This window comes from Streptomyces sp. NPDC093111 (assembly GCF_040683955.1).
Lineage (GTDB): Bacteria > Actinomycetota > Actinomycetes > Streptomycetales > Streptomycetaceae > Streptomyces.
On sequence record NZ_JBFBNW010000036.1, the window covers coordinates 1 to 52927 of the forward strand.

The 52927-nt window shown below is 71.9% G+C and carries 67 protein-coding genes and 1 pseudogene (1 of these 68 cut by a window edge); 46 read left to right on the plus strand and 22 right to left on the minus strand.

The genetic code is table 11. From position 1 onward, the window contains the following. Window positions 1-1074 precede the first annotated feature (1074 nt). Window positions 1075-1632: a replication/maintenance protein RepL gene (locus AB0Q96_RS37615; RefSeq protein ID WP_365333609.1), complete on the plus strand. Its 558-nt coding sequence runs from the start codon at window positions 1075-1077 to the stop codon at window positions 1630-1632. After that, window positions 1629-2108, plus strand: a complete 480-nt coding sequence (locus AB0Q96_RS37620; RefSeq protein ID WP_365333611.1) for a MarR family transcriptional regulator — start codon at window positions 1629-1631, stop codon at window positions 2106-2108. The genes AB0Q96_RS37615 and AB0Q96_RS37620 overlap by 4 nt, the downstream gene beginning before the upstream one ends. Window positions 2109-3261: 1153 nt before the next feature. On the opposite strand, the gene AB0Q96_RS37625 is transcribed toward AB0Q96_RS37620, so the two are convergent. The 4 genes from AB0Q96_RS37625 to AB0Q96_RS37640 all read right to left on the minus strand — a co-directional run bounded on the left by AB0Q96_RS37625 (window position 3262) and on the right by AB0Q96_RS37640 (window position 5537). Next, complete coding sequence (locus AB0Q96_RS37625; protein ID WP_365333613.1) at window positions 3262-3534, minus strand: hypothetical protein; 273 nt, start codon at window positions 3532-3534, stop codon at window positions 3262-3264. Next, complete coding sequence (locus tag AB0Q96_RS37630; protein WP_030655479.1) at window positions 3534-3767, minus strand: hypothetical protein; 234 nt, start codon at window positions 3765-3767, stop codon at window positions 3534-3536. Before AB0Q96_RS37630 ends, AB0Q96_RS37625 begins: the two co-directional genes overlap by 1 nt. A gap of 305 nt (window positions 3768-4072) precedes the next feature. Further along, window positions 4073-4843 carry a hypothetical protein gene (locus AB0Q96_RS37635; protein WP_365333615.1) on the minus strand — a complete coding sequence of 257 codons (771 nt, stop codon included), beginning with the start codon at window positions 4841-4843 and terminating at the stop codon, window positions 4073-4075. A gap of 103 nt (window positions 4844-4946) precedes the next feature. Further along, complete coding sequence (locus tag AB0Q96_RS37640) at window positions 4947-5537, minus strand: terminal protein (protein ID WP_365333617.1); 591 nt, start codon at window positions 5535-5537, stop codon at window positions 4947-4949. A 91-nt stretch (window positions 5538-5628) separates the two neighbouring features. On the opposite strand from AB0Q96_RS37640, the gene AB0Q96_RS37645 reads away from it, so the two are divergent. Further along, a complete protein-coding gene (locus AB0Q96_RS37645; RefSeq protein ID WP_365333619.1) occupies window positions 5629-6165 on the plus strand; it encodes a DUF6233 domain-containing protein in 537 nt (178 codons plus the stop codon). Window positions 6166-6268: 103 nt separating this feature from the next. Then, complete coding sequence (locus tag AB0Q96_RS37650; RefSeq protein WP_365333621.1) at window positions 6269-7558, plus strand: endonuclease domain-containing protein; 1290 nt, start codon at window positions 6269-6271, stop codon at window positions 7556-7558. 87 nt (window positions 7559-7645) lie between these two features. Here AB0Q96_RS37650 and AB0Q96_RS37655 read toward each other — a convergent pair whose 3' ends face one another. The 4 genes from AB0Q96_RS37655 to AB0Q96_RS37670 all read right to left on the minus strand — a co-directional run bounded on the left by AB0Q96_RS37655 (window position 7646) and on the right by AB0Q96_RS37670 (window position 12920). Beyond that, window positions 7646-8203, minus strand: coding sequence for an XRE family transcriptional regulator (locus tag AB0Q96_RS37655; RefSeq protein ID WP_365333623.1), 558 nt, complete (start codon window positions 8201-8203; stop codon window positions 7646-7648). Between the two features lie 12 nt (window positions 8204-8215). Beyond that, window positions 8216-10477, minus strand: coding sequence for a helix-turn-helix transcriptional regulator (locus tag AB0Q96_RS37660; protein WP_365333625.1), 2262 nt, complete (start codon window positions 10475-10477; stop codon window positions 8216-8218). A gap of 100 nt (window positions 10478-10577) precedes the next feature. Continuing rightward, window positions 10578-11468 carry a DciA family protein gene (locus AB0Q96_RS37665; RefSeq protein ID WP_365333626.1) on the minus strand — a complete coding sequence of 297 codons (891 nt, stop codon included), beginning with the start codon at window positions 11466-11468 and terminating at the stop codon, window positions 10578-10580. A 9-nt stretch (window positions 11469-11477) separates the two neighbouring features. Further along, entirely contained in the window at window positions 11478-12920 is a 1443-nt protein-coding gene (locus AB0Q96_RS37670; protein ID WP_365333628.1) for a helix-turn-helix domain-containing protein, read from the minus strand. Between the two features lie 732 nt (window positions 12921-13652). Between AB0Q96_RS37670 and AB0Q96_RS37675 the strand changes: the two genes are divergently transcribed. Then, the gene (locus AB0Q96_RS37675) at window positions 13653-13823 is read left to right on the plus strand and encodes a hypothetical protein (RefSeq protein ID WP_365333630.1); all 171 of its coding nucleotides are present in this window, start codon (window positions 13653-13655) and stop codon (window positions 13821-13823) included. A 101-nt stretch (window positions 13824-13924) separates the two neighbouring features. On the opposite strand, the gene AB0Q96_RS37680 is transcribed toward AB0Q96_RS37675, so the two are convergent. From AB0Q96_RS37680 to AB0Q96_RS37715, 8 genes and pseudogenes are all read right to left on the minus strand, one after another. Then, entirely contained in the window at window positions 13925-14263 is a 339-nt protein-coding gene (locus AB0Q96_RS37680) for a helix-turn-helix transcriptional regulator (RefSeq protein ID WP_365333632.1), read from the minus strand. Between the two features lie 152 nt (window positions 14264-14415). Then, entirely contained in the window at window positions 14416-14853 is a 438-nt protein-coding gene (locus AB0Q96_RS37685; RefSeq protein WP_365333634.1) for a GIY-YIG nuclease family protein, read from the minus strand. Beyond that, window positions 14850-15317, minus strand: a complete 468-nt coding sequence (locus AB0Q96_RS37690) for a deaminase (protein ID WP_365333636.1) — start codon at window positions 15315-15317, stop codon at window positions 14850-14852. Before AB0Q96_RS37690 ends, AB0Q96_RS37685 begins: the two co-directional genes overlap by 4 nt. Next, window positions 15317-15997, minus strand: a complete 681-nt coding sequence (locus tag AB0Q96_RS37695; protein WP_365333730.1) for a dihydrofolate reductase family protein — start codon at window positions 15995-15997, stop codon at window positions 15317-15319. The genes AB0Q96_RS37690 and AB0Q96_RS37695 overlap by 1 nt, the downstream gene beginning before the upstream one ends. A 4-nt stretch (window positions 15998-16001) precedes the next feature. Continuing rightward, the gene (locus tag AB0Q96_RS37700; protein ID WP_365333732.1) at window positions 16002-17042 is read right to left on the minus strand and encodes a DNA-binding protein; all 1041 of its coding nucleotides are present in this window, start codon (window positions 17040-17042) and stop codon (window positions 16002-16004) included. A gap of 174 nt (window positions 17043-17216) precedes the next feature. Further along, a pseudogene (locus AB0Q96_RS37705) lies at window positions 17217-17435 on the minus strand (helix-turn-helix transcriptional regulator); the annotation flags it as partial. Window positions 17436-17550: 115 nt separating this feature from the next. Then, on the minus strand, window positions 17551-18270 hold the full coding sequence (locus AB0Q96_RS37710; protein ID WP_365333638.1) for an ATP-binding protein: 720 nt from the start codon (window positions 18268-18270) through the stop codon (window positions 17551-17553). Next, window positions 18267-19025, minus strand: a complete 759-nt coding sequence (locus tag AB0Q96_RS37715; protein ID WP_365333640.1) for a GntR family transcriptional regulator — start codon at window positions 19023-19025, stop codon at window positions 18267-18269. Before AB0Q96_RS37715 ends, AB0Q96_RS37710 begins: the two co-directional genes overlap by 4 nt. A 360-nt stretch (window positions 19026-19385) precedes the next feature. Here AB0Q96_RS37715 and AB0Q96_RS37720 point away from each other — a divergent pair, with 360 nt between their 5' ends. The 37 genes from AB0Q96_RS37720 (at window position 19386) to AB0Q96_RS37900 (ending at window position 42571) form a co-directional block, all read left to right on the plus strand. Then, window positions 19386-19994, plus strand: coding sequence for a hypothetical protein (locus AB0Q96_RS37720; protein ID WP_365333641.1), 609 nt, complete (start codon window positions 19386-19388; stop codon window positions 19992-19994). Between the two features lie 114 nt (window positions 19995-20108). Continuing rightward, complete coding sequence (locus tag AB0Q96_RS37725) at window positions 20109-20660, plus strand: hypothetical protein (protein WP_365333643.1); 552 nt, start codon at window positions 20109-20111, stop codon at window positions 20658-20660. Between the two features lie 175 nt (window positions 20661-20835). Next, the gene (locus AB0Q96_RS37730; protein ID WP_365333645.1) at window positions 20836-21039 is read left to right on the plus strand and encodes a hypothetical protein; all 204 of its coding nucleotides are present in this window, start codon (window positions 20836-20838) and stop codon (window positions 21037-21039) included. Beyond that, window positions 21036-21224 carry a hypothetical protein gene (locus tag AB0Q96_RS37735; protein ID WP_365333646.1) on the plus strand — a complete coding sequence of 63 codons (189 nt, stop codon included), beginning with the start codon at window positions 21036-21038 and terminating at the stop codon, window positions 21222-21224. Before AB0Q96_RS37730 ends, AB0Q96_RS37735 begins: the two co-directional genes overlap by 4 nt. Before the next feature lie 162 nt (window positions 21225-21386). Further along, window positions 21387-21701, plus strand: coding sequence for a WhiB family transcriptional regulator (locus tag AB0Q96_RS37740; RefSeq protein WP_365333648.1), 315 nt, complete (start codon window positions 21387-21389; stop codon window positions 21699-21701). Between the two features lie 115 nt (window positions 21702-21816). Next, a complete protein-coding gene (locus AB0Q96_RS37745) occupies window positions 21817-21993 on the plus strand; it encodes a hypothetical protein (protein WP_365333650.1) in 177 nt (58 codons plus the stop codon). A gap of 109 nt (window positions 21994-22102) precedes the next feature. After that, complete coding sequence (locus AB0Q96_RS37750; RefSeq protein ID WP_365333652.1) at window positions 22103-22462, plus strand: hypothetical protein; 360 nt, start codon at window positions 22103-22105, stop codon at window positions 22460-22462. 246 nt (window positions 22463-22708) lie between these two features. Continuing rightward, a complete protein-coding gene (locus AB0Q96_RS37755) occupies window positions 22709-24574 on the plus strand; it encodes a DUF2637 domain-containing protein (RefSeq protein WP_365333654.1) in 1866 nt (621 codons plus the stop codon). 114 nt (window positions 24575-24688) lie between these two features. Beyond that, window positions 24689-25168: a hypothetical protein gene (locus tag AB0Q96_RS37760; protein ID WP_365333656.1), complete on the plus strand. Its 480-nt coding sequence runs from the start codon at window positions 24689-24691 to the stop codon at window positions 25166-25168. Continuing rightward, window positions 25165-25473, plus strand: a complete 309-nt coding sequence (locus tag AB0Q96_RS37765) for a hypothetical protein (protein WP_365333658.1) — start codon at window positions 25165-25167, stop codon at window positions 25471-25473. Before AB0Q96_RS37760 ends, AB0Q96_RS37765 begins: the two co-directional genes overlap by 4 nt. A gap of 560 nt (window positions 25474-26033) precedes the next feature. Further along, window positions 26034-27803: an ATP/GTP-binding protein gene (locus AB0Q96_RS37770; protein ID WP_365333660.1), complete on the plus strand. Its 1770-nt coding sequence runs from the start codon at window positions 26034-26036 to the stop codon at window positions 27801-27803. Between the two features lie 20 nt (window positions 27804-27823). Further along, a complete protein-coding gene (locus AB0Q96_RS37775; RefSeq protein ID WP_365333662.1) occupies window positions 27824-28240 on the plus strand; it encodes a conjugal transfer protein TraB in 417 nt (138 codons plus the stop codon). 79 nt (window positions 28241-28319) lie between these two features. Then, entirely contained in the window at window positions 28320-30464 is a 2145-nt protein-coding gene (locus AB0Q96_RS37780) for a chromosome segregation protein ParM (protein ID WP_365333664.1), read from the plus strand. Window positions 30465-30580: 116 nt separating this feature from the next. Next, window positions 30581-30769, plus strand: coding sequence for a hypothetical protein (locus AB0Q96_RS37785; RefSeq protein WP_365333666.1), 189 nt, complete (start codon window positions 30581-30583; stop codon window positions 30767-30769). Window positions 30770-30872: 103 nt separating this feature from the next. Beyond that, complete coding sequence (locus AB0Q96_RS37790) at window positions 30873-31019, plus strand: hypothetical protein (protein WP_365333668.1); 147 nt, start codon at window positions 30873-30875, stop codon at window positions 31017-31019. A 94-nt stretch (window positions 31020-31113) separates the two neighbouring features. Continuing rightward, window positions 31114-31668, plus strand: coding sequence for a hypothetical protein (locus tag AB0Q96_RS37795; protein WP_365333670.1), 555 nt, complete (start codon window positions 31114-31116; stop codon window positions 31666-31668). Between the two features lie 117 nt (window positions 31669-31785). Beyond that, the gene (locus AB0Q96_RS37800) at window positions 31786-32598 is read left to right on the plus strand and encodes a hypothetical protein (protein WP_365333671.1); all 813 of its coding nucleotides are present in this window, start codon (window positions 31786-31788) and stop codon (window positions 32596-32598) included. A 38-nt stretch (window positions 32599-32636) separates the two neighbouring features. Next, on the plus strand, window positions 32637-32891 hold the full coding sequence (locus tag AB0Q96_RS37805) for a hypothetical protein (protein WP_365333673.1): 255 nt from the start codon (window positions 32637-32639) through the stop codon (window positions 32889-32891). 115 nt (window positions 32892-33006) lie between these two features. After that, the gene (locus tag AB0Q96_RS37810) at window positions 33007-33225 is read left to right on the plus strand and encodes a hypothetical protein (protein WP_365333675.1); all 219 of its coding nucleotides are present in this window, start codon (window positions 33007-33009) and stop codon (window positions 33223-33225) included. Window positions 33226-33427: 202 nt separating this feature from the next. Next, window positions 33428-33856, plus strand: a complete 429-nt coding sequence (locus AB0Q96_RS37815; RefSeq protein ID WP_365333677.1) for an RRQRL motif-containing zinc-binding protein — start codon at window positions 33428-33430, stop codon at window positions 33854-33856. Window positions 33857-33875: 19 nt separating this feature from the next. Continuing rightward, window positions 33876-34127 (plus strand): hypothetical protein, encoded by a 252-nt coding sequence (locus AB0Q96_RS37820; RefSeq protein ID WP_236246866.1) that lies wholly within the window; start codon window positions 33876-33878, stop codon window positions 34125-34127. After that, complete coding sequence (locus AB0Q96_RS37825; protein WP_365333679.1) at window positions 34124-34417, plus strand: hypothetical protein; 294 nt, start codon at window positions 34124-34126, stop codon at window positions 34415-34417. The genes AB0Q96_RS37820 and AB0Q96_RS37825 overlap by 4 nt, the downstream gene beginning before the upstream one ends. 108 nt (window positions 34418-34525) lie before the next feature. Further along, the gene (locus AB0Q96_RS37830; RefSeq protein ID WP_365333681.1) at window positions 34526-35032 is read left to right on the plus strand and encodes a hypothetical protein; all 507 of its coding nucleotides are present in this window, start codon (window positions 34526-34528) and stop codon (window positions 35030-35032) included. Beyond that, window positions 35029-35379, plus strand: a complete 351-nt coding sequence (locus AB0Q96_RS37835) for a hypothetical protein (RefSeq protein WP_365333683.1) — start codon at window positions 35029-35031, stop codon at window positions 35377-35379. The genes AB0Q96_RS37830 and AB0Q96_RS37835 overlap by 4 nt, the downstream gene beginning before the upstream one ends. Then, a complete protein-coding gene (locus tag AB0Q96_RS37840; RefSeq protein WP_365333685.1) occupies window positions 35376-36359 on the plus strand; it encodes an AAA family ATPase in 984 nt (327 codons plus the stop codon). Before AB0Q96_RS37835 ends, AB0Q96_RS37840 begins: the two co-directional genes overlap by 4 nt. Beyond that, window positions 36356-36565, plus strand: a complete 210-nt coding sequence (locus tag AB0Q96_RS37845) for a hypothetical protein (protein ID WP_365333687.1) — start codon at window positions 36356-36358, stop codon at window positions 36563-36565. Before AB0Q96_RS37840 ends, AB0Q96_RS37845 begins: the two co-directional genes overlap by 4 nt. 31 nt (window positions 36566-36596) lie before the next feature. Beyond that, window positions 36597-36944: a hypothetical protein gene (locus tag AB0Q96_RS37850; protein WP_365333689.1), complete on the plus strand. Its 348-nt coding sequence runs from the start codon at window positions 36597-36599 to the stop codon at window positions 36942-36944. A gap of 91 nt (window positions 36945-37035) precedes the next feature. Then, window positions 37036-37350 (plus strand): hypothetical protein, encoded by a 315-nt coding sequence (locus AB0Q96_RS37855; RefSeq protein ID WP_365333690.1) that lies wholly within the window; start codon window positions 37036-37038, stop codon window positions 37348-37350. Window positions 37351-37443: 93 nt separating this feature from the next. Then, window positions 37444-38118: a GGDEF domain-containing protein gene (locus tag AB0Q96_RS37860; RefSeq protein WP_365333692.1), complete on the plus strand. Its 675-nt coding sequence runs from the start codon at window positions 37444-37446 to the stop codon at window positions 38116-38118. Then, on the plus strand, window positions 38115-38561 hold the full coding sequence (locus AB0Q96_RS37865; RefSeq protein WP_365333694.1) for a hypothetical protein: 447 nt from the start codon (window positions 38115-38117) through the stop codon (window positions 38559-38561). The genes AB0Q96_RS37860 and AB0Q96_RS37865 overlap by 4 nt, the downstream gene beginning before the upstream one ends. Then, on the plus strand, window positions 38558-38815 hold the full coding sequence (locus AB0Q96_RS37870) for a hypothetical protein (RefSeq protein WP_365333696.1): 258 nt from the start codon (window positions 38558-38560) through the stop codon (window positions 38813-38815). Before AB0Q96_RS37865 ends, AB0Q96_RS37870 begins: the two co-directional genes overlap by 4 nt. A 25-nt stretch (window positions 38816-38840) precedes the next feature. Further along, on the plus strand, window positions 38841-39044 hold the full coding sequence (locus AB0Q96_RS37875; RefSeq protein WP_365333698.1) for a hypothetical protein: 204 nt from the start codon (window positions 38841-38843) through the stop codon (window positions 39042-39044). After that, window positions 39044-39526, plus strand: coding sequence for a hypothetical protein (locus AB0Q96_RS37880; protein WP_365333700.1), 483 nt, complete (start codon window positions 39044-39046; stop codon window positions 39524-39526). Before AB0Q96_RS37875 ends, AB0Q96_RS37880 begins: the two co-directional genes overlap by 1 nt. Beyond that, on the plus strand, window positions 39523-39705 hold the full coding sequence (locus AB0Q96_RS37885; RefSeq protein WP_365333701.1) for a hypothetical protein: 183 nt from the start codon (window positions 39523-39525) through the stop codon (window positions 39703-39705). Before AB0Q96_RS37880 ends, AB0Q96_RS37885 begins: the two co-directional genes overlap by 4 nt. Before the next feature lie 72 nt (window positions 39706-39777). Then, entirely contained in the window at window positions 39778-40197 is a 420-nt protein-coding gene (locus AB0Q96_RS37890; RefSeq protein ID WP_365333703.1) for an RNase adapter RapZ, read from the plus strand. A 328-nt stretch (window positions 40198-40525) separates the two neighbouring features. Then, window positions 40526-41707, plus strand: a complete 1182-nt coding sequence (locus AB0Q96_RS37895) for a ParB/RepB/Spo0J family partition protein (protein WP_365333705.1) — start codon at window positions 40526-40528, stop codon at window positions 41705-41707. A 12-nt stretch (window positions 41708-41719) separates the two neighbouring features. After that, window positions 41720-42571, plus strand: a complete 852-nt coding sequence (locus AB0Q96_RS37900; RefSeq protein WP_365333707.1) for a ParA family protein — start codon at window positions 41720-41722, stop codon at window positions 42569-42571. A 109-nt stretch (window positions 42572-42680) separates the two neighbouring features. Here AB0Q96_RS37900 and AB0Q96_RS37905 read toward each other — a convergent pair whose 3' ends face one another. From AB0Q96_RS37905 to AB0Q96_RS37915, 3 genes are all read right to left on the minus strand, one after another. Continuing rightward, on the minus strand, window positions 42681-43373 hold the full coding sequence (locus tag AB0Q96_RS37905; RefSeq protein WP_365333710.1) for a hypothetical protein: 693 nt from the start codon (window positions 43371-43373) through the stop codon (window positions 42681-42683). Window positions 43374-43501: 128 nt separating this feature from the next. After that, window positions 43502-43807 (minus strand): hypothetical protein, encoded by a 306-nt coding sequence (locus AB0Q96_RS37910; protein WP_365333712.1) that lies wholly within the window; start codon window positions 43805-43807, stop codon window positions 43502-43504. Window positions 43808-43954: 147 nt separating this feature from the next. After that, window positions 43955-44155, minus strand: coding sequence for a hypothetical protein (locus AB0Q96_RS37915; RefSeq protein ID WP_365333714.1), 201 nt, complete (start codon window positions 44153-44155; stop codon window positions 43955-43957). Between the two features lie 159 nt (window positions 44156-44314). On the opposite strand from AB0Q96_RS37915, the gene mobF reads away from it, so the two are divergent. Continuing rightward, the gene (mobF, locus tag AB0Q96_RS37920; RefSeq protein WP_365333716.1) at window positions 44315-46141 is read left to right on the plus strand and encodes a MobF family relaxase; all 1827 of its coding nucleotides are present in this window, start codon (window positions 44315-44317) and stop codon (window positions 46139-46141) included. Further along, on the plus strand, window positions 46138-46485 hold the full coding sequence (locus AB0Q96_RS37925) for a hypothetical protein (protein WP_365333718.1): 348 nt from the start codon (window positions 46138-46140) through the stop codon (window positions 46483-46485). Before mobF ends, AB0Q96_RS37925 begins: the two co-directional genes overlap by 4 nt. A gap of 681 nt (window positions 46486-47166) precedes the next feature. Here AB0Q96_RS37925 and AB0Q96_RS37930 read toward each other — a convergent pair. Further along, window positions 47167-47655: a hypothetical protein gene (locus tag AB0Q96_RS37930; protein ID WP_365333734.1), complete on the minus strand. Its 489-nt coding sequence runs from the start codon at window positions 47653-47655 to the stop codon at window positions 47167-47169. A 722-nt stretch (window positions 47656-48377) separates the two neighbouring features. Between AB0Q96_RS37930 and AB0Q96_RS37935 the strand changes: the two genes are divergently transcribed. Continuing rightward, entirely contained in the window at window positions 48378-50036 is a 1659-nt protein-coding gene (locus AB0Q96_RS37935) for a replication-relaxation family protein (RefSeq protein WP_365333720.1), read from the plus strand. A gap of 448 nt (window positions 50037-50484) precedes the next feature. After that, a complete protein-coding gene (locus tag AB0Q96_RS37940; protein ID WP_365333722.1) occupies window positions 50485-50949 on the plus strand; it encodes a hypothetical protein in 465 nt (154 codons plus the stop codon). Between the two features lie 73 nt (window positions 50950-51022). On the opposite strand, the gene AB0Q96_RS37945 is transcribed toward AB0Q96_RS37940, so the two are convergent. Both AB0Q96_RS37945 and AB0Q96_RS37950 read right to left on the minus strand, forming a co-directional pair. Further along, window positions 51023-51718 (minus strand): hypothetical protein, encoded by a 696-nt coding sequence (locus AB0Q96_RS37945; protein WP_365333724.1) that lies wholly within the window; start codon window positions 51716-51718, stop codon window positions 51023-51025. 307 nt (window positions 51719-52025) lie between these two features. After that, on the minus strand, window positions 52026-52927 hold the end of the coding sequence (locus tag AB0Q96_RS37950; RefSeq protein WP_365333726.1) for a Helicase associated domain protein. Its footprint extends 1990 nt past the window's final position; 902 of the gene's 2892 nt are visible here — the last part of the coding sequence; the start codon falls outside the window, past its right edge; the stop codon is at window positions 52026-52028.

The window sequence follows — 52927 nt, forward strand, 5'->3', positions numbered from 1 at the left end:
CGGAGCGGGTACCACATCGCTGCGCGATGTGCAAGCGAAGCGGCTCGCTGCGCTCCCCGCGCCCGTGCGGAGCACGGGCGGTCCCCTCCGCTGCGTTCCTGGGACCGGTGGGGCCGGCCGCTGCGCGCCCGGCGGGCCGCGCAGCGCGCGGCCGGGCCGATCGGGTCCTGACGGTGCGGCTAGTGGGGCCTCCAGTGCGGGAGTTGAGGGGAGCGCGGGGCGCTCCCGGCGGGTCCGCTGCGCTCCCCCGCCTGACGGTCCTTCCGGCTGCGCCTCCAGAACCGTTGGGCCCGCTGGCGCGGGCCTGGCTGGCTACGAGGGGGTGGGGGTCGCTCGTTCGTGTGGGTTCCAGTGTATCGGATGCATCCGGTAGATGCAGCATGTACCGTTGGCGGAAACACAGGACACCCCCCAACCGCACGGGCAGGCGCGGCTTGTGAGGTTGCATCAGCACCGGCATTCGACCGACCACTTACGCGAGGAATAACGAATTGGGAAGGCTCGGCCTCAGCCATAGAACGGTACCCCGGAAATCGGAAAGTCGAAATTCCGGCGTGCGGAGGTACCGAAGCCGAACGGCCCCCCGGCCGGTCGGCGGAACCGCCCACCGGCATCAGCCACGCTTCCTGGCTTTTGACCGTCGCGGTCGGCACCACCCGAGACTCAGAGCCGTTGGTGCTGTCCACGGCCCGCGCGAGGGCAGCGGTGCCGCACGCGAAGCGAGCTCGGCCACAGGGGCCGGGCCTGGCGCACCACGATGGTTGTCGTTGCCGACACGCCCGTTCCTGCCGCGGCTACGAGCGACATGTCGGTGGGTGCCGCCGACAGGGGCTCGTGGCGGCCGGACCCTGGTCGCTCTTAAAGATTACAGAAGGCGCAACGCTCTGACCTGCGGAAACGCGGAAGTTGTATGCACCCTGGGCGCATACAACGCGTCGCCGGAGCGTGAGTTGTATGCACGTAGCTGCATCAAGGGGTCAAGGCAAGGGACGCGCCGCCTCGGTGCATCGTTCTCCGAATAACATGTCACCCCTGGTATGTTATGCGTCTCGATGATCTTCGTAAGGAGGGCCAGTGGCCCAGTCCCAGAGGCGTAGCGCGACCGCCGGCGCCAGGGCCGTGCGCCCGGCACCGGTGCCTCAGAAGCCCGACGACTTCGGCGGGCTGGAGTCCGCGCGGGACCTGCTCAAGAGGCTGGAGGAGCTGGGGCGCAAGGGCGGCACCTTCTCCACGAAGGGCGACCCGAAGCCCTACGCCTTCTACGGGCGGATCCACCTCAGCGCCTCCCAGCGGCTCCAGGACGAGCTGTGGAAGTTCGGGTTCTCCTCCATGGCGAGGAACGTGCTGGACCACATGACGGTCCACCACGACGACCAGTCCATGGTGAAGATGACCCAGCGCGGCCTGGCGGAGAAGTTCGGCTGCTCGCAGTCGAAGGTCTCCCGCTCCATCGGCGAGCTCTCCCGCCAGAACTTCGCCTGGAAGGAGAGCAGGGGCATGTACCGCCTGCACCCCCTCTACGCCTACCGTTGGGGGAGCGACAAGCAGCGCGCCCTGGTCAACAAGCTGGGCCCGAAGGTCCTGACGGCCCGCGAGATCGTCATCCCGAACGTGAGGAAGGCAGAGCGATGAGCGACAGCCCCATCCCCGGCTTCCGCAGCCCGGACGCCTTCGAGGTCCTGCCGAACGCCCGGCTGAACCCCACGGCGCGCGACGTCTTCGACATCCTCCAGGCCCGCCAGGAGCCCTGCGGCCTCGTCAAGATCCGGCAGGCCGACGTCGCCCAGCGGCTCGACATCAGCCAGGCCGCGGTCTCCCGCGCGATCGGCCAGCTCAAGGACAAGGGCCTCCTCGACGGCCGGCACCGCCAGGGCAGCGTGCTCATCCACCCGCTCTTCGCCGCGTACGAGTCGCTCCCCCACATGCTCAACCACCTCAGCGACCCCGACACCTTCGTGTGGCCGCTGAACTTCCCCACCGGCGACATCCGACCCCCGCGGGCGAGCGACGCGCGCACCGACACCGGCTTCGACCCCAACCCTGATCCCGACGGCGGGGAAGACGCCCCGGTCCCCGAGACCCGGCCCGCCCTCCGGCTCGCCGGCTGACTCCCCTCCACGAGCGGCGGTAGCACTAGGTGAACCGCTTTGTTCTGGAGCAGCAGAACAAACGGCAGCGGCCCCGGTGGTCTGCTGCGTCGCGTGCTGCTCGGGTCAGGGCGCCCTTGCTACCCGTGCAGCACCCGTGTGCCGTCTGGGCCGTGCGAATGCTGCGCTGCGCTCCTCGCCGGACGTGCAGCAGGCGTCTTGCACCCTTCACCGCCAGGAGCAGCGGGACGTCGGCGGCCGAGCAGCACGAGGCGCTGCACCCGGCCGGGTGACGGGCCGCCGGCGGCCGCGGCCGGGCCGAGGCGGAGCGCGTCTTGCACCCCATTGGTAGGTACTACAGGTAGTACCTACGTGCGGGTTGAGTCTCCTTCCCCCTGAGAGCAGAGCTCGGGGCCGGGAGCAGCGGAAGACGGCGACCGAGGAGCGAGGGCGTGGCGCCCGTCGTGGAGTCGTTGCCGAGGCGGGAGGACGCTTTACCGCCCCTCGAAGCGCTGTGCGCCGCTGTGAGCGTCTTTCGGTGCCTTGATCGTCGCTCGGGAGCCCGGAGGGCGTCAGAACGCCGCAGACGGCCGTACAGGGCCGGGAAGGATCATGTGCGCCGGACGGGCGGGGTGGGCCTCGGTGCAGGTGGCGGCGGGTGGTGTGTGCCCGCGCAGCGAGCTTCGCTCTCAGGGGGAGAGATCTACAACCCGCACATAGGTACTACCTGTAGTACCTACTAATGGGGTGCAAGGCGGGTGCGGGCCGGGGCCTGCAACGCAGAGCGCAACACGTGCCCGATCCGCACGGTGAGGGACGTTGGCGCAGGTCAGGACCGCAACGCGGACTCTGTTGCACTCGTGCGTTGCACGGGCATGTTGCAGGGCGCGCCGTCGGCGTGGAGCTCGGGGCCGACGGCGGCGGGGCGATGGGTGCAAGGGTGCAAGGCGAGTGGCGAGCCGGCTGGCGAGGGCTGCCCGGCTGTACTTCCGGTACTTCGCCTACGGCGGGTGGGAAGGGCGCGCTCGTCCTCTGGTCAGTCAGTCCTAGGTCTTCCTTGTACGCGAGCGATCCCTCATCAACCGACGGACCCGATCCCTCACCAACCGACGAACACGTGCAGAGGCCGACCGCGCCAGCAGGACGCGGTCGGCCTGGTCCAGGACGTCGCGGGTCAGACCTCGAGGTAGGCGACCACGACCACGGTCTTCAAGGCCGTGACCCAGTACAACAAGCGCACGCGCTCGACCTCGTCGGCGTACTCGCGCAGCTGGGGGCCGGCGGCGCTGCCGGGGATCGGCTCGCCGACCTCGGGGTCGACGGAGACGACGACCAGGGCGCGGTCCAGGGCGTGGATCTCCGCCTCGCTGGTCAGGTTCTCCAGCTGCTTGGCGGCGGAGTCGGAGAACGCGATCCGGGCGCGGCGGGGGCCGTGCTGCGGGGCCATCAGGCGACGGCCGGGCGCTGCCGCGCGAGGCGGGCGAGGTGGGCCTCGCGCAGCTCCTCCCACGGGGTGCACTGCTCGGGGTCGGGCAGGCCGTTGGTGGCGATGTCCTCCAGGACGGCGGCGAACCGGTCGGCGTCGGCGCGGGTCTTGGCCGCGTACGCGCGGACGGCGTCGGCGGCCGCAGGCTCCAGCTGCCGGGCGGCGGTGTCGGCGGGGGCCGGCTGTTCGCTCATCGAGGGCTCCAGAGGGCAGAACTGGCGTTGCTCACCACGGTATCGCCGGGCCGCGGGGCCCGGGACCACTCCGGCTGAACCGGCCCCCATGACTACGTTCCGTACTGCTTATAAGTGGTCGGGAGATCAACTCTTATGTGTCACGCTCCGCCCCCGAAACTGCCCTGGAGGCCCCTACGGGCCCCGAGAAGCGGACATAAAGGGACACATTCGAGGTGGCGTGACACTTTCCCGAGGGAGCGTGACAGCCGGTGTCACGCTCACGCTCAGTCAGCGTGACACCCGGCCGGAAGAGCGTGGTGCGGTCAGCTGGCGCCGGAGCGGGCGCGGGAGAGGAGCGCGGCGAGGTCACCGGCGGCTTCGGGTTCGGTGGTGGCGAGCCGGGCCGCGAACGCCAGCTGGTCCATGTCGACGCCGGGGACCAGGCGGACGAGTTCGGCGAGCAGTGCGGCGTGGGCGAGGACCGGCGGCGGCAGGAGGCCGGCGGCGGCTTCGCGGGCGGCCGGGTCGGCGTAGTGCCCGCGGTGCGCGGCCAGGGCGCGGGCGAGCCAGGCGTCGACGTCGGCCTGGACGTATCCGCCGGCTCGCCGGGTCAGCTCGTCGCGCACGGCTTCGTCCCCATCGCGGGGCTCGGTCTGCTCCAGGGCGTGGAGCTCGCGCAGCGCCTGGAGCTCGTCGGCGCGGGCCGCGACCCGGGCTGCTTCGCGCAGCTCGGCCTCGCGGGCGGCGGCGGCCGCGGCTTCGGCGGCGAGCTCGGCCTGGACGACGGTGTCGGTGTCCGGGTCGTACACGGTGCCGGCGGGCGCGGCGGCGAGCAGCTGGTCCAGGCGCTCCCACTCCGCGAGCTCCGCGCGGCCGCGCTCGTCGTCGACCAGGTCCTCGTGGCGGGAGTTCTGCCGCGCGTCGAAGCGGGCGTCCTCGAGGGCCGCCGCGACGGCGCCGGCGTCCATGCCCTTCGCCCGGCGCCGTACGACGCGCCGACCGATGCGGGCGGGGTCGACCGGCTCGCGGGGCGCGGCCGCGCGGGCGGCGAAGGGCCGACGGGTTGCCCGCCGGGTCTGCCAGGGGGTGCTCATAGGGCCTCGCATTCGGAGCGTCAAAAAGGGTGCGGGCCGCCGCCAGAGCGCTTCCGCGACGGCCCGCGAATACGGTTTATAGCAGGCTCTGAATTGCGGTGTCTCAAAATTCGAACTCAATGGATCGGACGTCCGTTAGGTCGACACGCAAACCCTTGGCCCGGGTTCCCCATTCCGTGAAATAGGACTCGGTGATGGCCTCCGCGACGACCGGATGCAGCTCCGAATCCGTCGCACCGGCCTCCTGGAGCCGGAGGATCTCTGCGGCGTAGGTGGGCGATATCGGGGTGAGGATCGTGCGCTCGCGACCGTCATCGGACGACCCGTTGGCAGTGAACCCGAAGTGGGCAACGACGCGCACCATCATGCCGGTGGAGGTCGCGGCCTGCTCCCGTGCATGTGCCTTGACCTGCGGTTGCCACTCGGACTCGGTCTCCTCCACCAGCGCGGCCTGGAGGCGCTTCTGCGGCTTCGCCAGCTGTCCGGCGCGGTAGCGCTCCACCGTGCGGCGCGAGACGCCCAGGCGCTCCGCCAGGGCCTTGGTCGACCCCTTCGCCCGCGTGAGGAGGAATTTCACCTGAGCCTTAGCGGATTTCGGCGCGGGCCGGGTGAACACCTTCCGCTCTGCCTGGGCGAGGGCCTCCAGGATCTTGCCGTGGCGCGGGGCCGGCTGCTGCGAGTCGTTGATCGTCATGGCCGCAGCCTCGGGTGCCTGCCCTGTGGACAGAGTCCGCGTCCATGCAGGTCACGGCGTTCTGTCGGTCCGTGGTGTCTACGGTGGAGGCATGTCGACGTCACCTTCGCCCGCACCCGACCCGGCTCCGGTGCCGATCCGGGTGCTGTTGCCCGGCGACCAGGAGGTCGTGGCGCGGCTGTGGGCGAAGCGCCAAGTCCTCGACGGCTGGCTGTACGAGGTGGGCCTGCCCGCGTACCGCAACGGGCCCGGGGGCTCGGTGGAGCCTGCCGAGTACCGGGTCTGGGTGCGCGCGCCACAGCACGTACGGCCCGTGGACGGCGTCTCGTACGACGACGTGCCCACCGAGTACCTCCCGAAGCCGTCGCTCGTGGACCAGGTCCTCGGGCCCCGCCGCCCGTCGGGCTGGGTGCTGGCGAAGGCCGGCGGCCGCGGTCCCGCCCGAGGCGGTGTCGTGCACGCCGTCGACTGCGACGAGGCCCCGACCGGGGTGCCGGTGCTGACGGTGGAGCGGGCCCTGGACGTGGCGCAGCAGCCGGGTGTCCGGCTGTGCTCGCTGTGCGGTGCGGCCGCCGAGCTCGATCCGGTCCTCAAGGGCTTCGACCGTGGCTTCGACGGCGAGGATTAGCGGCCGGACACATCGGACGCGTATCGAGTACCCGATCGGCCTTTCGCGGCTGTGTACGAATCTGCGGAGGGCGTTGTCAGAGGTGTCTGCAACGCTCCCGCCCATGCCCATGATCAGCCCGAAACTGGCGTGCGCCATCTTCACGGACGAGACCCGCGACGCCTCGTTGCCCCTGCGCCCCGATGCCCTGCTGAAGACGATGTCGCACCACCTGCGCTGGCACGGACACGTCGTCGTCGGCGACGTCGCCTTGCGCTTGTACAAGCACAAGGGGCCGTGGCAGTACGACGAGCGTGACGTGCGCCGGGCCGCCCGGGACCTGGCCGCCGTGACCGTCGACCACGAGGACCTGGTCGAGGTCGTGTTTCCCGGGCGGCGGTGGCGTGAGGAGAGCAGCGCCGAGGATGAGGACGCCCGCGGCCGGGCGAACTGGCGTGGCCAGATCGCCGGCTGGATGTACCACGAGGCCCTGTCCAAGGAGCTGGCCCGGGATCGTCCGTACGACGAGCGCAGCGAGTGGGCGCGGATCGGGGAGAACGGTCTTCCGGGCGGGCTGACGTGGGAGGAGTTAGTCACCGTGCGGAACGGATCTGGGAGCGCGTCCACGATCGCCGGCACCTACCCCTTGGAGCTGCTCACCCGGTGCGAGGGCCGCTGGTGGCTTCCCCGCGCCTATGCCGACCTCCTGGACCGGTGGGAGGTAGTGGAGGAGAAGCTCCTCGATCGGGCGCGGCTGTGCTCGCGGTGCGGGGCGCGGGGGCCGCGCTGGAGCGGCTGGAGGACGTCGACCAAGACCGGGTACGTGACGATGTGCCCGCCGTGCTCGGGGGCGGAGTTCACCGCGTACACCGGGCACCTGCGTGGGGTGCCGTACGGGCAGATGCGGGCCCGGAAGCTGCGGGCCGACGACTACCTGTGCCGGCTGTGCCAGTCGAGCAGGGCCTCAGTGTGGGACCACTGCCACGGGCACGACCTGGTCCGCGGTCCGGTCTGCGCCAGCTGCAACACCTTGGAGGGGAAGGGCATCCCGGAGCTCCTGCTGCGGCGGGAGGAGGTCGTGGCGCACCTGCTGGAATGCAGCCGCTGCCGCGAGGAGCGGACCCTTCCCCTGCGGTTCCACGCTGCGGTGGCCGGGTTCCACCTGGAAGCCGAGGCCCGGCACGCGAGCTGTCCCGTGCAGCCGCGCGTCCGGCACCGGGGCACCACCACGAGCGGACACGTCTTCGACCTGTACTGCGACCGGCACTGGACGAAGAGGTGGAAGGAGGAAGTGTCGACTGCCGAGGCGCACGAGCTGGTCCGCGCCTTCGTCGACCAGGCGCTCGCGGCCGGGCAACCCGGGGCCGGGGTGCCGGGTCCGCGAGCGGCTTCCGACACAAATACGCGGACGTGACGAGTTGGAGCTCACTTCCGCATCCTGACCGCAGAAACTGAGCGGGCCCGGACCACACGGTCCGGGCCCGCTCGTCGTTCGGGGCTGCTACAGGTCGAACTCGAGGTGCTCGATGTCCGTGAACCGGACCTCCTCCAGGGAGCCGGCGCGGCGGCCGCCGTCCTGGAAGTACACCTCCTTGAGTCCTTCGGCGGCGATCTCCTGGAGCTCGTCGTCGCTGGCGCCGGCCTCCTGGGCGTCGAAGAGGCGGGCGGCGTACTGCGGGGGCAGGGCGACGGTCAGGTGCCGGATGCGGTCCTGGTCCGTGGACCCGATCGGGGCGGTGTAGCCCATGCGGGCGCGGGTGTCGATGACGATGCCGCCCGTGCTCGCCGCCTTCGCCCTGGCCATGGCCCGGATCTGGGGCTGCCAGCGCTTCTTCACCTCGCGCTCCAGGCGCGCGGCGAGGGCGGGGCGGGGGTTCTTGGCCTTGCCCGCCACGTACCGCTCCACCTGCCGCTGGGACATCCCCAGCAGGTCGGCGACCGGCTTGGTACCGCCGAGCTTCTTGACCAGGTACCGCATCTGCGGGCCCGCGGACTTGGGCGCCGGACGCGTGAACGCCTTCTGCACCGCGGCCTCCAGGCCGTCCCCGAACAGGCTCATCGTGGCCTACTCCTACTCTCCGTTGTCGACGTCGGTGACGGTGCCGTCCTTGATGTAGCGGGCGAGGTTGAGCTCCGGGGCGTTGAACTTCTCCCGGACCTCCTCGCCCCACAGGACGTCCTGCGTGCCTTCCCACTTCACGAGGCCGGGGTTGATGCCGAGCTTGAAGCCGCCGGGCAGCGGCTTGCCCTCCCGGTAGGGCAGGAAGTCCAGCGGGCTCGGGCCGTTCGAGGCGTAGACGACGCAGTCGGACAGGATCGCGATCGGGTACTGCCCGGTGAACGCCGCGTGCTTCACGATCTTCCGGTGCAGGTTGATCCGGGTGCGGGAGATGACCGCCGCGCGGATGTCGGGCCGCCACGTCGGACGGGCCAGGGCGCGCCAGGGCTCGCCCGGCCGCCAGTTCTCGCCCCGGGGCCGCTCCCGCAGCTTCCCCAGGCCGCCCTTCACCGTCGCCTTGACCGCCGACACGACGATCGCCAGCTCCGGGTCGCGGGCCTTGTAGCCGTGCATCGCGGCGAGGAAGTCGGCCGGGGCGAGGTCGGCGTCGACGCCGAGGTCGGCCATCGTGGCGAGGTAGGCGTCACGGAGCCGGTTGTACCAGCCGTCCAGGTACCGGCCGTTGTCGTACCGCACCCACGCCTCGATCGGGCGCACCTCGTAGCCGAGCTCCTGGGCGTAGGCGACGGTGGGCGTCGCGTACCAGGCCGGGCCCTCGGGGCGCTCGCCCTTCGGCGTGAACGGGGAGGGCAGCAGGTTGCCGTCCAGCTCCACCCACTCCTTGCCGACCTTCACCCGGGACAGGTCGACGTGGGAGAGGTCGACCAGCCAGGAGCCGGGCAGCTTCGGGTCGAACACCGGGTTCGTGACGTGCGTGGCCTCCCCGAGGCCGACCGGCAGGCCGTTGGCGCCTGCGGCGAAGGCCATGTTGACGTCGATGCCGACCAGGTGGCGCAGGGTGCACTCCGCGTCGGTCATCGGCCGTGCCCAGTCGTACGCCTCCTCGAAGAGCTTCTCCGCCGGGCCGCGCATGTGGAAGCGGGGCATGTCCTTGAGGACGGGGTGGCCGTCGGGGACCTCGCACGGCGGCCAGTTCATCGGGTCGATGGCGTCCTTGCCGAGCGAGCCGGGGTTGTGCTCGGAGTGCCGCTTGCCGTCGGCGTCCGGCTCGGACGCGCGAGTCGGCGGATGCAGGGCGGTCATCAGCTCCAGGCCGGTGACGGCGGTAGAGCCGCGCGGCGTCATCACGCGGGACGCGTAGACGCCAAGGACGCGGGCGAGCTCCGCCGGCGGGAGCTGCCCGGCGGTGCCCCAGTGCCGGGTGTCGAGTGCGTTCCACGACGGGATGCACAGCTGCACGCAGGCCCGCTCCGAGCCGGTCGCGGGGCGGTAGATCCGCGCCCACGGGCCGAAGCCACGCTTCGTCAGCTTCCACTCCGCGCGGGCCAGCTGCTTGATGACCTTGTGGCCCTCCGGGATCCGCCCGGCGAGCTTCTCCTCCTCCGTGAGCGTGACCGGCAGGCCGTAGCGCTCCAGAGCGGCCTCGGTGAGCACGATCAGCGGGTCGGCGTCCTTGCCCGGCCCCGACAGCTTCGGAGCCCCGAGCTTCGCCTCGCGCAGCGTCCAGTCGACCAGGGCCGGGATGCTCTTGGCGGGCACGTCCAGGACCAGGCCGCCGGTGCAGTACGCCAGCACCTTCCCGTCCTCGACGTCGACGACCGCCAACGGGCCGTTCTCGAACCGCGGGTCGGCGCCGCCCGCCGGGGTGTTGGCCGGGGCCGCCTTCTTCGCACCCGGTCGGCGCGACGTCGACGACGTCCTGGTGGTGCGCGCCGGACGGGTCGCGGCGGCCGGAGCAGCGGCGACGGGAGCAGGGGCGGGGGTCTGGGTGTTCTCGGTTGCAGTCATGACCGCAGCCTCGGACGCCTCCCGTGTGGACAGAGTCCGTGCTTCCGCCGGGGCGGGCGCGGCGGTGAACGTGGCCGGCACCACCGGGTCAGGGGCGGGGGCTGGCGTGGCCGTGTCGGCCTGGGTGGCGGGGTAGAGCTCCGCGAGCTTGTCCAGCAGTCGGGCGTAGGCGTCGCGCTCCGGCGGGCGGGGCTCGGTCTTGCCGGACTCCCAGCCGGACACCGTGGCCCGGCGCACCTGCAGTGCGGTGGCCACTTCGTCGATCGTCAGGCCGTGCGCGGCACGCAGCCGCTTGCGCTCCGCCGGTGGCGGCAGGGCGGCGCGGGACGCGAGCAGGGCGTCGACCGCGTCGAACAACTCGGACATGAAAGCACCTCCTGAGAACACTCTACCCCATGAAGCGTACGTTTCGCGTACGAACAGCGTACATATTGCGTACATGCACTCTGTTGAGTGAAGCGACACTTCACGCTGACGTCCGCAGCGGCGCCCGCTGGGGCGTCACCGCCGCCACAGTCCCGGCCTCCCTCGCTGCACGCTCCGCACGGGCCCGGCGCAGGGCGGCGGCTTCGGTCGCCGCGGCCTGGCGGCGCCGCTGGGCGCGGGCCTGCTCGATCGGGGCCGGCGCATCATCGGGGACGACGTCGGGCTCGGGGAAGGCGCGGCGGCTGAGTTCGCGCATGGCCCGGTTCTGCCGCCCAATCGCCTCGGTGACGCCCGAGGCCACGTGCTGGACGCGCGGGACGGCCTGGTGGGCGGTGAGGGCGCGGTGGAAGCCGGGCGAGGCCATGTCGCGGGTCTTCACCGGCGCCTCGGGCGCGGCCGCCGCCGACGTCGCGGTGACCGCCTCGCGGGCCGGTGCGGCCGGGGCGCCCACGGCCAGGACCCGGACGGTGCGGACCGCCTGGGTGCCGACCGCGTCGTTCGCCGCGGCGACGATCCGGGAGCTGATCAGGCGCAGCTGCGTGGCGTACGCGGGCGAGTCCGGGCGCAGGTCCAGCTGGCCGGTCTCCGCGTGGAAGGCGACCGCCGTCACGTGCGAGGCCAGCTTCGGGGAGAGCGCGGCCGCGATGGCCGGCCACTGGTCCAGGATGCTTCCGCCTGCGGCCGGGATGTCCCAGGCCCGGTCGGCCATCAGGCCCTGAAGCACGGCTCCGAACCCGCTCACCTCCCGGCCGTCACGCCGCACCATCGTCCGCAGGGGGCGCTTCGTCTTGCGGGTGCTGCCCTCGCCGCGGGTCTTGGCGGCCTCGCGCGCCTGGTGCAGCGCGACCCGGGCCAGGTCGACGCCCGACAGCTCCGGGGCCGGCTGCTCGCTGCTGCTGGTGGTGGTGGTGGTGTTCAGGGTCTCGGTCATCACGGCCTCCTACCGGCGTCCGACGTTCATCAGCGAGCTGCCGCTTGCCAGCTTGCGAGCGCGCTGCACCAGGTCAGCGCCGAAGATGTGCACGGCGGCGGCCGGGCCGAGGGCGTCGTAGGTGCTCATGACGAGCGTGGTGTCGCCCGCCATGAACTCGCCCCAGCCCGTGGCCCGCATGTCCGCCAAGTCCTGCTCGCTCAGGTCCTCGACACCGCCCAGCTCGGGCAGCGACTCGTACTGGTCGGAGGGCTGCGCCTGCGGGGCGAACGCCTCAGCGACCATGCGACGGACCGCCATGCTGCGCGGGGGCGTCCAGTCGCCCTCCCACTCCTGGTGGCGGGCCTTCTCCGCGCGCCGGGAGTCCCGGTACGCCTGGACGGCGCGCTCCCGGCCTTCCTCGGTCGGCCACAGCGCCACCGCGCCCTTCAGCCGCCCGGCGAGGAAGCCGGAGGGCCGGTGGACGGTGCCCGGGGCGTCGCCGCAGTCCAGGAACGCGATCACCTGGTCGGCCGTCCAGCCCGCGTCAGCAACGTCCTTGAGGATCCAGGCGATCCGGGGCACCGCAGCGCGGCCCATCCACGGCACCTGTCGGATCAGCTCCGAGGCCAGCTGGAAACGGCGCCCCACCGCGTTGAGCTTCCGGCGGCCGCGCTTGACCTTCTTCGGGGTGGGGGACTTGCTCTGCCCGCTTGCGAGCTTGCTCTCAGGGGGGAAGGAAGTAGTACCCGCAGAAGAAACACTGCGGGAACTACCCCCCATTGGGGTGCAACGGACCTCATCCGAAACAGCCGTCACAGCACCCTGGTCAGCACCCTTCCGGGCACCCTTCGACGGGGCCTTCGAGGACGACTTCGCCCGCCGCTTACGGACCTTGCGGGCCGCCTTCTTCGCCAGCGCCGCCATCAGCTCCCGGCCGGCCTCCGCGATCCCGGTCATCCGCCGCCCGGTGCCCTCACCGGCCGTACGGACGCCCAGCGCCACGTCGAACTCCACCGGCACCATCCGCGCGAACTCCGACGCCTGCGCGGCCGCCCCGCGAACCCTGGTGCCCCGCACGACGTACGCGAGCAGCCCGGCCTCCCGCAGCATCCCCAGGTGGTACTCCACCGACCGCTCCGACAGCCCGGTGCGCCGCACCAGGTACTCGATCCCCGGACGGCACGGGAACAGCTCCGCGAGCTCCTGGGCGACGCGCACCGTCGTCGGCCCGAACGAGCGCGGCCCGTGCGACCGGTACCGGCGCGGCTCGTACAGCCCGGACCCGGCGACCCAGTGGACCGCCTGCATCCAGGAGTAGCCGTCCAGCGCGATCCGGCCCGTCGACGTCGTCAGCCACTGGGACGCCTCCGGCACGTACAGCGTCGCGGGCAGCACCGAGACCGCGTCGACGTCGACCGACGGACGCGGGGCAGGAATCAGCGCGACGGCCGGTGCCGCCGTGCTGCTCATCGGCCCACCGTCCCGGCCGGTGCGATGGAGATCGCCTGTGTCGTCATCAGGCTGGTGTACACGCCAAAGCGGACACCCCCCTCAGCAGGCAAAACGCGTGCTTCGTGATCCATCCGACGACCCTGCACGAGTCGGCCTGTGGACAAAGTCCGCGGAGCCCGGATCACCCCCCGCGCTCCCGCACGGCGGGCAACAACTTCAGATCGCGTCCCGCCACACGGGACGCCGTCCTCGAGGACGCTCCCGTCGACGGAGTTGTGGACGACGTCGACGAGCGGGTGCACGAGCCGGACGGCCGGCGTCGCGATCGGACCCGGCGAGACCGCTCCGAAAGCCCCGCGCTTGTAGCTTCCTACCGGAAGACCCTCTTCCTGTACGAACAGGAAAAGAAGGGAGGAACCGTACGCCGATCCCGTCACACGGGACGACCGCCGCGCCTGAACCGACATGAAACGGACAAGGTCAAGCTGACAGGGGGACACCACTTCGGGCACTATGAGAAACGACCTGCTCTCCATATAGCTGGACCGACCAGAGCCCCTCGGGGCTGGACCGGTCTCCATGGATGTGTCAGGAACGCCCCCTTCGTGAGAAGCGGGCGGACCTCGATCGGGCGGGGGGAGATTTCTCCTCTCCTCTTGATCTTGGTGAACCGCAGGACCCCTCACGGGGCCCCGCGGATCAGCGGGACGTGGCCGTTGTCAGCGGCCGGGTGTTGCTGAGGTGCAGGACTTGACCGTCGTCAATGGCCAGGTCTTGCGGGTAGGGCGCCGACCGTTGTCCGCGGTCGGGGTACTGCTGGTGGCCCTTGTCAAAGGGGCCGACCCGCTTGTCGAAGGCGGGGTATTGCAGATGGATTGGCTCGATGAGCCGAAGCTCAGGACCGGCGTCAACCGGAACTGAGCAGCCGAACTGAGGTGTCACGCCCAGTCGGTGCGAAGGGCCGCGCTGGCCGAAGCGGATTGTCAGTCCGCAAGGTGGCCGCGCGGCCGGTGGCGGCTACGTCACCCCGACCCCCTTGAATCCGAGGCTGGCGTCGGCGTGCCCTCATCCGCTTCCGCGGCCTCGGGAAAGCGCTCCGCGAGGCCCTTGAGGAGACGCAAGTAGTTCTCGCGGTGCGGGCGCCGAGGGCTGGTCTGACCCAGCTCCCAGCGCGTGACCGCGACCCTCTTCACGCCCACGGCGTCCGCGACATCCTGCTGAGTAAGGCCGGCCGCGAGGCGCAGCTTCGCGCGCACGCGCGGAGACGGCAGAGCCTCGGGCAGGCCGTTCAGCAGAGCGTCCACCCGCTGCGAGCGGTCCGAGTCGGACATAGCCACGCCTTCCATGATCGTCGTAACCATGAAAGATACACGATCTGATCTCCGCGTGGGGGAAGTGGCCACCGCGAACTGAGTTTTGTTCGGCGCCCGGTAGGGTCCGTGCCCGTACCCCACTTCCGCGTCAGCCAGCGCTCCGGGCCGTCGAAGTCTGGCCCGGCCCGGCTGCGGGAAGGTCAGCTGTCGCACAGGCACCGTCCAGCTTCCTTCCAGGTCGGGCACTCCTGCTCCACCCGCTCGTACACCCGCGGGGGGATATCCGGCATCCACACGGACCACTCCTCAATGGAGGCGTACTTGGGGTCCAGGTCGTGCACCGGCTGGCGGACCCCCAGGCGCTCGTCTTCCTCCACCTGCGCGGCCTTCACGAACGGGCTTACCACTGCCACCGGATCGGGGCCGAGGTCGAACCATTCGCCGTGACGGCGCTTATCAGCGAACCGGCGGTGGAGTTCGGCCTCAACGATGGGGCCGCCCTCGAAGACTGCGAGCAGCTGTAGGACTACGGGTGAACCCGTCTGAAGGTCACGGAGACGCCGGTTCGGGTTGTCGGTCCAGCCGATCTTTACGAGGGAAGAGTCGGTGGAGCCGATCAGATACACCTGGTTCGTCATGCCAGGTCCCCCAGGTGCGCGTTGGCGGCCTTCGCGGCCGCTGTCAGCTCGGGCAGTTCCACCACGGTCACCCCGGCCGCCACCAGCTGCTCGTAGCCGACGCAGTCGTCGACGAACAGGCTCGGCTCACGCCAGGCGATGACGACGCGCGGGATGCCGGCCTCGAGGATCCGCCGCGCGCACGGCGTACGGGAGGCGCTGCGCTGGGAGCAGGGCTCCAGCGTGCTATAGATCGTCGCCCCGGCGAGCCGCGGGTCGCCCTGGGGGAGTTGGGCGAGCGCGACTTCCTCCGCGTGCTCGCGGGGTCCGGTCGCGCGGGAGTATCCGGACGCCAGCTCGGTGCCGTCCTCGGCAACGATGACCGCGCCCACCGAGTACGCCCCGGCAGCCGGGGGGCACAGCGCGGCGAGGCCGATCGCGCGCCGCATCCAGCGGAGGTCCTCATCTCGGTCGGGCGCGTACATCAGCCGCGCTCCTTCGGGGCGTAGCGCAGGAGCACGACGTCGCCGATCGCGCGGGCCTCCAGCAGACGCATCCGGGAGGTCGACCCGCCCGGGTAGTCGGCGGCGCCCAGGAATTTCGGGGCGTCGGCCTGGCCCACGAGCAGCGGCGCGACGGCGAGGTGGACCTCGTCGGCCAGGTTCTGCGCCATGAGCTGGGTGTGGATCGTGCCGCCGCCCTCCACCATCAGCTGCTTGACGCCGCGGCGCCCGAGCTCATCGAGGACCAGGCCCCAGTCGAGGTCGGGCCCGACGCTGACGACGTCGGCGAGGCCCCCGAGCGTCGCACGGACCTTTTCCACCGCGCTGTCGACGGTGACGACCAACTTGTCGCCGCCGTGGTGCCAGAACTTCAGGTCGGCGGTGAGGTCGCCGGTGCGGGTGACCGTGACCTTGAGCGGGTAGGCCGACTTGCCGTCGGCGACGCGCTGAGCACGGCGTTCGTCGCTGTTGACCAACAGGCGCGGGTTGTCCCGGCGCATGGTGTTCGCGCCGATCAGGATGGCGTCGGACTCCGCGCGGACCTGGTCGACGCGTTCGAAGTCCTCAGCGTTGGAGAGCAGCAGCCGCTCGGGGCTGGTGTCGTCCAGGTAGCCGTCGACCGACATGGCGGCGGACAGCAGAACGTACGGGCGGGCAGTCATCTGCTCAGGCATCCGTTTCAGTCTCGTGAAAGAGGGTGGAGTCGAAGGTGGCGCGGAACTCGGCTACAGCCGGCTCGCGCTGCCAGGGAATCAGGGCCTTGTCGAGCCGGACGAGCTCGTTCGTGATCCGGCCGGAGCCCGTGTCCTCCGCCACCGTCAGCGCGTGCATCCCGAGCGCGGCGGCCTGCTCTGGGGCGCGGGCGCCGGCCAACGCCACGGCCTGCCGCGCCATGTAGACGCCCCGGTCGCGGTGGTAGCCGTCCGGCACCAGCCGGATGGCGGCGCCGAACGCGTCGGCGGCCTGGTCGTGTTTGCCCAGGGCCTCGAGGCCCTGGGCGCGGTGGACCTCCACGTACGAGGCGTTCAGCCACACGCCCCACGGGGTGGGGTCGGCGGCGGCGCCATCGAGGGCGTTACGGACGTCGTCGATGGCCCGCTCGCTCTCGTCGGCGTCACCGCGCAGCGCGTGTCCGTACGCCTCGTAGGTGCGCGCGACGGCGGCGAGGCGGCTGCGCGGACGGGCCATGCGCTGGGCGGCTTCGGCGAGGTCGACCACGTCGACCAGGTCGGCCGTGTCGCCGGCCAGCTGTGCCTTGCGGGCCATGACGTACGTGGTCAGGTCGTTGTCGCCGACGGTGTGAGACCACTGCATGGCCCGGTCCAGCCAGTACGACGCCGCCTGCGGGTTCCCCAGGTCCTGATAGAGCCAGGACAGAAACTCGCCGTACTGCGTCTGGAGCTCCATCAAGTCGCGCCGGTCGGCGCCCTTCGCGTCCCGGCGCAGCTCCTGGATGACCTGGATATGGTCGCGCACCGCGGCGACGGCGTGCCGGGGCCCGAGCAGGTTGTCGTTGTCGATCAGTAGGCGGCGGGTGCGACGCAGGTGCTCCACCGGCGTCGAGCCGTACGCGTACGCGGCCCGGGCCTTGCGGACCAGACCGGGAACGGCACCCGAGTCCGCGAAGGCCGGCGAACCGACGCCGACCGCAGCCGCAGCCCCGAGCCCCATCCCCGTGCGCAGCAACGCACGCCGATTCAGAGCCACCCAAACCACCGACCCATCAGCTAGACGACACGGGACAGAGATCCCTTCACCGTCCGACGCTGCCTGGTCAGCCAGGGCAAAAGCCAGATCCGCCGATGATCTGGCCACATGGGCCGGGGGATTGGCCACATGGCCACGCTCGTCACCGATCCGCTCCCACAGGCGGAGCAACATGCCGCTGGCGCCCAGCTTGTCGTCCAGGACCACAGCCTGCGACCGGTCGGGAGTTCGCTCCGCGCGCTCGAATCGTCCCAGGTGGCTGTGGTCGATACGAGTCATCTTGCCGAGCTCGCGAAGGCTCAGCCCCCGAGAGGTCCGCAGCTCCCGCAGCTGGTATCCCCAGTTGTGCAAGGGCGACACCCAGGGCGTCAGCTGCCTCGGCTTCTGCGCCATCCCGCCCCCAACCTCGTGGCCTGTGTGGCCAAGTGATCCGGCCACATGTCAGATCTGGAACTCCCGAGTCTGGCGGACCTAGAACCGAAGCGCACGGTCCGTCGACTCGGGAGGCTCAGTGTTCTGCGTTTCCATCCGCATTCGGCTGCTTCGCGCGGCGGAGCAGGTCGAGGACGCTGTCCGGATTGCCGTCGTACACGATGTGCGGTTCATCGTCGCTCGGCGGGCAGAAACGCCCTGCGTGCCTGAGCAGGTCCTCCTCGCTGAACTCGATGCTGTTCGCGTCGACCAGCGACCGCTCGTTGCGCTTACGGATCCGGTCCCAGCGCACCTCGTGCGGCACAGGCAGGTAGACGAGAACGGGTTCGCCGCCGGCCTCCGTCACGGTCGCTGCCCACTGGGCCCTCTCTTCCGGAGTCCAGAAGCCGTGGTCGACCACAACCTCGTGTCCAGCCGCCAGGAGTTCCTGGAGCTCAAGGGCGATGTCCTTGAGTACGGGCGCCTCCCGGACTCGGAACTGCCCACGGGGGAAGTCCCTGCCGTAGTGGCCGTAGCGGCGGAACATCTCCTCGTCCGGGCAGAGGCGCCGGAACCCCGCCTCTTCCAGGGCGCGGGCGAGGGTCGTCTTGCCAGCACCCTGCAGACCGGTCATGAGGATCGCGCGAGGCGCGGGGCCCGGTCGGCCGGACAAAGCGGCGGCGATGCGCGTGATATTAGATCGTCCTTCCAGCGTCGTGAGGGTGTCAGTGCGCTCCGCTCGAAGGAGCTGGTCGAGGCGGTCTTCGAGGCAAGAGACGAGCGTGTCGTCCAGCACGACGGTCTCGTGCCTGTTCACCGCCGCACCTCCGACGTCGTGCGACGGGTGCGGCCCGGGGCCCCCAAGTCCACGCCGTACTCCAGCAGCTCGCCGTCGGCGTCCAGGAAGCGCGCGGTCAGCACAAGGATCGCTGCGACAGTGTCGGGCTCCAGCTCCAGGAGCTCGAGGTCGCGGGCGGTGGCGATGCGCGCCGTCTCCTCATCAACACGCTGTACGACGTGGCGCCCAGTGGCTTCGGCGATGAGGTCCAGCGACAGCCCGCCCCTGAGGCGCTCGCTGCGCGCGAGCTCGGGCAGCACCTGGGCGAACTCCGCCGGGATCCAGGACGTTGAGTGGGAGACGATCCCGTGAGCATCTCGGTAGACACGGCTTCGACGAATCACGTCCTCGCCAGGCTCGATGCCGAGCGCATCCGCGACGTCCTCGGGGGCCGGCACCATGCCCGCGGTGTGGCCGGAGGACTTCTCTCCCACGCCCCACGACGACTTCGTGGTGGCGCTCCGATCGTGGCGCTCCGATCCGGATGCGAGCGACACGGGACGCGCCATGACCTCGGTGCCGACGCCCGGGATGCCGTTGACCAGCTTCTCGTCTCGCAGCAGTTTCATGGCGCGGTCGGCCGTTGCGGTGCTGACCTGCCACTGATCAGCCAGGGCACGGATGCTGGGCAGCAGGTCGCCCGGCGTCAGCTCCCCGGAGCTGATGAGGTCCCGGTAGTGACCTGCGATGCGCGCGTACGGCGGCCGATTGTCGGCCCGCGGTTGCCCTGGCATGTCGCCTCGCCTCCTTCTTTCCGTCTAGGTGCCTCACTATACCGCTTGACACCTGAGGGTACCTGAGGCAACCTGATGTACGTAAGACGGTGATCCCCCGGGAACACCCCGTAGTCGAACCACTGCAGTAGTCGTCCGCCCTTCGGGGTCGGCCGGAGTAGTCCTCCCCAGCTCGCTGGGAATCCGAGGGCGCGAGAGCACCATCGAACTCCTCCGGAGCCTGACGGCCGCGACCACTGCGTGCACGTCGCAGCGCTGTGCGCTGTCTGTCCTGCGGGACGCCGGCCTTGTGCCGTGCGGCCTGGAGGGCGGAGAGAGCATCGCGACGCTCCCCCTGCCGCTCCGTCACGAGGAGTTCAGATGTCTGCTTCCACCGTTGAGAGCACCGCCCGGCCCCGCAAGAGCCGGACCCGCTCTCGCACCGTCAACGCCCGCCCGGCGCTCGTCCTCTCCACCCTCAAGCCCAACCAGTACGACCTGCGCCCCGCCTGCGCGTCGCTGGTCTGCCCCGACTGCGAGACGTGGGTGCCGATCACCGGCCTCCAGACCAAGAAGCCCAAGCTCGTGCCGCACGACACCGGCCGCCCATGGAAGGACGCGGCCGTCCGCTGCCGCCTGGGCAGCAACCGCCTGGTCACGGTCGACGTGCTGGTGAAGAAGTGGGCGGAGCGCTTGGAGGACGGTCACGCGGAGACCGGCCACCGCCGCCGGACCACCGTGCGGCGCAAGCCCAAGGTCGCGGTCGCCCCGGCCGTCAGCCAGATCGCCGCGCAGAAGCAGGCGCCGGTGGGCGACGAGCGCGGCAACGGCCGGCCCCTGTGGCGGCTGCGGAAGGAACAGTGGGCGGCGACCGCGCCTGCGGTTCGCGACGCCGACGCCCGCCGGGCGCAGCTGCCCGCCGGTGCCGCGCCGCTGGGAGCGCCGCCGGTGCCGCTCAAGACGCTGCACCCCGAGCGCCGCGCGAGCTGATCCGCTTCGGACGAACGCCCACGGTCCCGGCCACCCCGACGAAACCGGGGTGGGCGGGGCCGTGGCTGCTCGTACGACCAGCCGAGTTGACCTCCAGCATGAAGGGACAGCCGCATGAAGCTGCCGTTTGTACGACGCACGACCGCCGACGCGTTACGCGACGAGCTCGCCCGCGCCGAGCAGGAGGTCACCGCCCAGGCCGTGAGCGCCGAGGCGAAGGACGCCGAGGTGAAGCGCCTGACCGGCGAACTGAACGAGGCTCGCGTCGCTCGGAAGTCGGCACTGGCCGCGTACGAGGTCGCCAACTCCCGGGCGAACCGTGCGGAGGAGAAGGCTGCCGGGCTGGAAGACCGCCTTCGGGCGGCCCAGGAGCAGCCGGGTGAGGGTGGGAGCAGCCCGGCCGAGCCCCGGACGGAGGACAGGGACTACGCCTTCCACTTCCTCAACCTCGTGCTTCCGCAGTTCGCCGACGTCGTCGCGCAGAACGGCGGGGTCCTCCCGGAGGACCACTACGAGGCCCTGTCGAACTACGTGAACGGTGCTTCGCGGTACGGCCTCAGCGACGCGGAGGTCGAGGAGCTCCGAGCGCGGCACGGCCTTCCCGAACCGATCTTCCAGAGGGCGAAGGACTTCGCGTCCCGCGCCCTTCCGGCCGGCGCCGCCTGATCCACCTTCCGGACGAACGCCCACGGCCCCGGCCACCCCGACGAAGCCGGGGTGGCCGGGGCCGTGGCTGCTCGTACAGCGGCCAACTCCCCAATTGGGGAGTGAACGGCGACAGCCCCAGGGATTAGGGCCCCGGGGCTGTCCAGGACCTGACTCGGAGGACCTGATGCTCAGCATGATGACACGTCCCCTTCCCGCCGCTCCGTCGGCCGGCCTCTACAGCGACATGGAGGAAGAGGACAACCAGCGCGGCCCGGAGCGGGACGAGACCGACACCTTCTACCAGCTGGTCCGTCCCCTGATGGCCGACGACCCCGGGGAGCTGAGCCGGAAGCTCGCCGAGGTCAACAAGCGCTCCTCGCAGGGCAGCGGCCGATGACCGCCCGCCCGACCGACGACCTGTACGTCCGCTACATGAAGTCGTTCGAGGACTCGACGACGCACCTCGGTGGCTGCGCGGCCTGCCAGGCCGAGGAGCCGTGCGAGATCGGAGCGCCGATCCACGAGCGGTTCGCCCGCCTCCAGGACGCCTACCTCGCACGACAGAAGCAGCAGCGCCGCTGACCTCCGGCATTGCCCGTCGTCCCCGTGCCGTTCCCGGCCGGGGCCGGCGGAGAGCGCCGGGAGCTCCCGCCCGCTCCGGCCGTCCGGCCGCCACGACATGCAACAGCCCCGGGGTGGCCGCCCCGGGGCTGACTTCTGCACTGGACCTTCTGGGAGGCCCTGATGAATCGCAGCTACATCGTAAACGCCGGCTACGCCCCCGCCGCCGACCTGCCGGTCAATACGAACTGGCGGGAGGCCAGCGCGTGCAGCGAGGAGGACCCCGAGCTGTTCTTCCCGATCGGCAACACCGGCCCGGCGCTGCTCCAGATCGAGGAGGCCAAGGCCGTCTGCCGTCGCTGCCCCGTGATGGAGACCTGCCTCCGGTGGGCGATGGAGCACGGCGAGGACGGCGGCGTCTGGGGTGGCCTGAGCGAGGACGAGCGCCGCGCCATGAAGCGCCGCGCCGCCCGCCAGCGGGCCCGCAACGCCTCCTGACCTGGTCTGCCGGTTGCCTGATCCGCCCGCACCGACCGCCGACCACGGCGGCCGGGACGGGCGGTGAAGGGGAGCCGGACAGCCCGGACTCGCTTCCTGGAAGGCAGGACAAGACATGCGTGGAAACCGCGTCACCCTCACCGCGGACATCGAGGCCCTGGGCACCCGGCACCGCGCCGGGGAGCAGGGGACCGTCGAGGAGATGCACACCGGAGGCCACCTGACGGTCCGCATGGACGACGGCCGCCACAACTTCCCCACCCGCGACGAGGTCACCACCGACCCGCAGTGACGGACTGCCGGTTGCCTGATCCGCCCGCACCGGCCGCCGACCACGGCGGCCGGGACGGGCGGTGAAGGGGAGCCGGACAGCCCGGACCGAACAGTCGAGGGAGGCCCTCATGGCCACGACGATGACCCCGCTCCAGCCCGGCACGGAAGCCGCCGCCCAGGCCGCCGCGTTCGCGATCTTCGGCAGCGACATCCCGCCGATCGACCCCGAGGACTACGACGGCAGCTGGCGCACCACCCTCCACGTCATCGCGGAGGAGTGGGTGGGCGAGGGCCGCTTCGTGCGGCACGCCGCCCGTACCGCGACCGCGCTCAACGAGCTGTTCGCCATGCAGAGGTTGTACGGCGTCGGCTCGCCCGAGGCGCTCGCCGAGGGCACCCGGCTCCAGCCGCTGATCGACCGGTGCCGCCACTTCGGCATCACCACCGCCGACCTTCGGCGGCACGGCGCGCAGTTCCCCGAGCACTGACGCTGACTTCGCGTCCGCCCGGCGGGAGCCGCACCGAGTTTCGAGCCCGCCCCGCGCTGCTTCGCGAGCACGGCCGCCCGCCCCCCGGGCCGCCGGCCTTTTCGTGAGTGCGGGACGGGTAGAGCCGGTGTCCAGTTCGCAAGCAACCATCCGCACCCCGGGCCGTTTCGGGAACGCCTCACCGCGTTTCGGGAGCAGCCCCCGCCGTTTCGCGCACACCCTGAACGACCCCCTCCGGAGGCCCCCATGACGATCACCGACTGGCCGCGAACCGCGGCCGAACCCGACCCCGAGACGGCTTCACCGGCCGCCGTTTCGGGAACGTCCACGCCGGTTTCGCGGACGGCCGACGTCGTTTCGGAGACGGCGGAGTTCGTTTCGGAGACGGAAAGCGGAACCGGAACGAAGCCCTCCCTGGCGAGGCTGACCGGCAGCCAGAAGTGGACGGCCGGCGCGATCGTCGCGTTCGCGCTCGCCCTCGCGGGCATCGGCCTGTACCTCAGCTTCGAGCACGTCGCGGTCTTCGCCCACGAGGAGCTCCGCTTCGCCAGCCTCGGCAAGGGCCAGCTGTTCGCGGTCGGCGTCGACGTCGGCATCATGGTGATGATCGCGGTCGACCTGCTGATGGCCTGGCTCAAGCGCCCCATCAGCTGGATCCGTTACCCCGTGTGGCTGCTGACGGCCGCCACCGTCGTCCTCAACGCCGCGTCCGGCGCCCCCAAGAACCGGGCGTGGGAGCTGCTGGACTACGTCGCGGCCGGCGCCCACGGCGTCGTCCCGGTCCTCTTCATCATGGTGGTGGAGCTGGGCCGCACCGCGATCGACCGCGTCGTCCGGCCTGACCAGGCCGAACGCGACTCGATCCCGTGGCTGCGGTGGGTCCTCGCCCCCGTGGCGACGGCCCGCATCTTCCGCCGGATGCGGCTGTGGGGCGTCACCTCCTACCCGGAGATGATCCGCCGGGACCAGGAGCTCATCGCCTACGAGCAGTGGCTCAAGCGCAAGTACGACGGCGACATCTCCCAGGCCACCGAGGACGAGCTCCTGCCCATGCGGATGGCCCCGTACGGATACACCGTCGCCCAGGCCCTGGCCATGCCCGACGAGCAGGAACAGGCAGCCGCCGAGCGCGAGGAAGAGGCGGAGCGCCGCCGCCTGGACGCGGAGACCCGAAGCGAGGTCGCCAAGGCGGAGTCCGAAGCCGAGAAGCTGCGCGCCAAGGGCAAGGTGGAGCTGGTCCAGGCGGAGGTCGACGGCCAGACCGGCCAGGCCCGCGCCCACGCCCGTGCCCAGGTCAGCGCCGCAGAGCGGGCCGCTGAGCTGGAGCAGAAGGCCCTCGACAACGCGGTGGTCGCCGAAGCTCGTGCCCGTGAGGCGGAGGCGGAGCGCCTGGAGGCCGAGGAGCGCAAGGCGGCGGCGGCCGCGGACCTGGCGAAGGCCGAGCTCGAGCGCAAGGCGGCCGAGCAGCGCCGGGCGGCGGCCGAGGCGGACAAGGTCGCGGCTGCAGAGGCCGGCGCGATCGAGACCGAGCGGATCGCCCAGGCGCGCAAGGCGGCGGCCGCCGCCGACCTGGACGCGGCCGAGCTGGAGCGCCAGGCAGCGCAGAAGCGGAAGGAGGCTGCGGAGGCCGACCGGGTCGCCGCGGCGGAGGCTCAGGCCATCGAGACCCAGGCCATCGCCGAGGCCCGCCAGGCCGCTGCCGAAGCGGACCGGGTCGCTGCCGAAACGGAGAAGGCCGCCGCCGAAACGCGGCGCGCTGCTGCCGAAGCCGACCGCAAGAAGGCGGAGGAGGATCGTCGCCGGGAGGCCGCTCTCGCCGACGCCGCGCGCTCTCAGAAGGAGGCTGCCGAAGCCGAGAAGGCTGCTGCCGAAACGCGGCGGGCCGCCGCCGAAATCGAGCAGCGCGCGGTCGAAGCCGAGGACGCGGCGAAGCTCAAGCCGCGCGAGCGGGCGGTCCGCAAGGTCGCCCGGATGATCCTGGCGGCCGGCGGCGACGCCGACCAGCTGCCGCTCTCGCACATCCAGCACGAGCTGGCGGTCACCTCGCCCGGCACGGCCTCGGAGTACCGCCAGGAGGCGGTCGAGCTGCTCGCCGGCGGCTACCGCCCCTGATCCACCGTCCGGCACACACCAGTGAGGGCCAGCCCGAAGGAAGCGGGCTGGCCCTCGCTGCGACTGCCGGAAGCAGTCACAGCCCCATCAGTACACCAGGAGGGAATCCCTGCCGTGAACAGCAACAACGACCCGAACTACTCCCCCCTGCGCGACGTCGCGCAGAGCCCGGAGGCCACCGCCCGGTACCTGGCCGACGTCCAGCGGGTCCTGCTGGACATCGGCAAGAACCTGGAGACCCTCTCGATCGAGACCCAGGTGCACCTGCGCGACACCCACGTGGAGGGCGACCGCTGGTACCACGCCAGGCTGCGCGCGATGCCCGTCGAAAGGGCCCTCGGAAACGTCCTCAAGAACCTGAAGAACCTCACCGAGGGCCTGGAAAAGAGCGCCTACAAGCGCCGGGCCCACGACGAGGCCGTGGTGAACACGGCCAAGGAAAGGAAGGAAAAGGAGCTGGAAAAGTGGCGGAAGAAGAACCCGCAGCCGCTCCAGGCCGCGCCTAATCCGCCGCAGGAGGGTGCGCAGCCGCAGAATTCCGGCTATGGTGGTCCCACGTCGATTTTCGACCTGGGTAACAGGGAGTCGGCGTGACGCGCCCCCTCACCAGCGTCGAACGCTCGATTCAAGGGCGGAACACCTGGTTGCAGGAAGAAGAGCGCAAGGCGATCGAAAGTCGCGGCGAGATGGGCCGGATGGAATTCTGGCTCCGCGTTACTCGGTCTCGAATTGCCAAGGACGTCAAAGCCGGACGTAATGACGTCATCCCCGGATTCACCAGCGTGTGCCGCCTGTTCAAGCTCGCGATCGACAAGCGGGCCGAGGGCGACGCGAGGCTGTGGAACCACCTCATGCAGTACGCGAAGCAGGTGCTGGAGCAGCCCGACCCGCGTAACTGAACGTCACCAACGAAGGCCCCGCCGGGCTCCGGCGGGGCCTCGCGCGCGTAAAGCGTGCACACGTGCACGTGCACGCGCGTGCACACGAGACCCCACTGTCTGTCAAGTCCCCTGGAGGGAGGTGCACCGTGTCCGACGAGTCCGACGAGTCCGGCAGCGGGACCCTGGTCCGCGGCCCCTGGAGCGGTGATTCCTCGTACGCGCCGCCGCCGATCCCGGATTTCTCCGACACCATCCCGTCGCCGCGTGACATTCCGGAGGCTCCGCCGGAGTCCCCGGAAGAGACGACGATGGAATTGCCGCCGATTCCGGCTGCCCCGGACCCGGCGTTGGCCATGCGGTCGGAAGGAATTTCGGCACCGGAAGCCGAGGAGGAATACGGCGAATACGAGGAAGGTGAATACGCTCAGCCTCGTTCCCTCGCCGACCGTCTCGGTGACTGGTTGGAATTCCGGCTGGAAAAGGCGCGGTCGCTTCATGAAGGCGAGGCGCCTTTCCGTGAGGCTGAAATCGCGCGGAAGGCCGCGCTGATCGAGGGCCGCACCGCGCAGGAAGTCGCGATGATGGAGCAGAACGGAAAGCTCCACGCCGCGATGATGAAAGCGAAGGGCGACAAGGCGGCGGCGCGCGGAAAGGCCGACGCCGACCGTACGAAGGCGTCCGGTTCCGGCATGGGCGCGGACAAGGGCCGCTCGAAGGCCGGCGGCGGTGGCGGCGGGTCCTCGCGCGGCGGTGGCGGCACCGGGCCCTCCCGCACCAACTCCTCGGGCCCCGGGCCGAACAAGCCCGGGTCCTCGCGCGGCCCCAACTCCGGCGCGTCCGGGAGCCGTTCGGGGGCCGGATCGACCGGGACCGGCGGAGGCGGCAAGGACCGCAAGAAGGGCCCTGAGCGGTCCTCTGGCGGCCACACGGCCGGTTCCGGGCGCAACGGGTCGTCCGGGGGCTCGAAAGGCTCTCACGCGGGCTCTGGCGGCTCCGGCCGCAGCGGCAGCTCGAAGGGCGACGGCGGCGGCCGGGCAGATCGCGGTCCGGCGTCCAGCGCCCGCGCCGAGCGGGCCCGCGGCCGCCAGGACCGCGCCGGGGTCCGGCAGTCCGGGCGGCAGGAGCGGCGCAGCGCCGGGCACACCGCCGGCCTCGCCGACCGGACCAAGGACCGCGACCAGGCCCGCGCCAACCGGCAGAAGGCGTGGGAGGACCGCCGCGCGAAGCGGGCGGAGCGCGACGCGGCACGGAAGGCGAAGCGGGAAGCCGCGGCGTCGTCCGAGCCGGGCCGCACCACCTTGGGCCAGGCCGTCGCGGAGGAGGCCCAGCGCCGCTGGGACAAGCGCCGCGCCGACGCGAAGGACGGCAAGGCGAGCACCGAGAAGGTCAGCCTGACCAAGGACAAGGACAAGGACAAGGGCGCCGACGGCGCGGGCGAGAAGACCGCCAAGGACAGCCCTGACGGAGCCTCCAGCGCCACGAAGGACAGCAAGGCGACCGATGAGCCGGGCAAGGACTCCAAGGCCGGTGACGGGGCGTCTGACGGCTCGAAGAAGCGGCGCCGGTTCCGGCGGCGGCGTACCGGAGCGGGAACGACCGGCGGCCGTGGACGTGCCCGACGCACCGGCCGGACGGGACGTACCGGGAGCGGTCGTGCTGGCCGGTCCCGGCGGCGCGGCCGCCCGGCTGACAGCCCGTTCGGCGAGGAGGACTCCACGCCGACGGTGGAGTGGCCCGACCGGCCTGCTCGCCCGCCGCGCACCGGCACCAAGAGCGGCGAGGACGACATCGTCGACGCGGACATCGTCCCGGACGCGCCTGCGGCCGTGACCACCGGCGTGAAGGGCCTTCCGTCCGCGCCGGAACCGCACACCGCCCGGCCCGGCACCAGCCGGCCGACCAGCACGGAAGGGAGCAGCGTGAGCAGCTCGGAAGTCAGCAGGCCGTCCGGCGCGGGCAGCTTGGCCGCCCAGCACCGCACGGACATCACGTTCGACGACTACCTGATGGGGATGGCGAACATCGCCATCAAGGCCGCCTCCGACCAGGAGCGCGCCGAAGCCCTGATGGAGGCCCTGGCCAAGGTCGCGGACGCGCTGCGGGAGATGGCCGCCGACCTGGTCGGCGACCACAACGTCTCCACCGCCGTCACCGACCTGATCGCGGACCTGGCCGACTCCGCGGCCCGCATGAAGGCGCAGGCCGAGCGGTGCGCCGAGCAGTGCGACATCGCCAAGGAGGCCGCGAAGCTCGCCGCCAGGGAAGTCGCCCGCGTGTACGGCGAGGACATGGCCGCCAAGGAGGACGCCGGTCTCGTGCACGCGTCGGCCGCGGTCCACCACGACTAGAACCCGGAGGAATTCCGCTGATGAGCGACCTCACGCCCCGCAGCACCAGCACGGCTCCCGCCCCGGCCGACGGCGACAACCGGTACAAGGCCGTCCAGGCCAAGCTGTCCAAGCTCGGCAAGGCCATGGACGACGCCAGCCTCGAGCTGGAGGCTCTGCAGCGCAGCATGCAGAAGAACGCCAACGAGTCAGGCGACATGGCCCAGGACATCGCCAACGCCCAGCTCGACCCGAAGTTCGTGGCGCTCACGAACGCCGTCGAGACCGCCCTGTCCGGCGCCGCCCGCGAGGTCCGCATCCTGTGCGACACCGCCCAGGAGACCGCCGACCTCACCCACGAGACCCGGCACACCCACGCCAAGCTCTACGGCGCGCTGGACGACATCCGCTCCAACCGGCGCGAGAGGACCCCCAAGCCCGGGTTCTTCAACCGCTGACCCCCTCCCCCACCCTCCCCGCCACGGGCGGCCCCGCGACCTGCGGGGCCGCCCGCGCTCGTTCCCGAAGGAGAAGCCGGTGACCACGCCGCGCAGTGTCGCGCTCGAACGCCTCGCCTACACCCTCGCCGCGCCCGTGCTGGCCGTGGCCCCGAACATCTACCCCGACAGCCCCATCCACCAGGTCGTGCAGCTGGCCGGCGCCGCCGGGATCGGCGGCTGGGTCCTCGCCGCCAAGAGCGACGAGCCCGGCGCCGGACGCAAAATCCTGCGCTGGACCCCGCTCGTGGCCGCCGCCGCGATCGACGTCGTCGCCAAGACGACCACCGGCTGGGGCCCGTACTGGCTGGACGGGCTGCTCGCCGCCGGATGGGCGGCGGCCGGCCTGCTGGTGCTGCCGTACTCCCGGCACGCCCGCCGTCGCCACCGCCCCGCCCTCGCCGCCCCCGCCCCGCGGCCGGCGCCCGCCGAAGTCCCCGAGCCGGTAGCCCCGGCGGTGCCGGACGACGGCGCGGACCTGCTCACCCGAGAGGCGCGGATGCTGTGGGAGCGCGCCGGGATGCCCGCCCGCACCCACGTCGTCAAGGCCACCCGGCACCCCGGCATGCGGCACGACCTAACCCTGCTGCTGCGGGCCTCGGAGACCGGGCGGCCGATCACCGGCCTGTCCCCGGAGGCCGTCGGCGCGGCCTTCGGGGTGCCCGCGGCCGACGTCACCCTCGCGGACGTTCCGCTCCAGCCCGGCCGCCAGGGCGGGCCCGGCTGGATGGAGGCCCAGATCACCCCCGAGGCCAACGTCCGGCGGCGCACCAAGCCGACCGACGCCGAGCGCTGGGTGGACCGGGTGGCCGGCCCCAAGGGCGGCGCCCCCGGCTCCGTCCTGGTCCACCGGACGCGGGACACCGAGCGCGGCGTGACGTTCTACCGGGCGAAGATGGCCGACTCCACCGAGACGCCGCGCATCGACCTGGCCAAGGTCTGCCGCGGCCTGGGCCTGCCCGAGGACGACTCCTGCGTGTTCGTCCTCATCGACGGCTCGGAGTTCCTGATCAGCGCGTTCGACGAGCCGCCGTTGTCGCAGATCTTCGCCGCGACCCGTGAGCTGCTGACCCCGGACGCCAAGGGCATGTTCGTCTGCGGGTTCACCATCACCGGCCAGCCGGTGAAGAACATGGTGTTCCAGCACGACAAGAACGCCGCCGCCCACGGCCTGGTCCTCGGTGTCAGCCGGTCGGGCAAGACGCAGTTCTTCGCGATCAACATGGCGGCGGAGTCCCTGGCCGGTCAGGTGGTGTGGCTGTCCACCGTCCGTAAGGACGAGAAGACGACCACGCTCGGGCAGTACATCGACCGGCAGGGTTCGAACGCGCTGTGGATGGCGAGGCAGCTGCGCGCGGCGAAGGCGCTGTGCGAGATCCGCGCGGAGATGCCCTGGCCGCACGACGGCAAGCCGCACGACTACAAGCCGGGCGACCCGCGCTGCCCCTACCGGCAGCTGAACGTCTACGCCGACGAGTTCATGACCGCCGCCCAGGACGGCGACTTCGGCGAGTTCATCCAGACCGACGGCGACGACCTCACCGTCACCGGCCTGAAGTACGGCATCGGCTTCAAGCCCGCCGGCCAGTCGCCGTTCGCGCACAACGGGTTCAGCACGGAGATGAAGGACAACCTCCGGCAGAACTCCCGCCCGGTCATCTTCAACATGGGCAGCCCCGGCGCCACCCGCAAGGCCGCCGAAGGCACGATGGAGAACCCGCACGACGTGCCGACCATCCCGGCCCGCTACTCCCGCAGCGAAGGCTCCGCGATCGAGCGGGCCATGCGCGGCGAAGCCGACCCGGAGAACGGCGTCAGCACGGGCGGCGTCGCCGTCATCGTCCTCGACAACGGCCGCGCCGTCCTGATGCGGTCGCTGTACGCGGACTTCGACACCGACCTCGCGGAGATCTTCCCCGACGAGGTCGTCCGGCTCACCGACTACGAGATCGAGGAGCTGACCAAGCGGGGCCTGTGGTTCGACTGGAACGAGCCCGTCAGGCCGGGCGAGTTCTGGCCCGAGCCCGAGGAAGGCGACGACGGCGAGGGCAAGTCCAGCCGACGCGGCGGTGGTGGCGGGGGCGGCAAGGGCGGCGGCAAGCGCGGCAGCAGCCGACGCACCGAGCCGCAGGTCACCTCGCCCCGCCAGGCGCTGGAGGCCATCAAGAGCCTCACCGACGTCTGACCAGTCGTCGGAGGCGCGCCCCGCATCTTTACGCCGTAAAGAATCACGCACCCATCCCGGGGCCGGCCTGCCGAGCGCGGCCGGCCCCATCCCGACCCCGAAGGAGCACCCTTTCCGTGGCCCTGTCGATCTCCGCCGCCGTCCTGCTGGGCATCATCGTGGTCGTCCTCGTCAAGGGCGGCTACGTCCGTGTCGGCTCCGCCGCCACCTGCGCCCTGTTCGGCTTCACCCTCGCCGCGACCGGCCTGGCCCCCACCATCAACAACGGTCTCGCCTCGCTCGCCGGACTGATCGCCAGCCTCTGACCGAACCCGTCCGGCCAGCTTCATCAACTCCGCAGTAAAACGCCGATAGCTGGCGCATGCTCTTGTCGGGCCCCACCACGATCACGGGGGAAGGGACAAGGGCATGGCACACCTGCATTTCACCTGCTGGGACTGCGGCGAGGACTGCGTCGTGCACGGCGACGGCTGTAACTGCTGCGACCTGGTCGACGTCCCCGACGAATGGGACTGCTGGAACTGCGGCGCGCTGAACTACACCCCCGACGACTAGCGCGCCCCCTCCCCTCCCCCGCTGCACGACGCCCAAGGGCGCCGCCGGAGAACGATCCCGGCGGCGCCCTTCGCGTTCCCGCCTGGAGCCCGCCATGCCCGACACGACCCCCTCTCCCGCGATACACCCGCCCGCCCCGACCACCCACCAGGCCGCCCCCGTGCCGCCGACGGCCCTGACCCTCGAGGAACGCCTCACCCTCGTGAACATCGAGATGACCGCGCGCCTGGACGAAGCGGCCGTCGCCCACGCGGTCAACACCGCGCACATCCCCATCGAGCCCGTGGACCTGGCCGACGTCGTCACCGTCCCGCTGACCCCGACGCTCCAGCCCCCGGCCCCCTACCCGACGCCGGTCGCGGCCCTCCTGCAGCGCGCCCACCACCGCCTGCTCACCGGCGGCTGGTGCTCCGGCGCCCTGGTCGACGAGGACGGCGCCCGCTGCATGCTCGGAGCCATCCGAGCCGAGGCCGGAGGCGACAGCGGCCTGGAGGCCGACGCCGCCTCCGTGCTCCTGGACGCGATCCGCCGCAAGTTCGGCGAGCACGTCGACTCCGTGCCGTCCTTCAACGACGCCCACGGCACAAGCCGCGTCCCGATGCGAATGCTCGACCAGGCCGCCGGCCTCGCCGACGCCCGCGGCCTCTGATCCCTGTCCCGGACCACCTGCCTCGCACCCGAACCTCTCCGGTCGGGTGCGGGCCAGGCCGTCCGGCCTGCGCACCACCACCCATCACCCGAACCGAAGCGAGGGAGTCGCCCCGCCATGCAGCACGACGACAAGCCCACCAACGGCCAGCACATCAACGGTCAGCACAACCCGAACTTCCACGACCTGTTCAACCAGCTGCCGACCGTGCCGCCGGCCCCCGAACTCGACAGCCAGCACGGCACGGGGCGCTTCGGGTGGCTGCGCGCCGCGTGGAAGACGTCCTGGAAGGAGGGCGGCTTCCTCTACGAGCGGTGGGAGGAGGTCGGCCAGGCCCGGCACGTCAGCTGGCACGAGGCCGCCAACTGGATCAAGGCCGCCCTCCTGTTCGGCGGGCTCAGCCTCATCGTGCTGATGCTGGACGCCGCCGGCGACATCACCTCCGCCACGCTCAAGGCCCTGTCCGACGTTCCGGCCTCCGGCGCCGGGGGCGGCAGCGGCCTGTGGGGCACGGTCGACCACCCGATCAGGGTGTTCCTCGCCGACCAGGCCGCGCACCTGCCGGTCGCCCCGGCCGCCCTGTACGCGTTCTGGCAGCTGACCGGGCTGCTCGGCCTGGTCGGCGGGTTCTTCGGCAACGCCGGAGCCCGCATCGCCTGGCTGCTGTTCGGGATCGGCTCCCTCGCCATGATCTGGTCCGCGACCCCGGCGGGAGGCCGCGCCGCCGCCACCGGGCTCGCCGCCCTGATGTGGGCGCTCGCCAGCATCTTCGCCCTGCGCGGCCTGAGCCTGCGGCCGATCGTCCACAACCACCCGCCGCAGTACCAGTTCAACCCGGCGGTCCACCTCCACGCCACGATCCCCGCCCCCGCCCCGGCTGGTGACGACTACGGCGACGAACCGGACAACGTCCACCCGCTCCAGCGCTGAACCCCGCCCGCCGCACCGAACTGACGAAGGGACATCCCATGCAGTTGAAGGACACCGAGTTCCGCATCGGCACCTTCCACGGACGCCACGACGGCGCCCCGGTGAAGATCACCGCCGTGCGCGACGACACCCGCCCCGAGCCGTACTTCTGGCTGTGCAGCTGCGGCGCCGGACGCTCGTTCCCCACCGAGGAGGGCGTGTTCCCCAGCGCCTGGCGGCACACCCACCCCACGCGCCTCGACCGGCTGCGGCAGTGGACCGCCCGCCGACTGCGCACCCGCCGCGCCCGCTGACCTGACGCTCTGCCTGGCCCTCGCCCGCCCCGTCCCGCACGGGGTCGGGCGAGGACCGGACAGGCCGCCCGGCCGCACGCACCATCCCAACCGCGAGCGACAAGGAGACCCCGTCTTGGCGAAAGCCCCGACCGTCATAGGCGTGCTCACCGAGCCCCCGGCCCCGACCTGGTGGAAAGCCAACCGCCACAAGGTCTTCGGCATCGGCGGGCTGCTGATCGGCTACCTGATCGGCACCCACCTGCACGGCGCCCCTCCGGACCAGTCGGAGACGCCCCGGCCGGGCCGCACCGCGCCCGCAGAGCACCGCACGGCGCACGGCCTCGCCGCATAACCCGCCCGTCCGCACCACCCGCCGCGCCCCGCCGACACCAGCACCACGTCGGCGGGGCGCAGCGCTGCCCGCCCGACGACTGGAGGAGACCGCTCGTGCTCATCCCCCGACCGCGCCGCCGGATCGGCCGGCCCCGCCCGCAGCGCCCCGGACCCCGCTACCCGCAGCGCCCCGCCCAGCTGCCCGGCGCCTGGAGCAGGTGATGGACGACCAGGACCAGGACCTGGTCGACGTCGACCTCTACGACCCCGGCGACGGCTCTCTACCGGTCTACCGGTGGAAGCAGGCCGGGCGCGCGAACCTCGCGACCCGCCGCCAGCTGCGCGAGATGGGACTTCGCCCAGGAGGAGCGGAGCCCGTCGCCCGGATCGAATGCCGTGGCGGCAAGCGCTTCGCGTGGCTGTACCGGATCGACCTGGCGAAGCCCAAGTTCCCGATGACCCTCGCGAAGGAAGCCGCGCTCGACAAGGCGATGGCTGCTCGCCAGACGTGCCCCGGCCCCTGTGGCCGGCGCTATTTCCACTGCCTTCCCTTACGGACCTTGGGGTCCTGCTTGGAGTGCTTCGACGGCACGCCCGCCGACCCCACCTCCTACATCGCTCCCCCGGCCAAGCACCTGCTGGCCGCCTGATCCGAGAGGACCACCGTCCATGAGCACCGCCACCCTGCGCGTCTCCGCCTTCACCGAGCCCGAGCGCCCGAGGAACCTCCAGATCCGCTACATCAACCTCGCCGGTGCCGCCGTCGACGTCACCGGCGGCGGCGAGCACGCCCAGGACAACCGCTGGACGTGCCGCGGCTGCAAGGACAGCTCCGACTGCCCGAAGGCCGACTGGCTCTGGCGGATCCGGGAGGCGGCCAGCACCCACGCCGCCACCTGCCGCGCGATCCCGCTGACGTGACCGGCCGCCGTCTGCGCGCCGCCCTGCTGCTCGCCGCCTTTCCGGCCGCCGCGGCCGGGGCCGTCGCCCTCGCGCTCAAGGCCGGGCACCGGCGGCTGCACGTCGACCGGCACCGCATCGAGCTGACACCTCTGCCCCGCCGCTCCTGCCCCGACTGCCGGGGCGACGGCGGCTGGTGGGTCGACGGCGCGAACCCGGAGATGGAGGCGTGCGGCTGCTGGGCCTTCCGGCCCACCTGGCGCATCCGGCTCCTGCCCGTCCCGGCCTGGCCGGACGAGCCCCCGTTCTGAACGACCCGACCCCGGCCGGTGCGGCCGGGGTCGGACCTCGGGTGGCCGCGCATCGGCAAAGGGCCGGCCACCCGCTCCTTCACCCTTCGAGATCAGGAGAAACCCAGCATGACGCATCGCTCCGCCCTCTTCGCCGCCGTCCTCGGACTGGGCCGCGCCGGGTCGAACGTCGGTGATCATTTCGTGCAGTCCGACTACTGCGCCCGGGTCAAGGGCGCCACCGACGACAAGCCGGTCCACTTCGCCGCCACCCCGGACGACGAACCGACCGTCCACGGCACCTCGGACGGCATCAAGGCGTGCGCCTGGCACTGCCTGACCTACACCGCCACCCAGGCCCTCGCGGTCGGGGCCGGCGCCCGCGTCCTGGGCATCCGGCTGCACCCCGGCGCCGCCGCGGCCGCGCTCGCCCTGTCGTTCGTCACGCACTACGCCGCGGACCGCCGAGTGCCGGGCGGGCTCCTGGAGACGCTCGCCACGAAGACCGGCAAGGGCAACTTCTGGCGCCTGGCCGATCACGGCATCAACGGCGCGTACTGCCTGGACAGCGCCTGGCACCACGGCTGGGAAACGGCCGCCGCGCTGGTCGCCACCATCGGGGCGAAGACCCGGTGACCGCACGCCCCCGCACCCGCCTGGACAGGGTGCGCGCCTCGCTCGGCATCGCCCAGCTCGCCCTCCAGCAGATCGAGGACGACCTGACCGCCGACGACATCGACGCCCCCGAGCTCGCCGAGATCCTGCGCGAGCTCCAGGAGGACATCGACGTTCCCGGCGGCCTCTTCCCCGCGCTCGCCCAGCTCGTCAGCACCGCCGCCCGCAAGGCGGAGCAGCTCGAGCCCTACCGCGACGGCGTCGCCTCCCGCTCCCTGCACGAGGCCGCCGCCCTGATCACCGAAAACGCCGGGCAGCGCATGACCTGGGCCGCCCGCGCCCTCGAACCGCAAGGAGACGACACGTGAGTCAGACCCAGCCGCAGCTTCCGGAGAACGCGCTCGTCGTGCTGATCGGCGCCAGCGGCGCCGGGAAGAGCACCCTGGCCCGCACCTGGCCGGCCTCCCAGGTCCTCTCCCTCGACGCTCTGAGGGGCACGGTCAGCGACGACCCGGGCAATCAGGCCGCCACCACCGACGCCGCCGACCTCCTCAAGCTCATCCTGGAGCGCCGGATGGCCCGCCGCCTGAACACGGTCATCGACGCCACCAACGTCGAAGAGGCCATCAGGGTCGAGCTGGTGATGACGGCGAAGAAGTACGGCGTGCCGACGGTCGCGGTCGTCGTCTCCACGCCGCTGTCGCTGTGCCTCCAGCGGCAAGGGCCGCGCCCGGCCAACCGGCGCGTGCCCGACGACGTCGTCCGGCGCCAGCACGAGGCGATGACCTTCTCCCACCAGAGCCTCGCCCGGGAGGGCTTCAACCAGGTCCTCTTCGCCCACGACCTGAACCGGCTGGAGCCGTACCTGCGGGACCTGAGCGCGGCCCGCCAGGCCGACCTCGGCCTGGACGGCGGCGACGGCCTGGGCCACCTGCTCCTCGTACGTCGCTTCTTCGGCGAGGAGATCGTGCCGATGTGGCGGTGGAAGGACGGCTCCGACATCGCGGGCGGTGACCGCGTCGGCGAGATCCGCCTCGGCGGGCAGTCCCTGACCCTCGCGCTGCGCCTGGACGTCGACGGCGAGGGCGACATCGGGTTCGACGTGCGCGTGCCGTGCCCGTTCGACCCTGGATGCGGCGCCACCGCCTGGACGCCGGCCTACAGCGTCACCTGCCTGCACCGCGCGCTCACCGGCGACCTGGACCACCGCGACGACATCGTCTGCGACGTCCACGGCGGCTACGACGACGTCGACCAGGAGGCCGACGACCACGCGGCCGGCATGGACGACGACGCCGCCGGGCGTGCCGACCTGGAAGAGCAGTACGCCGCGGCGGTCCGCGAATGAGCCGCGCCGCCGACGGACCGCACCCGCACCCGCTCACCCCGGCCGAACTCCCGGCCGGGGACGAGTGGTGGCACGGCTGCGGTGAGTGCCGCGTCCCGGTCCAGGGCGGCGCGGCGGGTCTCGCCGCGCACCGCCGCACCGTCCACGACCCCCGCCGCGACTACGGCGACCGTCGCAAGCCCATCACGATCCAGCTCGACTTCTGATCCGAACCGGCACGCCGAAGGAGACCTGCTCATGGCCATGTCCGCCGCCGCGAAGGCGTACTACGACTCCCACTTCCAGGCCCTGCGCGAGCACGGCGCGATGAACGCCGCCCGCCTCTGGCCGCGTCAAGCCCTGCAGTACACCACCGTCAACGGCGCCCGACTGCTGCCGTTCCCGTCGCGGATGCCCGCCCGGTCCGTGGCCCCGGCCGTCCGCTCGGCCCTCAAGAAGCACCTGGTCCACGAGTACGACGTCGCCGCCCGCGACGGCGCCCCGCTGCACATCGTCTACATCCGGCACGCCCCCGGCACCTGGTCCGGCGGCGAGGACGTCATCGACGTCTACGAGGTCTCCCCCGAGGAGCCGTCCGCGCCGTAGCGGGTGATGGCCTTCCGTGCCGCCCCGGCCCCGTTCGACGGAGGCCGGGGCGGTCGCGGTGGTCCCTCACCGCCGAGAAGAACGAAAGGAGATGGACGTCATGACCCTGCTCCCCCTCTACGAGGTCGACGTCCCGATAAGGAACACCGGCGGCCTGCGCGGTGTGCACGTTTTCACCGGCCACGCCGACAGCCGCAGCGCCGCCGTACGGATCGCCCACGAGGTCTACGACCAGGCCGCCGCCGCGCGGCAGGCCGGACTCGAGGTCCCCGGCAGGCGGCCGGACGGCTGGACGGCGCGCGGCTACCGGCCCGGCTGGGAGCTCGACTGGAAGGCGGCGACCGCCGGCCGCTGGAACAACCCGTACAGCTTCACCCGCGCCGACGACGGCGACTTCGAGCTGTAGCTACGCCCCGGGACAGGCGCACATCGGCGTCCAAACCAGTTCGCCTGCCCCGGGCCTTCCCACCCCGTACGAGACGAGAGGGAGATCCCCAGTATGGACTCCGTCCTGCGCACACAGGCCCGAATCGGGCAGCGCGCACTCCTCCTGACGACGGCGGCTGTGCCGCTGACCGGCTGGGCGGTGCACGCGGTCGCTCTGCACAAGCGGCTCGCCGCCACGCAGAAGGACCCGCTGACCGGGCTGCTGCGCCGCGACTCCTACACCGCCCGCGCCCGCCGGCTCCTGACCCGCCGCGACGACCTGGCCGTGGTGATGGTCGACCAGGACCACTTCAAGGCCGTGAACGACAACTTCGGGCACCCGGTCGGGGACGCCGTCCTGGCCGCGACCGCCGCCCGGCTCACCGCGTGGGCGGGCCCGCGCGCGTCCGTCGGCCGCCTCGGAGGCGATGAGTTCGCCGTCGTGGTCCAGGTGCCCGCCGCGCTTCTGGAGCAGCGCCTCGCGCAGCTGGTCCGGATGCTGCACACGCCGGTCGTTCTGGACGACGGCCGCACCGTCGACGTCGCCGCATCGGTCGGCGCCGCGGCAACTGGTGTCCTCGGCACCCGCGACCTGACGGCGTTGCAGCGGGCCGCCGACGCCGCCCTGTACGACGGCAAGCACTCCGGACGCGCCCACCTCGCCACCGCCGCACACGCCACGATCCCGTCCGTCAACGGCCGCCGGGCCGGGCGTCCGGGCACGGCAGTCTGGGGGCGAGCCGCATGACCACAGCAGCCCTTCCGCCGGCGGGCGACTGGATCCGCGGCATCAGCGTCAAGCAGCCGTGGGCCGCGTGCATCGCCGCCGGGGCCAAGACGATCGAGAACCGTCCGCAGCACTGGTCCTGGCGCGACTGGCTCCTGCTGCACGCAGGGCTCCAGACCGACCGGCCTGCCCTGCGCCTGCCGCACGTCGCCCGCACGATCCGTGGCCGCGACCTGCCGACCGGCGCCGTGATCGGCGTCGCCCGGCTGACCGGCTGCCACCAGGACCCGGACGGTTCCCCGCCCTGTACCGAGTGGGCGGAGCCCGGCCTGTGGCACCTAGAGCTCACCGACGTCCAGGAGCTCGCCCTGCCGATCCCCGCACGCGGGCAGCTCGGGCCCTGGAAGCCCACCGAGGACCTGGTCGCGCAGGTGCGTCAGCAGCTGCCCGACCTGCGTCCGTGAGCACCCGCCGTCGACCCGCGCCCGCACCGCCCGAGCCGCCCGCCGTGCCGGTCCCACTCCTGGACTGGCACGACGGCAGGCACTTCGCCTGGCCCGAGCGGTGCGTGCTGTGCCGGAAGACCACCCCGCTGAGGTCCCACGCCGGAGAGGCCGTGCACAAGACGTGCGCGGAGCTCTGGAACGCGGCGCATCCCGGCGAGACCCGGTTCGTCTCCGACCCGCCCAAGAGCGGCAAGAGCAAGGACCACGCCTGAACTTCCCCTCCACACGGAGGCCCCCATGAGCAGCACCGACCACGACGTCGACCGTGCCCTCGCCTACCCCGAGCCGCCCGCCTCCCCGCTCTGGCACCGCCACGGCACCAAGGCCCGCCCGCTCACCGACGCACAGCGCCAACGCAACCGCGAGCTCCTGGTCCTCGCGCAGCGCACCACCCGACCCCGCTCCCCTCGCACCACCGAGACCCTGGCGGAGGCCAGCTGATGAACCCCCAGACGCACCTGGCCATAGACGGCTACGTCGACGCGATCCCGGCCCCCGGCACCAGCTGGGGCACCGCCCGCTTCGACCTGATCCACTCCCCCGCCGACGCGGACACCCTCGCCCCCGACGCCCCGGACACCGTGTACGCCTGCACCACCGGCGACCCGCGCATCGCCGATGTCCTGCTGCGCGAGATCCAGCGCGGCGACCTCGTGCGCGTCACTGGCACCCTGGTCCGGCTCGATGACCCCGAGGCCCCCGCCCACTTCACCGTCGACGGCCTGGAGGTCCTCGAGGCCGCCCCGGCCCTCATGCCCTATGACCTCGTACTGGAACGGTTCGCGAACTACGTCGTCGTCTTCGACGCCGACCGCGACCAGGTCCCGGTGTTCACCGCGTCCGGCCACTGGGTCGGCGAGGCCGCCAACTCCGACGCGATCGGCGACCTCATCGACACCTACGAGAACGGCGGCCCGCGATGACGACCACCGTCCCCGCGCAGCGCACCGTCCTGGAGCGGTTCCCTGCCGGCCACCCCCGCGGCTCCTGGCCCGCCGACGAGTACGCCGCCGCCCAACGCGCCCAGGGCACCGACGCCCGCGTCGTCATGGACCTCACCAGCGACCAGTTCCTCGTGGTCACCGACACCACGGCCCAGTAGCACCACCGAGCTCCGCACCCGCCCGACGCGGAGCTCCACCCGCCCTTCCACTACCAAGCAGGAGGAACTCCCTTGCACCCGATCCGCCTGACATCGTTCGGCTACCTGCACCTGCCCACCGGCCCGGACGGCTCCCCCGTCCCGCCCGCCGCCGACCGGATCGAGGACGTCCGCGACCGGCTCCGTGACCCCGCCGCCGCCCGCGACATCCTCGACCTCGACGGCCTCAACCCCCGCGTCCAGGACATCGTCCTAAGCACCCCCGGCGCCCGCGAGCTGCTCGCCAACCTCGCCGACTACGCCGACCTCCCCGCCGGCCCCCGCCATATCGCCATCGGCTGTGCGGGCGGCAAGCACAGGGCAGCCGGCCTCACGGACCTCCTCGCCCGAGAACTTCGCGCCCGCGGCCGCCAGGTCGATGTCGCCCACCTCCACGTCCACCTCCCCCGTGTCCTCAAGGCAGCCGACACCGGCACCGGAGCGAGCGCGTGAACATGAAGGTCCGCTGACCTCGCCGCCACGACGAAGGCCGGCGCCCCGCATCCTCGCGGGGCGCCGGCCTTTTCGTGTTTCTAGGCCCCGCCGCCATGCCGCTGGTGCCCGAAGCGGGCTCCCCGACTGAGGGGCGACGCCCTCGCCCCGGTCTCACCAAGGGGCCCGGATCCCGCTGCCGACTTCTTTACGCCGTAAAGATCGAGCGCCTCACTCCACCCCGACGAGCGCGCTCTTTACGGCGTAAAGATGCGGGGCGCGCCTCCGGCGACTTGGGTGCTCGCTAAGCTCCAGGCCGAGACATCGGCAAGACCTACCTGGAGTGTGAATGGCCGGCGCGCAGAACGAGGGGCTTTCCGTAGCGGAGCGGAGGCGACAGCTCGCGGCCCAGCGGGAACAGCAGGCCGCGGTGAACGCGCAGAGCGCGGCGGTCGCTGGCAACGTATCCACTCCGGAGATGCCCCTCGACTCCCTCGTCCACAACCCGCGCAACGCCCGCCGGGACCTGGAGGGCGTCGAAGGACTCGCGGACACCTACGAGACCGCAGGAGTCCTGCAGCCCTGTCTCGTCATCCCGGTGGACACCTTCCGGGCCGCCTTCCCTGAGAACGCAGACGGGCTTCCGGTCACGGGGTACGTGGTCATCGGCGGTAACCGCCGCCTGGCCGCCGCGCGCCGTGCAGGGCTGGAGACCCTGCCGGTGCACCTGAACACCAAGCTGACGACGCGGGAGGAGATCCTCGTCGCGGCGGCGATCGAGAACATCGCTCGCGAGGAGCTCCGCCCCTTCGAGGAACTCGCCACGATCGAAGACCTCAAGGCGGAGCTCGGTACCTACGACGCGGTCGCCAAGAGGCTCGGCAAGTCCCCCGGCTGGGTCTCCCAGCGCCGCCGTCTGGGCAATCTCCAGCCCGAGCTCCGCGAAGCCCTGGAGACGCGCGCTCCGGGCATGACCATCGAGATCGCACGGGACCTCGGCAAGATCAAGGGCCGCGAAGAGCAGCTCGCGGCGTGGAAGGTCGAGCAGAAGCGAGCCGCGAGCCGCGCCGCCGACCCGACGGCCGTGAAGCAGCCCAAGGCCAAGAAGGCCGGCAAGGTACCCGCGCAGGGAGGAGCCGGCGGCGGAGACGGCGCCCCGCTGGACGAGGCTGCGAAGGTCAGGCGCGAAGCCTGCCTCATCGCCGTCGCCGCAGGGGCAGGCGATCTCGCCCGCCTCTCCATCATCGCCGCCCAGGCCCCGGTCGCCCCCGACGAGGCCGTCGCGCTCGCCGGGCAGTGGCTCACCGAAACCGCCGAGGGATCCTCCGCGCTGAACCTGGCGTCCCTGGCGGGCGAGGAAGGCACCGACCGCCAGCTCCGCGCCGCCCTGGCCCTGGCCCTGGCTCAGTGCGAACTCCACGCCACCCGTACGAGTGGCACCGACTCCGCTCACGCTCGCGCGTACGCGGACTGGCTGGAGACTCACACCGACTACCGGCCCACCGACGCCGAGCCCGCTCCAGCGGCGTAGAGCGGAGAACCCGTGAGCATCGACACCCTGACCCCGCCCGCCGACACCGGTCGCAAGACCCGCGTCCTGACGCTCGCCAGCGGCTCTGCCGGCTCCGGCAAGAGCACCCTGGCCGCCGCCCTCGCCGAGCAGGCCGCCGCGCACGGCCTGACCGTCTGCGTCATCGGCCTGGACCGGCAGCGCGACGTCTCCCGCCTCCTCGGCTACGACGACCCCGACGCTGACGAGGAACTGCCCACCCTCATCGACGTCGTCGACGGCATCTGCACCCTGACCGAGGCCCTCGTTCCCGGCCGCCACAGCAAGACCGGCGAGGCCATCCCGGGCCTCTGGCTCGTCCTGGAATCCGGCAGGCTCGACACCCTCAGCGTCAAGCTCGCGGGCGTCACCGCACGCGAAATGTGGCTCTTCCGGCTCCTCCCGGAGATCCTCGGCCGCTTCGACGTCATCCTGCTCGACTGCCCCGGCAACCTCGACCTCGGCACCCAGGGCGCGCTCATCGCCGGTCACGAGATCGTCGGGTGTACCAAGAGTCAGGAGAAGGAAGCCCGCGGCCTGACCTCGCTCGAAGACAAGATTGCCGAACTCCACAAGTCCTTCGGGTTCATGGGGATGCGCGACGGACTCGACTGGGTCGTCATCGGCGAAGGAGTCACCGGCGTCTCCCAGGGCAAGGTCTACTTCGACATAGAGCGTCAGGTCCGCGAGGCATACGGCGAACTGGTCGTCGTGCCCACCGTTCGCGACGACGTGAAGGTGCCTGAGTCGTACTCGGCCTCCCTGCCCATCACGCTCTACAACCCCAAGTCCGAAGCCGCCATGGCCTACGTCAAGGTCGGCAGGGCGATGAAGCTCTACGGCTGACCCATCTTTACGCCGTAAAGAACCCGGTCCGTCGGGCCGGGCCCCCTGTTGAGCGGGACCTCCCCAATCGGGGAGGTCCCGCGACTTTTGGCGGCACCGCTCCGGGCAGTCAGAGCGAGGCGACACCCTTGAAGCCCGGCCCGAGCCCACGCCGCCTGCCGCGTGATGCAGCGCCGGGCCGGGCGGTGAGGGCCGCGACCACCGCCTGGGCGGTCTTCGGGGTGAGGCCGGCGCTCACCTGCCTCGAGGCCAGGACCCGCGCGTACGCGCCCGTGCCGTGTGCGCGGAGAGCGTCAGCGAGCGCGGCGGCCGCGGTCTCCGCCGGCCCGGCCCCCCAGCCGTCCTCGTCTCTCTGCTGCGCCTGCCGGGGGAGGACTTCGGGTCGGCTGAGGACCGCGGCCAGGGCCTGCGCCTCGGGTGCGTCCAGCGTGACGGTGACCAGCGCGGCGCCGAGCTGGTGGACACGGTGCCGGGTCAGACCGTGAGCGGCGAGCGCCTGGCGCAGCGCCGCGCTCGTCCCGGCTGTCGCCCTGCCGTCGGCGGACTCGCTCGTCCCGGCTGCGGCCTGTTCGGCGCGCTCGACGACGGCGGCCGCGGCGATCGGTACGACGGAGAGGATCTCCGCGCACTCTGGATCGAGCTGGGCGAGCGCACCGGCGAGGACTTCCAGGGCAGCGGCCGCATCCTCCACCGCGCCCGCGCTCCACCGCGCCGGGTCGGCGGCGTCGGCCAGCGTGCACGCCGCGACGACGGCCTCCTCCGCCAGCGCCTCGACCCCGCCGGGCTCACCAGTCAGCTTCATGTCCCACCCAACGAGATGCAGCCGCGCAAGGTCGTGCGCGCTGATCACATGATGACGCCCGCGATCCACCCCCTCGGTACAAGGCCGCGGGCACTCCGCCTCCCAGCGCGGACCGACCCGGTGAGGCGCTACGGGCCGGTGAGGATGTCGTGGGTGCCGATGCGACGCCAGATCACGTGCGGGGTGTCAGGGCGACGGGCTGGTCCGTATTGCCACGTGGCGCGTCCTGCGGGGCCGGCGCCCATGGACCAGGTGAGTTCGTAGATCCCGGTCGCCCGTTGAACACGCTTGATGCGGAGGCCGGCGCGGAAGCGCCCTCCGGCGCGCAGGTCCTCGACGAAGGCCGCCACGGTCTGACGGAACTTGCGGCGTTGTTCCGGAGTGAGGCGGTCCAGGTCGGCGGTGAAGCGCGGCAGGGTCTCGTACGTGGGCACGGCGAACTCCTCCAGGACGCACGAAGCCCCCGGCCGGTCGGCCGGGGGCGGTGGTGGCTGTTCGTGTTGAAGGGCGTCGGTTACGTGGTGCTCAGTCGCGCTGGGTGGTGTTGATGAGGTCGTGGCGCAGCATTCGCACGGTCCGGGTCAGCTCTCGTCGCGGGCGTTCATCGCGTCGTTCCACTTCTGTGAGTTGAACGGGTTGCTGGTGCAGCTGTCGCAGTGCGGCAGGTAGGTGGTTCGGGTGGGGTGCGGCACGCCGGCCGAGTAGACGATGACGTCCGGGACCAGCGTGAGAGGGCGGCGGCACAGCGGGCAGAGGTCTCCGTGGAGCAGGTTCGTGTTCATGCGGCGGACTGTGCACACACCGGCGGCTTACCGTCTCGGGCTGAACCGGCGGCCCGCCTGACGGGCGCCCCGGTAAAGATCTGGTGATGGTCTCCCGCCCGGCGGGATGGACCCCGGATCACGCTTTCTCGCAGGTCAGCGCCGGGGTTCCATGGCCCGATGATCAGCATGTCGCCAGTTCGCCCGGGGGCCGGGGTGCGCTACCTCTTCCGTGGCGTGATGGTCGGCGACGGCCACCGCGCCATAGGCACGCCGCTGCGCGCCGCCCAGGACGAAGCCGGTGTCCCGCCCGGAGTGTGGAAGGGCCGGGGGCTGGCCGCCCTCGGCCTGGCGGCCGGGGACGTGGTGAGCGAGCGGCAGGCCGAGCTGCTCCTGGGGGAGGGCCGGCACCCGGACGCCGACCGGATCGAGCGCGAGCTCCTGGCGCAGGGCGAGAGCCCGGCACGCGCCCGGCGGGCGACCGTGCTGGGCAGGCCCATCGAGCACAATCAGTCGGCCGAGACCGACAAGGCCAAGGAGCGCACCCCCTGGCTGGCCTTCGACCTGGTCTTCCGGCCCCCGCCGACGGCCCACATCGCATGGGCGCTCGGAGGTGACCAGACCCGTCTGGTGCTGGCGCTGTGCCAGGACGTCGCCCGGGACAAGACCCTGGCGTGGCTGGAGGAGTCGGTCGTACAGATCCGCTCGAAGGCCGGCGGCAAGCAGCGCGCCCGGGTCAAGGACGGGCTGATCGTCGCGGTCTTCCGGCACTACGAGTCCCGCGCTGCCGAGTCGAAACCGCTGTTGCACGACCACGCGGTGGTTTCGATCCGCGCCCGGCGGCCGCACGACGGGAAGTGGGGCAACCTCTCTGCGGACTCGCTGATGGCCAACATCGTCGCCGCCGACACCCTCTACACCCTCCACTTCATGGAGGAGGTGTCCGCTCGGCTCGGGTGGGCGTGGGAGCCGCGCGAGGTGACGCCCGGCCGCCGGCCTGTGATGGACATAGCCGGGATCGACCGGCGGCTCATCGGCTGGCAGTCGACCCGCCGCCAGCAGATCCAGGACGCGCTGTCCGTTCTCACGGACAAGTACGAGGAGGAGCAGGGGCACGTGCCGGGGGAGAAGGCCGGCTACGCGCTGGCCTGTCAGGCCGCCGACCAGACCCGCCCGCCCAAGCGCACCGAGCTGCTGTCGCTGACCGAGCTGCGCAAGCGATGGCGGGATTCGGCGATTCGGGCGTTCGGCGCCTGCACCGTCTACCGGCTCGCCGAGCGGGCGCGGGCGGCGGCCGCGGCGGTGTGGGCCCGGGTGCGGCCGGTGGTCGACGTCGTCCTGGCGGCCGTCGACGTCGTCGCTGTGGTGTATGTGATGCGCGGCGCTTTCGCACACCACCACCTCCTTGCCGAAGCCCGCCGCCACCTCTCCTACGCCCTGCGCGGCCGCCGCCACGAGCCCGGCCTGGACGAACGGATCGTGCAGGCGGCCGTCGACGACTACACCCGCCCCGTGGGGCGCGGCCGGAGGATGACCGCCGATCTGCGCGCCCTGTACCCGCGCGACACCGAGGACCAGGCCGTGCTGCGCCCGCTCACCCGCAAAAGGTCCGCCCCGCCGTACGAACGGGCCCGCCTCGCCGCCGACGCCCTGGCCGCCCGCGTCCGCGCCGCCCGGCGAGCGGAGCGCCTGGGCTCCCGCCCTCGCCCGTACACCGTCGCGGTGCCCACCTCCTCGAGGCCGTCGCATCCGCAGCCCTTCCGCAACGGCCGGAAGGACGGCCGTCTCCCGGAGCCGGAGACCGGCGTCGACGCGGTGGAGCAGACCCGCCAGACCCTTGAAGCCGCCCGCGCGCAGATGATCGCCACGCTCCAGGACAGCCAGCGGGCACGCGAAGCCGCCCACGGCCCCCGCCCGCAGCCCACCCCGGCGACGACACCGCAGCCGCACACCCAGCACCCCGGCATCCAACCCGCGCCGGGCCGAGCCACAGGAGGAGTCACGTGAACACCCCGGAAGACCGCCCCAACCCCGACGACGCACTCGCCCGCGCCCGAGCCGCCCGCGAGCAGATGGCCGCCGCGCTCACCGAGGACCAGGAGCCCGACCCCGACGAGCCGCTGGGATGGCAGCCGATCTGGAAGCGGCCCCGGAAGCCGAAGTCGAAGGCCGCGGAGAAGGCGGAGCTGCGCAAGCAGCGCAAGCGACTCCAGGAAGCCGCCAAGCGCCGCCTCGCCGCCGGGAACTCGCGCCGGCCCCGCTCCCGGCAAAGCCGGATCGGCAACGCCGCCGCTCGCCGTGACGCCCGTGCCCTGTCCCGAGTGCGGCACTCAAGCGCCTGGCTGTGGTGACGATGCCGGGCACCATCCACTGAGTGGAGCCCACTCAGTGGCCTCCACTCGGTGGGCTCCATCGGGTGGCCTCCACTCGGTGGGCTCCACCGGGTGACTTCCACCGAGTGGGCTCCACCGAGTGGGCTCCACTCCGGTGCGCCAGACGACGATGGACTCCACCGTGGTGCGCACCAACATGGTGCGCCACCGCACCCGGTGCGCCGCACCACCCGACGACGCCCGGCACGCGCGCGCACCCGGTGCGCCGCACCCGATGTCCCGCACCGCACCGGTGCGCGCACCATCAGCCCACCCCTTGTCCGGGTTCCGGCGGGCGCGCATCACCCCTTGACCAGGTACGCCATCCCGCCTGTTTCCCCTTGCCAGGCCCGGTGCGGGCTTTCCGTTAGGTCGCGGTCAAGGGGGTGTGTGATATAGGAGCTCGCCCGGCCGTGGCAGGCGCCCGGCGCGGTGCGCTGGGGCCGGTGGCGCGCACCGCGAGGGGAGTGTGGTGCGCCGGTGCGCGCACCGCCGACGCCGTCACCGCACCTGGTGCGCACCGGGTGCGCGTGGTGCGGTGCGGGCGGAGCGCACCACGGTGGTGCGGTGCGGTGCGGTCGGCCCACCGTGGTGCGGTGGACCGCACCACGGTGGTGCGCACGCGCGCCGCGCTGCACCACCACCGTCCCGGAGGTGCGGCTACGCGGTGGTGTGGTGCGTCGGGTGCGCACCGTTCGGTGCGGGGTGCGCCTCAAGGGCCTGGCCCACGCCGACGACCTCCAGTTCGTACAAGGCGTCGGAGACGTCCTCAAGGTCTTCGTCGGTGAGGATGTGCGCGACGAAGTCGATGACTGCGCGGGCGATGCCTTCCGCGGTGCACGGCCCGGCCTGCATCGACCAGTTGCGCAGGGTGGCCACGAGGACCCGCCCGACGGCCTCCAGGGCGAAGGAGTCGTCGCACGGGTCCGGGTCGAGACCGCACAGGGCGGTGACCGGGACGATGATCCGCTCGGCGACGTCGACGAGCATCGAGGGCATCTGCGGATGGGCGTCGGCGAACTTGGCAGCCGCTTCGGTGTCGCCGGCCTGAATGGCCCGGAGGTAGCCGAAGGCGCTGATTGCCACCTCCGGCGTCAACGGAACGAGCGGCACGCCGGGAACCTGGGACAGGGGCGGGTTCTGAATCATGATCACGGACAGCTCCTCATGTACGGGCCGCCCCGCTGATCGCGGCGGCCTCGAAGCCACCTTCGATTTGCGGACCTGTGGACAGAGCCCGGCCGCCGGAGGGGAGAACTCTCCCTCCCTTCGATCGAATCGGATGAATCGGTACTGCAAGGGGCAAACGCGGCCCCCTTGTCCGGCAGGGTCGGCCCGGCCTCGAATCCGGCTCTGACCCCTTGTCCACCTCCGCTACCGCCCCGACCACAGCCACGTTTCCCCTAGGCAGCGTCCGCTACCGGCACAGGTCAGGCCGCGGACAAGGGGGTCGGCTGCACGCTGCTCCTTCGCCCCGACCACCCCGGCCGGGGCAGCGAAGGAGACCAGACGATGACGACCACCTATCCGGAGGCCGGGCAGCACCGCCGCTCGGGCCGATCCTCCCGGAAGGCCGGCCCGCGTGGGGCAAGCCCAAGGGCCCTCCCCGGGTGCCCCCTTGGGAGGGCCCTTGGGAACCCCCTTTGGTGCCCGGTACCCGGGGACGCGGGAAAAGCCCTTGTCAGCGCCGCAATCGGCGCGAAAACCGCGCCGTCACAACCCTCTTCTCTCCTCTACATGTCCGCATGGGAGGAGAGCATCGGGTTCCGGGGGGCCCGGACGCCCTCCCCGGCCGGGCGCGGCCAGCGGCAGCGGCGGCAGCGGCGGCGGTTGGCCGGCGGCCGGTCGCGAGCGACGAGGGAGCAGAGCTGATGGCGGGGAAGCGGAAGACGAACCCGGCGGGGTCGACGAACAGCTATCGCGGCGACGTGCTGCGCGTGCTCGGAGCGCTGAAGGTCGCGACGACGGACCAGATCCAGCGGATCGGCGCCCCGCACCTGACGTTCCGGCACGCCGACAAGCCGACCCCGTCGAAGCGCAAGCAGGCCCGGACCGCCTCGCACACGGCCGCCCTCTCCGACATGCGGGGGCACGGCCTGTCCGAGAACGGCGGCTCGGCCGGGGCGGGGGACCGGCTGCGGAACCTGACCCCCAAGGGCCTGCAGGCCGCCTCCTACGAGCTGCAGCGGCCGTTGACGGAGATGGGCTCCACCGCGCGCGGCGCGGGCTCCTCAGGGGCCTCCCACCCGATGGCCGTCAACGAGACGGTCATCGCCCTGTTGCGCCCGAAGCCGAACATGGCCAGGCTCGCCAAGGACTCGGCCGAAGTCCGGGCCGCCGCGCAGGCCGCCGTCGACTCACCGGACGGGATCGGCACCATCGCCTCGTTCTGGACCGAGGTCCCGCTCCCGGCGACCGGCACGTGGAACGCGCCCGGCAAGGGCGGCGCCCAGGCCGACATCGTCCTGACCGCCCCGCAGGACGGGGTGCCGCTGCTGTTCATCGAGGTCGACAACTGCCACGAGACCGCCGAGGAACTCGCCGACAAGCTGGAGAAGTACGCCCGGTTCTTCAAACGGAAGGTGAAGGACACCGACGGCCGCGAGCGGGCGATGTGGCGCACCCGCTGGAGCGTCCCGGCCGACCCGAGTGCGGAGCACCCGTACCCGCCGGTGCTGCTGGTGTTCAACCGGATCGGCGAGCGCAACCCCAACCACACCATCCCGCGCCTGATGCAGCTCACCCGGCACCTGTGGCAGGGAGGGTGGGGTGAGGACGGCTATCACATCTACGACAACAAGATCCCCATCATCGCGACCGGGCTGAACCAGCTCCGTGAGCACGGCCCGGCCGGGAAGGTGTTCGCCCGCTTCGGGCGCAGTGGCCCACAGACCCTGCTGGACGCGATCGGCAACCCCCGCCGCGACGCCGCCATCGCCCGCGCCCGGCAGCGGCAGCGGGCCCTGGCCCAGGAGCGGCAGGCAAAAGCGCGGCAGGCGGCCCAAGAGCAGGTGGCGAAGCAGGCACCCGAGCGCGAGGCCCGCCGGCCCGCCTGCGCCACATGCGGGGCACGGTTCACCGACGAACGCTGGGAGGCCGCCGAGAAGACGAACTGGGGAGTCCCCGTCGACACCCACCCGCGGCTGTGCGACGGGTGCAAGCACCAGGCCGTCGCCAACGCTCAAGAGGCCGACCGCCCGGAGCCGATCCCCGACTGGGCGCAGCAGACGGAGTTCCTGCGCTTTCCCCATCGCCCACGCTGCACCGAGTGCAAGGCGGCGTTCACCAATGAGCGGTGGAAGGCGGTGAACCGCCCCGGCTGGGGCCCCGTCCCCATGGAGGCCCGTCCGAAGCTGTGCGGGGACTGCGACCGGAAGGAGGAGGAAGGAATCGCGCGGTCCTTCGACGAGTACGGCTGGACGCCCGGGTCCCGGCACCAGGAGCAGCACCAGGAGCAGGAGCAGCACCAGGGGCAGGCTCTGCCCGAGCAGAAGGCCGGCGGAACCTGGCTCTCTCGCTTCCGCAGGTGACTCCTGGGCGAGCCTCCCGCCGGCGAAGGGCCGGACGGGAGGCTCGCCCTGAGCGGTGGCAAACAGAAGCGGCAACGGAGGTTGCCCTACAACTTGCCCTACAAGTTGCCTTTCAACTCGCCCTACAACTTGCCTTACAAGTTGCCCTACAACTTGCCCCCAGAATTTCCGGGCACGCGAAAACCCGCACGTCAGAGCGCTAGTCAAGGGGTGGCAATCGCGTTGACTACTTCTCCTAGAGACCCTTGAAGCGGGATATCTGCAGAAGCACGATCTGACAGGGGCCCATCGACCCGAGCGAGAGCGGGTAGTTCCATGACGGGACGGTCCACAGAGCACCAGCATCCGGTCCGGTGGGCGGAACGGGCACCGAAGACCTCATGCCAACGCGTGGGACGGACGGGTCCATCCGGCGCCACCAGCTCACCGCAGGCCCTACACAAGCCGCATGAGACGCAACCGAGAAGAGACCGCACCCCAGGATCTGCCGGGCGGCCTGTGGCAGGCCCTGGCCCAGCTCCAGCACACCCATCCCGATCCCGTGGGCCGTGTCGGACAGCTCGCCCGCCCGGCCGGACTGCTGTCCTTCACCGCGGCCGCCGACACCATCCTCACGGCCCGGGTGCAGCTGACCGGCGCGGAGACGATGCGTGAGGTGAACGAGACGCTCCGCGCGATGACCGGGGACCTGCCCCATGCTCACTTCACCGGGCCCGGGGTCGCCCTGGAGCTCACGCTCAGCAGACGCCAGGACCTCACGGTTCACGAGGCGCACGTCGCCGGACTCACCCGGCTCTTCCGGCACGCCTCCGGCACCATCGGTGCCCGCAGCACGCCGGGAGGCGGCCGGTGCTTCCACTGCGACGGGACGGGACGTGCCCGCCCGCTGTGGGAGCCGGCCGGGCTCGCGTGAACGACACGACGCCCGCGCCCCGGGTCGCTCCTCCTGGACGGCGCCGGGCGCGGGCGGGAGCACCCCGGAGGGCTTACGCCGGTACGGGCGCCGACTCCGGGCGCAGCGCCGCGAGCGGAGAGCGCCGGCCCTTCTCCACCGCGCGCAGCTGCTCCCAGTCGACCTCGGGGTGGGCGGGGACGACCGCGTCGACGGACGCCGTGGTGTAGAGCGCGACGTCGACGGCCCCGGCCCGGCTGGTGCCGAAGCGGACCTCGATCGACTGCGGGGAGCGGACCCAGCCGAGCCGGACCATGTGGTCGAAGTCGGCACGGCGGACCCGAAGACGGGCGGCGGCCTGCTCGGGTCCGAGCGGGGTGTCGGCGGCGACCAGGTCCGCCAGGTCCTCGCGGCGGCAGACCTCCTCGACCTGGCCGGGGTGGTGCAGCGTCCCGTCCGGGTTCGCGCTCAGGTCGACCAGGAGGCCGCGGTCGACGAACCGGCGCACCACGAACGCCGTCACGTTCGCCTTCTCGCCGTGAATGGTCCGGTTCGGGGTGCCGAGCGCCTCGGCGATCCGGTCGGCCGCCGCGCCGCCGGAGATCGGCGGGCAAGGCATCGCGGCCCGGATGGCGTCAGCGTCCAGCGCCTCCACGGCGGCCCGGGACCACTGGAACGACGACGCGTCCGGGGCCGGGACCAGGCCGGTGTGCCGGGCCCACCGGAAGGCGGCTACAGGCGCCTTCAGACGCTTGGCGGCCTGGCCCTCGTCGTACTCGGTTCGTCGCATGAGATCACCTCTCGCTCGTTCGCCGGAAGCGGCGGACAGAACATGACAGAACACCCGAAAAGCTGTCAAGACCCTTTGAAAACAGGCAAGTTGGGCGCGCTCCGCTAGGACTGCGCCCGCGTACGCGAAGGGAAATCACCCATCCGGACGGCACGGCGGCGGTCCGCGGGACCGACCCGGACTCCAGGCCGAGCCCGGCCGCGCCCGGCCGCTCACGCCGCCCGTAGCAGCCCGCCGCCACGCGGCTGACGCACGAGACCCCGGGCCCTGTCGGCGGGCCCGGGGTCTCACAGCGGCGGGGGAGCGGTCAGAGGTTGTCCAAGTAGCTCTCCCGTTCGGAGGGCGGCCCGAACCGCTCGATGGACCAGCAGGTGCAGTTCCCGCCCTCGTACAGCTCCCCGTCACACTCCTCGTGGTGCTCCCGCACCCGCCGCTTCGCCGGGGCCGCCGGCGGTGCGGGCTGCGGGGCGGGCGGCTCCGGGGCGGCCTCGACGGCCGGCACCACGCCCGCCCACTCCATCCCCAGCGCGGCGAGGGCGGCGCGCTGCTCCTGGTCGAGCCTGTCCCGCCTCGACTTGGTGTTCGAAATCCATACCCCCAGCTTCACCGGCACCGCCTCGCCGTCGACCTCGACCTCAACGACCGCGCCGCGCGGGACCGGCCGCTGTCCCTCCTTCTCCACCCACTGCGCCAGGGCCGCCAGGCCCCGCTGGAACGCCGCCTCGGCCTTGCTCCCGGCCTTCCTCGCCCCCTCGAGGGCAGCAGCCAGCGCCGGACGGAGCTCCGCCGGGGCGACGGCCGCCACGGGGAGAGTGGCACCCCGCACGCCCAGCGCGGACAGCCGCTCCCGCTGCTCGGGCATCAGCTGCGCCCAGGTGCCCGCCTCCTGCTGCCGCCACCTCCACGTGCCGATGTCATCACCGTCGAAGATGACGCCCGGCGCGATGTAGGGAAGGTGACCGTCGGCGTCGACCAGGTCCGCGAGCACCCGGTAATGGCGCTGCCAGTTCAGCGGCCACGGGCAGTTCCAGTCCTCGTCGATCTCCGCCAGCTGCTCCGCGCGCTCCGCCGCGCGCTTGGGGTCCTTGCCCAGACCGCCCTTCCGCCGGAGGTTGGCCATGTGCTGCCCGATGGGCACCATCGCCTCGCCCTCGCCCCACACCGCGTCCTGACGCGGCGCGAGGTGCCCCGTGGCCCGCCGGTACGAGC

Coding starts and splice junctions, on each gene's coding strand:
- AB0Q96_RS37790 (WP_365333668.1), top strand. CDS start 30,873: ATGGCACACCTGCATTTCACCTGCTGGGACTGCGGCGAGGACTGCGTC.
- AB0Q96_RS37670 (WP_365333628.1), bottom strand. CDS start 12,920: ATGAGCAGCACGGCGGCACCGGCCGTCGCGCTGATTCCTGCCCCGCGT.
- AB0Q96_RS37855 (WP_365333690.1), top strand. CDS start 37,036: ATGGACGTCATGACCCTGCTCCCCCTCTACGAGGTCGACGTCCCGATA.
- AB0Q96_RS37740 (WP_365333648.1), top strand. CDS start 21,387: ATGAATCGCAGCTACATCGTAAACGCCGGCTACGCCCCCGCCGCCGAC.
- AB0Q96_RS37745 (WP_365333650.1), top strand. CDS start 21,817: ATGCGTGGAAACCGCGTCACCCTCACCGCGGACATCGAGGCCCTGGGC.
- AB0Q96_RS37930 (WP_365333734.1), bottom strand. CDS start 47,655: ATGATTCAGAACCCGCCCCTGTCCCAGGTTCCCGGCGTGCCGCTCGTT.
- AB0Q96_RS37645 (WP_365333619.1), top strand. CDS start 5,629: ATGTCGACGTCACCTTCGCCCGCACCCGACCCGGCTCCGGTGCCGATC.
- AB0Q96_RS37935 (WP_365333720.1), top strand. CDS start 48,378: ATGGCGGGGAAGCGGAAGACGAACCCGGCGGGGTCGACGAACAGCTAT.
- AB0Q96_RS37880 (WP_365333700.1), top strand. CDS start 39,044: ATGAACCCCCAGACGCACCTGGCCATAGACGGCTACGTCGACGCGATC.
- AB0Q96_RS37690 (WP_365333636.1), bottom strand. CDS start 15,317: ATGTACGCGCCCGACCGAGATGAGGACCTCCGCTGGATGCGGCGCGCG.
- AB0Q96_RS37905 (WP_365333710.1), bottom strand. CDS start 43,373: ATGAAGCTGACTGGTGAGCCCGGCGGGGTCGAGGCGCTGGCGGAGGAG.
- AB0Q96_RS37640 (WP_365333617.1), bottom strand. CDS start 5,537: ATGACGATCAACGACTCGCAGCAGCCGGCCCCGCGCCACGGCAAGATC.
- AB0Q96_RS37735 (WP_365333646.1), top strand. CDS start 21,036: ATGACCGCCCGCCCGACCGACGACCTGTACGTCCGCTACATGAAGTCG.
- AB0Q96_RS37620 (WP_365333611.1), top strand. CDS start 1,629: ATGAGCGACAGCCCCATCCCCGGCTTCCGCAGCCCGGACGCCTTCGAG.
- AB0Q96_RS37730 (WP_365333645.1), top strand. CDS start 20,836: ATGATGACACGTCCCCTTCCCGCCGCTCCGTCGGCCGGCCTCTACAGC.
- AB0Q96_RS37625 (WP_365333613.1), bottom strand. CDS start 3,534: ATGGCCCCGCAGCACGGCCCCCGCCGCGCCCGGATCGCGTTCTCCGAC.
- AB0Q96_RS37915 (WP_365333714.1), bottom strand. CDS start 44,155: ATGAACACGAACCTGCTCCACGGAGACCTCTGCCCGCTGTGCCGCCGC.
- AB0Q96_RS37770 (WP_365333660.1), top strand. CDS start 26,034: ATGATGGAGCAGAACGGAAAGCTCCACGCCGCGATGATGAAAGCGAAG.
- AB0Q96_RS37865 (WP_365333694.1), top strand. CDS start 38,115: ATGACCACAGCAGCCCTTCCGCCGGCGGGCGACTGGATCCGCGGCATC.
- AB0Q96_RS37805 (WP_365333673.1), top strand. CDS start 32,637: ATGCAGTTGAAGGACACCGAGTTCCGCATCGGCACCTTCCACGGACGC.
- AB0Q96_RS37775 (WP_365333662.1), top strand. CDS start 27,824: ATGAGCGACCTCACGCCCCGCAGCACCAGCACGGCTCCCGCCCCGGCC.
- AB0Q96_RS37895 (WP_365333705.1), top strand. CDS start 40,526: ATGGCCGGCGCGCAGAACGAGGGGCTTTCCGTAGCGGAGCGGAGGCGA.
- AB0Q96_RS37845 (WP_365333687.1), top strand. CDS start 36,356: ATGAGCCGCGCCGCCGACGGACCGCACCCGCACCCGCTCACCCCGGCC.
- AB0Q96_RS37725 (WP_365333643.1), top strand. CDS start 20,109: ATGAAGCTGCCGTTTGTACGACGCACGACCGCCGACGCGTTACGCGAC.
- AB0Q96_RS37940 (WP_365333722.1), top strand. CDS start 50,485: ATGAGACGCAACCGAGAAGAGACCGCACCCCAGGATCTGCCGGGCGGC.
- AB0Q96_RS37680 (WP_365333632.1), bottom strand. CDS start 14,263: ATGGTTACGACGATCATGGAAGGCGTGGCTATGTCCGACTCGGACCGC.
- AB0Q96_RS37875 (WP_365333698.1), top strand. CDS start 38,841: ATGAGCAGCACCGACCACGACGTCGACCGTGCCCTCGCCTACCCCGAG.
- AB0Q96_RS37755 (WP_365333654.1), top strand. CDS start 22,709: ATGACGATCACCGACTGGCCGCGAACCGCGGCCGAACCCGACCCCGAG.
- mobF (WP_365333716.1), top strand. CDS start 44,315: ATGATCAGCATGTCGCCAGTTCGCCCGGGGGCCGGGGTGCGCTACCTC.
- AB0Q96_RS37720 (WP_365333641.1), top strand. CDS start 19,386: ATGTCTGCTTCCACCGTTGAGAGCACCGCCCGGCCCCGCAAGAGCCGG.
- AB0Q96_RS37655 (WP_365333623.1), bottom strand. CDS start 8,203: ATGAGCCTGTTCGGGGACGGCCTGGAGGCCGCGGTGCAGAAGGCGTTC.
- AB0Q96_RS37695 (WP_365333730.1), bottom strand. CDS start 15,997: ATGACTGCCCGCCCGTACGTTCTGCTGTCCGCCGCCATGTCGGTCGAC.
- AB0Q96_RS37830 (WP_365333681.1), top strand. CDS start 34,526: ATGACGCATCGCTCCGCCCTCTTCGCCGCCGTCCTCGGACTGGGCCGC.
- AB0Q96_RS37945 (WP_365333724.1), bottom strand. CDS start 51,718: ATGCGACGAACCGAGTACGACGAGGGCCAGGCCGCCAAGCGTCTGAAG.
- AB0Q96_RS37795 (WP_365333670.1), top strand. CDS start 31,114: ATGCCCGACACGACCCCCTCTCCCGCGATACACCCGCCCGCCCCGACC.
- AB0Q96_RS37630 (WP_030655479.1), bottom strand. CDS start 3,767: ATGAGCGAACAGCCGGCCCCCGCCGACACCGCCGCCCGGCAGCTGGAG.
- AB0Q96_RS37635 (WP_365333615.1), bottom strand. CDS start 4,843: ATGAGCACCCCCTGGCAGACCCGGCGGGCAACCCGTCGGCCCTTCGCC.
- AB0Q96_RS37820 (WP_236246866.1), top strand. CDS start 33,876: ATGAGCACCGCCACCCTGCGCGTCTCCGCCTTCACCGAGCCCGAGCGC.
- AB0Q96_RS37665 (WP_365333626.1), bottom strand. CDS start 11,468: ATGACCGAGACCCTGAACACCACCACCACCACCAGCAGCAGCGAGCAG.
- AB0Q96_RS37815 (WP_365333677.1), top strand. CDS start 33,428: ATGGACGACCAGGACCAGGACCTGGTCGACGTCGACCTCTACGACCCC.
- AB0Q96_RS37685 (WP_365333634.1), bottom strand. CDS start 14,853: ATGACGAACCAGGTGTATCTGATCGGCTCCACCGACTCTTCCCTCGTA.
- AB0Q96_RS37850 (WP_365333689.1), top strand. CDS start 36,597: ATGGCCATGTCCGCCGCCGCGAAGGCGTACTACGACTCCCACTTCCAG.
- AB0Q96_RS37885 (WP_365333701.1), top strand. CDS start 39,523: ATGACGACCACCGTCCCCGCGCAGCGCACCGTCCTGGAGCGGTTCCCT.
- AB0Q96_RS37650 (WP_365333621.1), top strand. CDS start 6,269: ATGCCCATGATCAGCCCGAAACTGGCGTGCGCCATCTTCACGGACGAG.
- AB0Q96_RS37800 (WP_365333671.1), top strand. CDS start 31,786: ATGCAGCACGACGACAAGCCCACCAACGGCCAGCACATCAACGGTCAG.
- AB0Q96_RS37750 (WP_365333652.1), top strand. CDS start 22,103: ATGGCCACGACGATGACCCCGCTCCAGCCCGGCACGGAAGCCGCCGCC.
- AB0Q96_RS37660 (WP_365333625.1), bottom strand. CDS start 10,477: ATGTCCGAGTTGTTCGACGCGGTCGACGCCCTGCTCGCGTCCCGCGCC.
- AB0Q96_RS37860 (WP_365333692.1), top strand. CDS start 37,444: ATGGACTCCGTCCTGCGCACACAGGCCCGAATCGGGCAGCGCGCACTC.
- AB0Q96_RS37715 (WP_365333640.1), bottom strand. CDS start 19,025: ATGCCAGGGCAACCGCGGGCCGACAATCGGCCGCCGTACGCGCGCATC.